Genomic DNA, 57,671 nt, shown 5'->3' on the forward strand with positions numbered 1-57,671 from the left:
TCGTCACGGGCAGGCGGCTTCCGGTCTGCCGCTGATGCAGCTCGGTATGGCACTCAAACTGATGGGGGATGCCCCGCGCAGCCAGCAGGCGCTGGATCTGGCCCTCAAAACGCCGCGCAACGACAGCAGAAACTGGATGGCGGATTACGGTAGCGCGCTTCGTGATAACGCGCTGATGCTCTCCCTTCTGGAGGAGTATAAGCTGCTGCCTGATGCGCAAAATAGGCTGCTGAATGCCCTGTCTGAACAGGCCTTCAGCCAGCGCTGGCTGTCAACACAGGAGAGTAACGCGCTGTTCCTGGCCGGACGTTCGCTACAAACTCTGTCCGGAGCATGGCAGGCGGAAACCTCACTCTCGGGTAGCGCATTGAGCGGTGACAAGGCGCTGGTGCAGAATATGAATGGCGATCAGCTTGGTGCGCTGCAGGTGACCAACACCGGCACGGCACCGCTTTGGGTGCGTCTGGATAGCACCGGTTACCCGGACTCAGCTCCTCAGCCATCCTCGAATGTTCTGCAGATTGAACGCCATATTCTGGCAACCGACGGCAGTTCGAAATCGCTCTCTTCGCTGAAGAGCGGTGAGCTGGTGCTGGTATGGCTGGAAGTGAAGGCCAGCCAGAACGTGCCGGATGCGCTGGTGGTGGATCTCCTCCCGGCGGGTCTGGAGCTGGAGAACCAGAACCTGGCAAGCAGCAGCGCCAGCCTGCAGGACAGCGGCAGCGAAGTGCAGAACCTGCTTAGCCAGATGCAGCAGGCGGATATTCAGCATATGGAGTTCCGCGACGACCGCTTTGTGGCCGCAGTGCCGGTAAACGAAGGGCAGCCGGTTACGCTGGTTTATCTGGCGCGCGCCGTGACGCCGGGAACGTACCAGGTACCGGTGCCGCTGGTGGAGTCCATGTATGTTCCGCAGTGGCGGGCAACGGGTGCGGCCAGTGGCCCGCTGATTGTTGTACCGTAATATGTCAGTTGCACGTCTGATACGCTCCCGCTGGCTGTGGCTGGCGGGGGCGCTTCTCATTTTATGGGGGCTGATCGTTGCCGCCGACCGCCTCTGGCCGTTGCCGCTGAAAGAGGTTAACCCCGCCCGGGTGGTGGTGGATGAGAAGGGCACGCCGCTCTGGCGTTTTGCCGACAGCGAAGGGATCTGGCGTTATCCGGTCACGATTGAAGAGGTCTCTCCTCGCTATCTTGAGGCCCTGATCCAGTATGAAGATCGCTGGTTCTGGGAGCATCCAGGCGTGAATCCTTTCTCTGTGCTGCGCGCCGCCTGGCAGGATCTGACGTCCGGTAAGGTTGTCTCCGGGGGCAGCACGCTGACCATGCAGGTTGCGCGTCTGCTGGATCCGCATCCGCGTACCTTTGGCGGTAAAATTCGTCAACTCTGGCGGGCGATACAGCTTGAATGGCACCTCTCCAAGCGCGAGATCCTCACCCTCTACCTTAACCGCGCCCCGTTTGGCGGGACGCTCCAGGGAATAGGTGCTGCAAGCTGGACCTATCTGGGTAAACCGCCATCACAGCTCAGCTATTCCGAAGCGGCCCTGCTGGCGGTGCTACCTCAGGCCCCCAGCCGTTTACGCCCGGACCGCTGGCCGGCGCGGGCGGAAGCGGCGCGCAACAAAGTGCTCGACCGGATGGTAACGCAGGGCGTCTGGTCAGCCCGACAGGTTAACGAATCCCGTGAAGAGCCGGTATGGCTGGCTCCCCGGCAGATGCCCCAGCTGGCGCCGCTCTTCGCACGTATGATGCTGGGAAAAAGCCGTGATACCAAAATTGTCACCACTCTGGATGCCGCCTTACAACGGCAGCTGGAAGAGCTGGCAATGAACTGGAAATCCCGCCTGCCGGCGCGCAGTTCGCTGGCGATGATCGTCGTGGATCATACCAATATGAAAGTGCGCGGCTGGGTCGGTTCGGTGGATATTAACGATGACACCCGCTTCAGCCATGTGGATATGGTGAATGCGATCCGATCCCCGGGATCGGTACTGAAACCTTTTATCTACGGTATGGCGCTCGACGATGGATTGATCCATCCCGCTTCGCTGCTTCAGGATGTCCCCAGGAAAACCGGTGATTATCGTCCCGGTAACTTTGACAGCGGATTCCATGGGCCGGTGAGCATGAGCGAAGCGCTGGTGCGCTCCCTTAATCTGCCTGCCGTGCAGGTGCTGGAGGCGTACGGGCCTAAGCGTTTTGCCGGCATGCTCAGCAACGCAGGGTTGCCGCTTATTTTGCCTGCGGGGGCGCAGCCAAATCTGTCGTTGATCCTGGGCGGGGCGGGAGCGCGGCTGGCAGATATTACTGCTGCCTACAGCGCTTTTGCCCGCCACGGTAAAGCGGGAAGGCTGCGCTTACAGCCAGGTGATACGCTGGTTGAACGTCCGCTGTTGTCACCCGGCTCGGCCTGGATTATTCGCCGTATTCTGGCGAATGAAGCCCAACCGTTACCGGATAACGCACTGCCGCAGGTTGCGCCGCTGGCATGGAAAACGGGCACCAGCTACGGCTATCGCGATGCCTGGGCCATTGGCCTGAATGCGCGTTACGTGATTGGCATCTGGACCGGAAGGCCGGACGGCACGCCCGTGGCGGGACAGTTTGGTTTTGCCAGTGCCGTGCCGCTGTTAAATCAGGTGAATAACCTGCTTCAGTCGCGCTCAACGATAGACGAAGCGCGCCTGCCACGCGATCCGCGCCCGGAAAGCGTCGGGCGAGGCGTGATCTGCTGGCCTGGCGGGCAATCTTTGCCGGAGGGCAGTGAAAACTGCCGTCGACGCCTGTCGACCTGGCTGCTGGAAGGGAGTGAGCCGCCGACGCTGTTGCTGCCGGAGCAGGAGGGCATCCGCGGGATCCGTTTCCCGATCTGGCTGGATAAAACTGGCAAACGCGTGGCGGCAGATTGCCCGGATGCCACAGAGAAAGTGCTGGACGTCTGGCCGCTACCCCTGGAGCCGTGGCTGCCTGCAGCAGAAAAAAGAGCGGCACGTCTTCCCGCACCCTCAACGGTTTGTCCACCGCTGGATGATAACAATGCGGCACCGCTAATGATTTCGGGTGTCAGAGAGGGGGCGGTCATTAAACGTCTTCCGGGTGAGGACAATGTGACAATTTCCGTCACGACCAGCGGGGGAGAAGGGCAGCGATGGTGGTTTTTAAATGGCGAGCCTCTCGAACATAAAAATCGGAATTTTTCAATGCAGTTATCTTTGCCCGGTAAATATCAATTAGTTGCAATGGATGAGGCCGGGAAATTGGCTACGCTTAATTTTGAATTAAGCCGCTAACCCCTACTCCCTATTAATTAGCTTGATAATAATCAATGTTCGTTCCTGCGAAAAAACGAGAATGCGTTTTTATTTGAAGGAATGAGCAATGACAAAAATAAAAAGCCAGGGAGACGGCCTTTTACCCGCTGTATCCCGACGTCAGTTTATCCAGGCCGGGTCGGCGCTTGCTGCCCTGCCGTTTGTCGCCCGCGTAGGCAAAGCAGAAGCGAGTGAAGGCACCGCCGCACAAGACGAGCCTGCGGAAAACATTATTCAGACCTGCAGCACATTTGACTGCGGGGGGAAGTGTGATATTCGGGCCCACGTCAACGATGGCGTGGTGACCCGAATTTCCACGCGCCCGGATAATGAGCTGGATCCGCAAATGCCGGTGATGCGCGCCTGCGTTCGTGGCCGGGCTTACCGGAAATTTGTTTACCATCCTGACCGTTTAAAATATCCGATGAAACGCGTGGGTAAGCGCGGTGAAGGAAAATTTGAACGTATTTCGTGGGATGAAGCTACCACGCTTATTGCCGAACGGTTAAAAACGATCACGCAACAATATGGCGCAGCCTCGCGCTATGTTCATGTGGGTACGGCGGTTTCCGGGGGCACCTTTTCCGGGGATAAGATGGTCCGTCGTTTGCTCAACTTAACCGGCGGATACCTTGAAAGCTATCATTCGGTCAGTATGGGCAATACAGCTGCCGCGACGCCTTACACCTACGGCACCGCCGCCAGCGGCAGTTCGCTGGATACACTGCAGGATACCCGGCTGGTGATCCTCTGGGGTCATAACCCAACGGAGACCATTTTTGGTCACAGCAACCACTATTTCCAGAGGATGAAGCAAAACGGCACGCGTTTTATCGTGGTCGATCCACGCTATTCAGATACCGTTTCATCCCTTGCCGATCAATGGATCCCCTTATTACCGACGACCGATAACGCGCTGATGGACGCGATGATGTACGTTATCGTCACGGAAAACCTGCACGATCGCGAATTTATTCAGCGCTATACGCTGGGCTTCGATGAAGCCTCAATGCCTGAAGGTGTGCCCGCCAACGAGTCTCTTGTCGCCTATCTGACCGGTGCGAAAGATGGAGTGGTGAAAACTCCCGAATGGGCAGAGCAAATTACCCATGTGCCAGCGCAGACCATCCGGCAGCTGGCACGCGACTATGCCACAACAAAACCTGCCGCGTTAATTCAGGGCTGGGGTCCACAGCGCCACAACTGCGGCGAACGCACCGCGCGTGGCTCTACGCTGCTGGCAACGCTGACGGGCAATGTTGGCGTAAAAGGTGGGTGGGCTGCAGGATATGGTGGTTGTGCCAACCGGAAATTTGCGGTCGGTCCTGACATGCCGGATAACCCGGTCAAAGCAAAAATATCGGTGATGAACTGGGTTCAGGCCGCTGACGATGCCTCACAGGTCACACCGGATGTCGGCCTGAAGGATGCTGAAAAGCTCGACAGTAATATCCGCATTCTGTTTTCTCTGGCGGGTAACTATCTTGCTAACCAGAACCCCGATCTGCACCAGGCGACACGGGTACTGGAAGACGAGTCGAAAATTCAGTTCATCGTGGCAAGCGATCTCTTCATGACGCCGAGTGCCCACTATGCCGATCTTCTGCTGCCGGAAACCAGCTTTATGGAACGCTGGAATATCGGTGAAACCTGGGGGACCGCAAGCTATCTGATCCTCTCGGAAAAGCTGATCAAACCCGAATTTGAACGCCGTTCAGACTATGACTGGCTGCGCGAAGTAGCCGCTAAGCTGGGTATCGAACCGGCCTTCAGCCAGGGGCGGGATGAAAAGGCGTGGATTGAACACATATGGGAGCAGACACGCCTGGCGATGCCAGAGGAAAACTTGCCTGACTTCGCGACGCTGCAAAAGACGCGGCAACATCTCTTCAAAAGCGCACCGTATGTCGCTTTTGAGGACAATATTCGGGACCCGCAAAATCATCCTTTCCCGACGCCATCCGGAAAAATTGAGATCTTCTCGAAGCGTCTTTACGACATGCATCACCCGGAAATCCCTGCGCTGTCGCATTACGTGCCAGCCCATGAAGGACCGGAGGATGAACTGGCGAAGACGTTCCCGTTACAGCTCATTACCTGGAAGGGGAAAAACCGCGCCAACTCCACTCAGTATGCCAACCCATGGCTGCTTGAGGTTCAACAGCAAAAGTTATGGATTAACCCACAGGACGCGCAAAAACGCGGTATTGCGCAGGGAGATACCGTGCGTATTCACAATGCACGGGGGATATGTGAAATCCCGGCCGAAGTCACGCCGCGCATCATTCCTGGCGTTGTTGCCATGCAAGCTGGCGCCTGGTGGCAGCCGGACGAGCGGGGCATTGATAAAGGTGGCTGCGCGAACGTGCTCAGCTCCGCCCGCATTACCGCACTTGCGAAAGGGAATTCTCATCAAACCATGCTGGTGGAGGTAGCAAAAGCATGAGTCAGTTTAAACACTACGCGCCGGTGAGCGACAAACAGCTGGGCTTCTATATCGACTCATCCCGCTGCTCGGGCTGCAAGGCCTGCCAGGTGGCATGCAAAGATAAAAACAACCTTGAACCCGGGCGTCGTTTCCGTCGCGTGTACGAAATCAACGGCGGGAATTTCATCCCAACCGGCCAGGGCGGCGTCAGCAATAACGTTTTTGCCTACACACTCTCTGTCTCCTGCAACCACTGTGCGGATCCTGTCTGCGCCAAAAACTGCCCGACCACCGCGATGCATAAGCGTCCGGGTGACGGCATCGTGCGCGTCGATACGGATAAGTGCGTCGGCTGTGGATACTGTGCGTGGTCATGCCCCTATGGCGCGCCGCAGCTCAACGAGCAGACCGGGCAGATGTCCAAATGCGATTTTTGCGTGGATCTGCAGGCGAAAGGCGAACAGCCTGTCTGCGTGGCAACCTGTCCCCTTGAAGCGATCAAATTCGGGCCGATTGATGAACTTCGGGCGAAATACGGTGTGGTCTGTGACGTGAAGGGATTGCCTGATTCCTCCATCACCAAACCTAACCTGGTGATCAAAGCACATCAGGGCGCAGAGAAAGAGGGGACACGTCATGCATGAGTTACCGTTGCTGATTTTTACCCTGTTCCTTCAGGGATCGGTAGGCGTTACGCTCTGGCTGGCGCTTGGAGACGCGCAGGCTTCGCCGCGTAACGCGCTGCTGCCTGCTGCCGGGGCATTCGTGCTGGCCTGCCTGGGGCTGCTCGCCTCGGCGCTGCATATGGGCTACCCGCTCAATGCTCTCAACGCGCTGCGCCACGTATCCAGCTCCTGGCTGAGCCGTGAGATTGTATTTGCCAGCCTTTACCTTGCGGCGCTTGGTCTTGCGACGCTGCTGATGTTCGCGAAAAAACCAGGCTGGAAGCCGCTTCTGGCGGTGGCGGGTCTTGTCGGGCTGGTGGACGTGTTCTGCATGGCGCAGATTTATATCCATACGTCGGTTGTCACCTGGCAGCACATCAACACGATGGTGCTGTTCATCGGCTCGGTGGGAATCATTGGCTCAGCCTGCGTGGCCGTTGGGGCGCCTTCCCGGATTAACCTGCGCGCGGCGGTTGTGATTATTACGCTGCTGGTGCTTGTGCGTCTGGTGATGCAGCCCGTCTGGCTGGCCGACATTACAGCCATGGACAACACCGTGGTGACATTCCCTCACGCTCCGTTACGGATGCTGGAGCAACTGCGCACGGTGCATCTGTTGAGCTGGTGCGTTTCCGTTGCGGGCATGCTGTGTTTTGCCGCGGGCGGTCTGAAGGCCGCGCGAGGCCCGGTGCTGCTGGGCAGCGCATTACTGATTGTGGGTGAGCTAATGCTGCGCTTCGTTTTCTTCAGTATTGGCTGATGGCCGGATTAACGCTTATCCCGGCGATGGACGTGACGCATGCGTGCGTTCGTCGCCGTTTCCGCCATACCTCCTGCCACGCCTGTGCGGACGCTTGCCCTGTGCAGGCGTTCTCTTTTACGGACTCGGGCGTTCTGATTGATGACAGCCGATGTATTGAATGCGGTGACTGCCTGTTTGTCTGCCCAGCCGGAGCCATTACCGGCATCGTACCGCGAAAACGCTTTTTGCGTGGAGATACGCTTGTCGGGCCGTTTGCGGAGCGCGCACCTGGAGTGAATGAGCTGCTACTGTGGCACGCGCAATACCGCGTTCGTTTTATCAGTATTGAGGTGGAGCACCATCCTGACTGGCTGCTGGCGCTTGCCCGGCTTAATCTTACGCTTCGCCGACGCGGTGAAGCGGCGTGGGCATTTAAGCTCATCCCGCACAACGAGGTGAATCTCGCCCGCCGTGCGCTAATGCACGTTCCCCGCGAGGATGTTCGTGCCTGTCGCGTCATGCCTGGCCTGCGTGAGTTGCGAAGGGCTTTTCCCGCGTTTAGCGAGGCAGAGATCGCTCTCGACGCCGGAAAGTGCGTGCTGTGCGGGGCGTGCTGGCGAAGCTGTCAGGAAAAGGCGATTCGTTTTGAGAACGCCAGTCTGAGGGTGGAAACCGAATATTGCACCGGTTGCGGTGGTTGTGAAGCGGTTTGCCAGCATGCGGCGATAAAAGTGACACAAACAGAGGGAACAGCGAAAACGGTAACCATGCCCGCATATGAGGCCATTTGCCAGACGTGCCGCCGTCAGTTCTGGTCATTTACGCCTGAAGAAAAGCAGTGCCCGCTCTGTTTCCACCATCACTATGGGATGCGAAATCTGTCCTGTTGCTAATCTTCGTCTCATTTTAAAAAAATGTTATGTATAACCATAGGCAATGGCGCTATTGCTCTTTATAATCCGCGCCACACCATACTCAGGTATGCAAAAACAACAGAACATTTTACAGAGGTTATCAATGGCTATTGAACGTACTTTTTCCATCATCAAACCAAACGCGGTGGCAAAAAACGTTATTGGCAGCATCTTCGCTCGCTTTGAATCAGCAGGGTTTAAGATCGTTGGCACCAAAATGCTGCATCTGACCGTTGAGCAGGCTCGCGGTTTCTACGCTGAGCATGAAGGTCGCCCATTCTTTGACGGTCTGGTTGAGTTCATGACCTCTGGCCCGATCGTGGTATCCGTGCTGGAAGGCGAAAATGCGGTACAGCGTCACCGTGACCTGCTGGGTGCAACCAACCCGGATAACGCGCTGGCAGGTACGCTGCGCGCTGACTACGCTGACAGCTTCACCGAGAACGGCACCCACGGTTCTGACTCTGTTGAATCTGCAGCGCGCGAAATCGCTTTCTTCTTCGCAGAAGGCGAAGTGTGTCCACGTACCCGTTAATTTAACGGTTTCGTTTACACATTATTTTCGTAAATGCCACGTGCAAACGTGGCATCCCTGCGCCAGACTTTGTACAATGCAACGCCCCGGACGAGCAGAACGCTTTCCGGGGCGTTTCTTTTCAACCCTCCATGGGCCATAACGTGTAACAACGAGGCCGGAAAATATTATGTCTGAATTAGTGAATACCTCCGAAGTCGCCACGCCTGCGGTTCCAAATAAAAATGGAAAAATTAACCTGCTGGATCTGAACCGTCAGCAGATGCGCGAGTTCTTTAAAGAGTTGGGCGAGAAGCCGTTTCGTGCCGATCAGGTCATGAAATGGATGTACCACTATTGCAGCGACAACTTTGATGACATGACTGACATCAACAAAGTGCTGCGCAACAAGCTCAAAGAAGTGGCTGAAATCCGCGCACCGGAAGTGGTGGAAGAACAACGCTCTTCAGATGGCACCATCAAATGGGCGATTGCCGTTGGCGATCAGCGTGTTGAAACCGTGTATATCCCGGAAGACGATCGCGCCACGCTGTGCGTCTCTTCTCAGGTTGGCTGTGCGCTGGAGTGCAAATTCTGCTCAACCGCGCAGCAAGGTTTTAACCGTAACCTGCGTGTATCGGAAATCATTGGCCAGGTCTGGCGTGCCGCGAAAATCGTTGGCGCGGCGAAAGTGACCGGAACCCGCCCCATTACCAACGTGGTGATGATGGGGATGGGTGAACCGCTGCTGAACCTGACTAACGTGGTTCCGGCAATGGAAATCATGCTGGACGATTTCGGTTTTGGCCTCTCCAAACGTCGCGTGACGCTCTCTACATCAGGCGTGGTTCCGGCTCTGGATAAGCTGGGCGACATGATTGATGTGGCGCTGGCCATCTCTCTGCATGCGCCAAACGATGAAATCCGCGACGAAATTGTGCCGATCAACAAAAAGTACAATATCGAAACCTTCCTGGCGGCGGTGCGTCGCTACCTGGAAAAATCCAACGCCAACCAGGGCCGCGTAACCATCGAGTACGTGATGCTCGACCACGTGAACGACGGTACCGAGCATGCGCATGAACTGGCTGCACTGCTGAAAGATACGCCGTGCAAAATTAACCTGATCCCATGGAACCCGTTCCCGGGAGCGCCGTATGGCCGCAGCTCGAACAGCCGTATCGACCGTTTCTCGAAGGTGTTGATGGAGTACGGTTTCACCACCATCGTGCGTAAAACCCGTGGTGATGATATCGATGCCGCATGCGGTCAGCTGGCGGGTGATGTGATTGACCGAACCAAACGTACCCTGCGTAAACGCATGCAGGGCGAGACGATTGCGGTCAAAGCTGTTTGATTATTATGCAATCACGGCGCATTATTGCGCCGTGAAGCATAATCTGACTGAATAATCAGTCAGATTCGTGATGACTGAGTAATAATTACGGTGCGTTTCATACGACTTTCGGGCAGTATGTAACGACGTAACAACAGTTTAGCTTCACGGGCAGGGCGCACTGTCATCTCCGGGCTGACAGTCTTATACTGACTGTTCAAGGTTAACTGACCAGAAGTTTCGCGGTGCGGGTGGCATTGTGACTCACCGGCACCTGAACCCTTATTTTTCACGTACCAGTAGTTGTAGCGAATGAATACTGAAGCCACTCACGACCAACATGAAGCACTCTCCACTGGCGTTCGTCTTCGCAACGCCCGTGAACAACTCGGACTCAGCCAGCAAGCCGTTGCAGAACGCTTGTGCCTGAAGGTTTCCACGGTTCGCGATATTGAAGAAGATAAGGCACCTGCCGATCTGGCTTCAACATTCTTGCGCGGGTATATCCGCTCTTACGCAAAACTGGTGCACATCCCCGAAGACGAATTACTGCCAATGATGGAGAAGCAGGCACCGGTTCGTGCAGCCAAAGTTGCACCGATGCAGAGCTTCTCTTTGGGCAAACGTCGTAAAAAACGTGATGGCTGGCTGATGAGCTTCACCTGGCTGGTGCTGTTTGTGGTGGTCGGCCTGACCGGCGCATGGTGGTGGCAAAACCACAAGGCGCAGCAGGAAGAGATCACCACGATGGCCGATCAATCCTCTGCCGAACTTAACCAGGCCGGAAACGGTAACGCGCAGAGCGTTCCACTGAGCAATGAAAGCGCGGCAACGTCCAGCGAGCCACAAACCGCGACGACCGATACGCCAGCTACCGACGCTGCGCAGACCCCAGTGGCAACGGCTAACACGTCAGCGCCTCAGACGCAGGCTCCAGCGCAGGATCAAAACGCGGTGGTTGCACCTTCTCAGGCTCCTGTGGATACCGCAACGAACGCACCGGCGGCGAACACCGCTGCACCTCTGCCGACCGATCAGGCCGGTGTCGCAACGCCCGCGGTTGACCCTAACGCGCTGGTGATGAATTTCACTGCTGACTGCTGGTTAGAAGTCACTGACGCAACAGGTAAAAAACTGTTCAGCGGCCTGCAGCGTAAAGATGGCACGTTAAACCTAACCGGTCAGGCACCGTATAAACTTAAAATCGGCGCTCCGGCAGCGGTACAGATCCAGTATCAAGGAAAACCTGTCGATCTGAGCCGCTTTATCAGAACTAACCAGGTTGCACGTCTTACCGTTAATGCCGAACAATCAGCAGCACAGTAACAGACGGGCTACGCGGGAGATTTTTCATGCATAACCAGGCTCCGATTCAACGTAGAAAATCAAAACGGATTTACGTTGGGAATGTGCCAATCGGCGATGGGGCGCCTATCGCCGTCCAGTCGATGACCAATACGCGCACCACGGATGTGGAAGCGACGGTCAACCAAATCAAAGCCTTAGAACGCGTAGGCGCGGACATTGTTCGCGTCTCCGTGCCGACCATGGACGCCGCAGAGGCGTTCAAACTGATCAAACAGCAGGTCAGTGTGCCGCTGGTTGCAGACATCCACTTCGACTACCGCATTGCGCTTAAAGTTGCCGAATACGGCGTCGACTGCCTGCGTATTAACCCAGGCAACATCGGTAACGAAGAGCGTATCCGCATGGTGGTGGACTGCGCACGCGATAAGAACATCCCCATCCGTATCGGCGTGAACGCCGGTTCTCTGGAAAAAGATCTGCAGGAAAAGTACGGCGAACCCACGCCGCAGGCGCTGCTTGAATCCGCGATGCGTCACGTTGATCATCTGGATCGTCTTAACTTCGATCAGTTCAAGGTCAGCGTAAAAGCCTCCGATGTCTTCCTGGCGGTAGAGTCCTATCGTCTGCTGGCAAAGGAGATCGATCAGCCCCTGCACCTTGGGATCACCGAAGCGGGTGGCCTGCGCAGTGGCTCTGTCAAATCAGCCATCGGCCTGGGTCTGCTGCTCTCGGAAGGGATCGGCGACACCCTGCGCGTTTCGCTGGCGGCCGATCCGGTCGAAGAGATCAAAGTTGGCTTCGACATCCTGAAATCACTGCGTATCCGCGCACGTGGGATCAACTTCATTGCCTGTCCAACCTGTTCACGTCAGGAGTTTGACGTCATCGGAACCGTGAATGCCCTGGAGCAACGTCTTGAAGACATCATCACCCCAATGGACGTCTCCATCATCGGTTGTGTGGTGAATGGCCCGGGTGAAGCGCTGGTGTCAACGCTGGGCGTCACCGGCGGTAACAAGAAAAGTGGTCTCTATGAAGATGGCGTTCGTAAAGATCGTCTGGATAATAGTGATATGATCGACCAGCTTGAAGCGCGCATTCGTGCCAAAGCGTCGATGATGGACGAAGCGCAGCGCATCAGCGTTCAGCAGGTTGAAAAATAACGTGATGGGAAGCGAAGTGCTTCCCATGTATGATTGAACCCATTCTTTGGGTTCTTTTTTGTATATAGAAAGAGAATAAACGTGGCAAAAAACATTCAAGCCATCCGCGGCATGAACGATTATCTGCCTGGCGAAACCGCCATCTGGCAGCGCATTGAAGGCACACTGAAACAGGTGCTCGGCAGCTACGGTTACAGCGAAATCCGTTTGCCGATTGTAGAGCAGACCCCGTTATTCAAACGCGCGATCGGCGAAGTGACCGACGTGGTTGAAAAAGAGATGTACACCTTTGAGGACCGCAACGGCGACAGCCTGACGCTGCGTCCTGAAGGTACGGCGGGCTGCGTACGCGCCGGCATCGAACATGGTCTCCTGTACAATCAGGAGCAGCGCCTGTGGTATATCGGCCCGATGTTCCGCCACGAACGTCCGCAGAAAGGTCGTTATCGCCAGTTCAACCAGCTGGGTGTGGAAGTGTTTGGCCTGCAAGGCCCCGACATTGACGCTGAGCTGATCATGCTGACCGCCCGCTGGTGGCGTGCGCTGGGCATCTCTGAGCACGTCTCTCTGGAGCTGAACTCTATCGGCTCTCTGGAAGCGCGTGCCAACTACCGCGATGCGCTGGTGGCATTCCTTGAAGAGCACAAAGAGAAGCTGGACGAAGACTGCAAACGTCGTATGTACAGCAACCCGCTGCGCGTGCTTGATTCCAAAAATCCGGACGTGCAGGCGCTGCTGAACGATGCGCCTGCATTAGGCGATTATCTGGACGACGAGTCTCGCGAACACTTTGCTGGTCTTTGCAAACTGCTCGAAGCAGCAGGCATTGCCTATACCGTTAATCAGCGCCTGGTGCGCGGTCTGGACTACTATAACCGTACCGTGTTTGAGTGGGTTACCACCAGCCTCGGTTCGCAGGGCACCGTGTGTGCTGGCGGCCGTTATGACGGTCTGGTTGAGCAGCTTGGCGGCCGTGCCGCGCCTGCGGTTGGCTTCGCAATGGGCCTTGAGCGACTTGTTTTGCTGGTTCAGGCAGTTAATCCGGAATTTAAAGCAGATTCCGTTGTCGATATATACCTGGTGGCCTCAGGCGCGGAAACGCAGTCTGCGGCGATGCAGCTTGCTGAACGCGTGCGCGATGCACTGCCGGAGGTTAAGCTGATGACCAACCATGGCGGCGGCAACTTCAAAAAACAGTTTGCTCGTGCCGATAAGTGGGGCGCAAGTATTGCACTGGTGCTGGGTGAGTCCGAAGTGGCCAACGGCGAAGTGGTAGTGAAAGACCTGCGCTCTGGTGAGCAGACAACGGTAACGCAGGACGGCGTTGCGGCGCACTTGCGCACTCTATTGGGCTAAGGAGAAGGACTGCGTGGAAATTTACGAGAACGAACACGACCAGGTCGACGCGATCAAACGCTTCTTTGCTGAAAACGGCAAAGCGCTGGTTGTTGGGGTGATTTTAGGTGTAGGTGCATTGATTGGCTGGCGCTACTGGAACAATCATCAGGCGGATTCCGCGCGCGGCGCGTCTCTGTCCTATGAAAATATCGTGAGCGCCATTCGTGCCGATCAGCCGCAAACGCTGACGGCAGCAGAGAAATTTGCCGCTGACAACAAAAACACCTACGGTGCGCTGGCCGCGCTGGAAGTGGCTCAGCAGTACATTGATAAGAACGAACTGGATAAAGCGGCTGCCCAGCTGTCGCAGGGGCTTGCAGCCGCCAGCGATGACAACCTGAAAGCGGTTATCAATCTGCGCCTGGCCCGTATCCAGGTTCAGCAGAAAAAAGCTGATGAAGCGCTGAAAACGCTCGATACCATCAAAGGCGAAGGTTTTGCTGCCATCGTTGCCGATCTGCGCGGTGAAGCACTACTGAGCAAAGGTGATAAAGCGGGCGCGCGTAAAGCGTGGCAAGCTGGTGTAGATAGCAATGCATCCCCTGCGCTGAGCGAAATGATGCAGATGAAAATAAATAATTTGTCCGTCTGAGAGGGACCCGATGCAATTGCGTAAATTACTTCTGCCAGGACTGCTTTCTGTTACGTTATTGAGTGGCTGTTCACTGTTCAGTGGCGAAGAAGACGTTGTGAAAATGTCCCCGCTGCCGACGGTTGAAAACCAGTTTACCCCGTCAACCGCGTGGAGTACTTCCGTGGGGGATGGAATTGGTGATTTCTATTCCAACCTGCACCCGGCTTTTGCTGACAGCGTTATCTATGCGGCTGACCGTAAAGGTACCGTAAAAGCGCTTAACGCCGATGACGGAAAAGAAGTGTGGTCCGTTAACCTGGCGGAAAAAGACGGCTGGTTCTCCCGTAAACCTGCACTGCTGTCTGGCGGCCTGACCGTTGCCGGTGGTCACGTATACGTGGGAAGCGAAAAAGCACAGGTCTATGCCCTGAACACCAGCGACGGTTCTGTTGCCTGGCAAACCACGGTTGCCGGTGAGTCTCTGTCTCGTCCGGTGGTGAGCGACGGCCTGGTGCTGATCCACACCAGCAACGGCCAGCTGCAGGCGCTGAATGAAGCCGATGGTCTGGTGAAGTGGACCGTCAACCTGGATATGCCATCACTCTCCCTGCGCGGCGAATCTGCTCCGGCGACAGCCTTTGGTGCTGCCATTGTGGGTGGCGATAACGGTCGCGTGAGCGCGGTGCTGATGCAGCAAGGTCAGATGATCTGGCAGCAGCGTATCTCTCAGGCGACGGGGTCAACTGAAATCGACCGTCTGAACGACGTCGACACGACGCCTGTTATCGTCAACGGTGTGGTTTATGCGCTGGCGTACAACGGCAACCTGACCGCGCTCGATCTGCGCAGTGGCCAGATCATGTGGAAACGTGAACTGGGCTCAGTGAATGATTTCATTGTTGATGGTAACCGTATCTATATGGTTGACCAGAACGACCGTCTGCTGGCGCTGAGCACCGATGGCGGCGTGACGCTGTGGACGCAAAGCGATCTGCTGCACCGTCTGCTGACCGCACCGGCGCTGTACAACGGTAGCCTGGTGGTGGGTGATAGCGAAGGCTACATGCACTGGATCGATCCGGAGACGGGCCGCTTTACTGCGCAGCAAAAAGTCGACAGCTCTGGCTTCCTCACCGACCCGGTTGTGGCTGACGGCAAACTGCTGATTCAGGCAAAAGACGGCACGCTGTACGCGATCACGCGTTAATTGCCCGGCGGTTGTAGTATACTAAACGGCTCCTGTTCACTCAGGAGCCGTTTTGACATTTTTAAAAACGCTGCGAAAGCGACGTTATTTTGAATTTTATGAGGCTTCAAACATGGTACCTGTGGTCGCGCTTGTCGGGCGCCCTAACGTTGGAAAATCCACTCTTTTTAACCGTTTAACACGCACCCGTGATGCGCTGGTTGCGGATTTCCCGGGGCTGACGCGTGACCGTAAGTACGGTCGTGCAGAGGTGGAAGGACGCGAGTTCATCTGTATTGATACCGGTGGTATCGACGGGACAGAAGACGGCGTTGAAACCCGCATGGCGGAGCAGTCTCTGCTGGCCATCGAAGAGGCAGACGTGGTGCTGTTTATGGTGGATGCCCGTGCTGGCCTGATGCCTGCGGATTCCGCCATTGCTAAACATCTGCGTTCGCGTGAAAAACCGACCTTCCTGGTGGCGAACAAAACTGATGGTATCGATGCCGATCAGGCGATCGCCGATTTCTGGTCTTTAGGTCTGGGTGATATCTACCCGATCGCCGCATCGCATGGCCGCGGCGTGACCAGCCTGCTGGAAACCGTTCTGCTGCCGTGGGTTGACGAAGTGAACCCGCCGGAAGAGGTGGACGAAGACGCGGCATACTGGGCGCAGTTCGAAGACGGTGAAGAAGGCGAAGAAGAAGAGCCTGAAGAGACATTCAACCCACAGGATCTGCCGATTAAACTGGCCATTGTGGGGCGTCCAAACGTTGGTAAGTCTACGCTTACTAACCGTATTCTGGGTGAAGAGCGTGTGGTGGTATACGACATGCCTGGCACCACCCGTGACAGCATCTACATCCCGATGGAGCGTGATGAGCGTGAGTATGTGCTCATCGACACTGCGGGCGTGCGTAAGCGCGGAAAAATCACCGATGTGGTGGAGAAATTCTCCGTCATCAAAACCCTGCAGGCGATTGAAGATGCCAACGTTGTGCTGCTGGTTATCGACGCGCGTGAAGGTATCTCCGATCAGGACTTGTCGCTGCTCGGCTTTATCCTCAATAGTGGGCGCTCACTGGTTATCGTGGTGAACAAATGGGATGGCCTGAGCAATGAAGTTCGTGAGCAGGTGAAAGAGACGCTGGACTTCCGTCTGGGCTTCATCGACTTTGCTCGCGTGCACTTTATCTCTGCGCTGCACGGCAGCGGTGTGGGTAACCTGTTCGACTCCGTGCGTGAAGCGTATGACAGCTCCACCCGTCGTCAGAGCACCGCTATGCTGACCCGCATCATGAACATGGCAGCAGAAGACCATCAGCCGCCGCTGGTACGTGGCCGTCGCGTGAAGCTGAAATACGCCCACGCCGGTGGTTATAACCCGCCAATCGTGGTGATTCACGGCAACCAGGTGAAAGACCTGCCGGATTCCTACAAGCGTTATCTGATGAACTACTTCCGTAAATCGCTGGACGTGATGGGCACCCCTATCCGTATCCAGTTCAAGGAAGGGGATAACCCGTTTGCCAACAAGCGCAACACCCTGACGCCAAACCAGATGCGTAAGCGTAAGCGTTTGATTAAGCACATCAAGAAAAGCAAATAAGCTTTCATCGTAAATTGCTAGCTATCATAAGCATCCTAAAGCCCGAATATTTCGGGCTTTTTTGTTTTTAGGGGCTATCATAAGAGTACAGGAAAGTGCATCCTTTAGGTGTACAAAGAGGTGTACCCAGCATGCTGTTATGTCGTTTTGGGTACACCTTTACGCTTTTGGGTACACTTTTAGATGTACCAGTAGATTGCTAGGTATACGTGCATGCCAAAACTTACCGATATGCAGATCCGAGCGTGGATCAAGAGTGGCGAACGATTCGAGGGTAGGTCCGATGGCGAAGGACTTTATCTCCGCTTTCGCAAAGAAGACAAAACTCCATTCTGGCGTTTTCGATACAAACTTGCCGGCAAGCCCCGGACCTTAATGATTGGTTCTTATTCTGTTATCTCGCTTGCTAAAGCAAGGGAGATTGCTAAGGAACTTGCAGCCCGTGTTGCTCTTGGGCATGACGTGGCTGCAGAGAAGCAACAACGCAAGGCTGAAGCGATAGCGAAAATTGAAGCTGAAAAGAACGCTATCCACGTTTCTGAACTTGCAGCGGAGTATTACTCTCGTCAGATCGAGCCTACGTACAAGCATCCAGAGCTTTTCCTCGCTAGCCTGCAAAAGAATATTGTGGCCTGAATTGGAAAAATGAAGGTCGAGGAAGTTCGCCCCGCCACGTTGATAGTGTTCTTCAAGACGTTCTTAAGCGTGGGTCGCCCACAGTCGCTAATGACGTTCTCCGTATGCTCAAACGCCTGTTTGACTTCGCGGTCGTTCGAGGCATGATTGATGTTAATCCTGCTATATCATTCGGCTCAAAAGATGCTGGGGGAAAGGAGAAGGGAAGAAAGCGGGCATTGAGTCGTGATGAGCTAGTAATGTTCTTTAAAGCGCTGCGTAGTGGGCAAGGAATCAGCAGGGAAAATGAGCTAGTTTTTAAACTTATTTTGGCGCTGGGTGTGCGCAAAATGGAGTTATGTGCTGCTGAATGGACTGAGTTCGATCTTGAGAAGGGCGTCTGGCATCTTCCCGGCTCAAGAGCAAAGAATGGCGATGACATTGATATACCATTGGCGCAGTCGGTGATCGAGTGGATAAAAGAAATAAGACTTTTTGCTGGAAACAGCCGTTGGTTTATACCCGGCAGGAGAGCCAGTAGCAGAATTCACATTAGCCGAGCAACTCTCAATATGGTCATGCCGTCTGTGTTGAGGGAAATGCATGGAATCGAGCCGTTCAGTATTCATGACTTGCGCCGTACTATGCGCACTCAAATGGCGGCGTTAGGCATTGCTCCTTTGATAGCCGAGCGTTGCTTAAACCATAAAATCCCCGGCGTTGAAGGTATCTATAACCGGCACCAGTACTTCGAAGAGAGAAAAGCTGCATTATCGTGTTGGGCCGAATTAATGGTGACGTTGGAAAGAGGGGATAACTGAGGAGTTATGACATCTAAAGTGAAAGGGAGTAAAGCATGAAAGACATCTTGAGGAAATCACCAATTGAGAGGTTATGTGCTTCTGTATCCATCACGCCACAGGAAATGGCATTGGCACTCGCCGGTTTGAATCCACTAATGCGTCTCAGTGATGTACCCCCTGAGCACTCTGACTATGTTGATCTTACTCGCAAATCAATTGCGAGGGCGCTAAAAGTTCACAGGGATAAAAAAATAACTACAGATGAAGCTTGTAACGCCTTAGACATTTTTTTAGCTGCTTTCCCGTTCGTTGAAGAAAGTACACCCGAAGTAATCGCTCAAAAAGTTAAAGAAGCTATTGATGATTTGCGCGGCACTAAAGGATGGGAGGAGAAGGCTCGTAATTTAGGTGGGCTGCAGCTTATTAATTACATAAAAGAAACAAACAGAAGTGGACGTGGCCAGCACCGTAAACAAGATGAACAGGAAGGAACGATGAAGATGATGGGGGTTCTCATTCATCTCTTAGTTAAAAAGTCCGGGGCATCCTCATATCTTAACTCGGGAAAGCCAAATATAAGCGCTATTTATAGTGACGTATTGGAATTGTTAGAATCTGAAGGTTTATCAACGAAAGGCATAAGCCGAGCAGCATTTGCAGCAAAGGCAAAACAGGCGCTATTAGCGATGTATGCTGCAGAATAGAGTTTAGTTTGAGTGCCCGTTGCGTATTTGCACGAAGACGAAATGGGCATCTTATCGGTTTTTATTACTCAATATTTATCCGCTTTACTTAGCTGTTCCGCATCAAAAAAATCTAATTCATTTCCTGATCTCCTCCTTGATATCCACTTACCCTTTTATGTCATGGTTAGCCCCCTGTATTACTTAGAGCACTTTTACGCAGTTTTATGATGTTGTGGGCTATTGAATATTGTTGGATGACGTTGAATGATGTTGAGTGATACGACGTTATGCATTGGTACGTTAAGTCTTCTCATATAACCTCACTGCAAGTCATAACTGGGCATTAACGGCCAATAACAGTCATTAACAGCCAATGTAACCCATTGAGTTACATGTGATGAGCATACATACCAAATGATACCTAGAGATACCTAGACCTACAAAAAGATGTAAAGCGTTGATAACTCATCATGTTCGTTTGACGTGTAATGTCCTGTTTTATAAGAGTGATATTTCCGGAGGTCACCTTTTTTTTCAAAAGATATTGATTTTTTCAAAAGAAACATAATTTCTTTCAAAAGAATCTATTTATGCTGGAAATGCTGCGTAAGGAATCATTAAACTTCATCTAACCTAACCAGCTATCACAGGAGCATAAAAATGTTGGAAAAACAGGAAGTTTACTCAGCTATTCCTACTGAAGGTTACATCCGTCGTTTCCGTATGCCTGCGTTGCTTGGGGTATCCATGCCCACAATTGATCGTTGGGTCAAAAATGGAATCTTGCCACGTCCCCTCAAGTTGAGTGACAACGTGACTGCTTTTGATGCGCTGGAGATTAATCGCTGGCTAGAAGAGCGGCGCAAAGCTAACTGAGTCAGATCTTCACTTCTGTAAATTAGATTCGAGGAAAAGTATGAAATCAAATAATGGCCTTAATGGTCAGGGCTTCCCTCACCCTGAAAACTGTAGTGATGATATTTCCGTTATCAATTTTGAGGGGCTAAAAGTTCGCATTGTTAAGCTCAATGGTGAACCGTGGTTCGTTGCAAAGGATGTTTGCGCGGCGCTGGAATTATCCAATTCGCGTATGGCGTTGCAGGCTCTGGATGATGACGAGAGAAATACCGTAACTTTAACTTACGGTATTCGTGGAAACCCAAATCATAGTGCTGTCTCTGAATCTGGTTTCTACAAACTGATCGCCTGTAGCCGCAAAGCTACTACGGCAGGCACATTCGCCCATCGTTTCAGTAATTGGGTATTTCGCGAGGTGATTCCCTCAATCCGCAAAACTGGCTCTTATGGCGTGCCGTTCGTGTTCCTGAACGATTTTAGCCGGCGTATGGCAGCCTATCAGCAGGAGGCCAGTAAACGCGGTTATAAGTTGCAGCAATGTAAGGGTGCTAAAGAGGCTCTTGAGCGCGAGGAGATTCAACTATGGCGTAAGTATCAGCCTGAGCTGTTAGGTGAAGATGTTCACGAGCCGTTCACTGAGGTTCGCCCAGCTACGGATGGAAACAACAATCGGGTTCATGAATAACTTGCGTGCTCTTGCGATGTAGAGCACTCAAAATAAGTTTGTCGCGACAGCTCACTAAACAATTCAAAAAGGTTAATGCCATGAAGAACAATTATGCCCGTCTGGGGCAGGGCTTCGCTCGCAGCGAAAGCAGCCAATTAATTATTCCCCGTAGCAAGGGCGAGGATCTCTCCGTCGCCCCCTGCGATAATCAATTTTTGTTTAGTAATTTTTCGCAACTTTGCTTCAGCACGTCTTTTTCGTTACTTCCGCAAGCGCTCTCACTGCTGAGGCATGATTTGAGTGCGAATACTGCTATTAATAAGACGAGAAGACCAAGCAGGATTTTTTTCATTATTTACTCTTTAGGGGCAATTCCACGCTGTTGGAGTTCTTTGCGAACGATCCTCTTCAGCCACGCGGCTAGCGACTCATCACCATCCTGCTGTTGCGCCCGTTCCATCATTTCTCGCAGTTCTGGATCCAGCCGAAATTGGAATGGAGGATTACCACGTCTCTCGTTTTTGTGTGTTGACACGTTAATTACACCCGATGTAATGTGTTTATGTGTGATGACACATTACACACAGAAGTTAAAAAAAACAACGCCCCGAAGTGCGGGAACACTTTCAGGGCGTCTGACCACAACGTTAGAGGGACTAACATTATGGCTTACACTAAGTCTACCCAAACACGCCCTGAATTTACATGGCGTTTTCTCACCGTGGGTGAATTCACAAATCAGATCGTTAACGTTACTGCTTCCACTGAACGCGAAGCACGCGAAAAAACGCCTGCAGGATGTGTCTGTATTCTGGCGTGTCGTTTTCGTCTTGAGGAGGTACAGCATGTTTAACCTCCAGACCCTGACAGCAAAAGCACGCGAGCTGCGCGGCAACGTGGTAAAAGCAACTACCACGAAAGGCACCCGCACCATGACCCCCGTTTACGAACGGGAAGAGCAGCGCAAACTGCGTGAACGCATCCAGCAGACTCAGCCGGACTGGGTTTTACTCTGGTGGGATATTGCGACCGTTACCGGCTGGCGTACCAGCGACGTGTGCAACTTCCGTTACTCCTGCATCAACTGGGAAACCGGCATTGCAACAATCATCGTAGCGAAGCAGACCAAAGCAGCGGAAGCCAGAGCTACCCTGAAGGGGATCGAGATTGTTCGCCAGCAGCGCAAGGACGCTGCCGGCTTGCTGGCGATCACATTGGGTACATGCACTGGGATAGCGTGAGCTGCGACGAACTGGCCGCCGGCATGACGGAAGAAGAACAGGCGATCGTGTTTGAGCTGGTGGCAAAGGCTGAAGTGAAGCACGACACCAAACAGCTGCCGCCGGGCATCATCAAACGACTGCGCGAACGTATGGAGCGCAATCTTATCGGTGTCGACCTGGTATTTTCCCGCAGCCAGATTGAAAATAACCGTTGCTTCATAGTGTCTATTTTTGTTTGAAAAATTGATATGATGGGCACCTATTTTCGTTTCAGCAGACTTCACCATTAATCTTTAGAGCGCATGCAGGAAATCACTATGAAGTCATTAGACCCATTTTCTATCGTAATTGCTTTGAATCATCTATCAGATGTTGTTGCTACAGCTAGTAATGTGAATATTTTCAAAGACTATTTCATGCCTATTTTTGTTGTCTTTCTTTCTGCCGCGACAGCCTATCTCATTGCTATAAAGGGTTATCATTATCAAGAGTTGTTCAGAAATGAAAGAAATAAAGCTGCAACCTTCAATGCGATAATACTTCAGATGCAAGGCATGCATGCCAATCTAATTACTCTTAAGCAGAATTATTTTAGAAGAATTAAAACCCATCCAGTGCAGCGTGCAGTAAGTTTTCCTTTTATACCTTTGCGTATGGAAAATGTATCTTTGAATTTGAGTGAGTTAGCGCAGCTTTTACTTGATGCAGAGTCTGAGGCAGATGATAAACCATGGTTGCAAATAAGATCTTTTCTAGCGACTTATGCTAATTACAATATGATCATCGATTTGCTAGCAATCAGAAATAAACTAGATGAAGCTGTTAAGCCTCAATTGCATACATTAGTAAATAATTCTGATGATACAGGGCAAATAATAATAAAAGATGTGATTGAAACTTTAGATAATGTTTTGCTAATGAAATATATAGACATTACAGAGTGTTTAATTAGGCAAGTTGATGATTTAATAATCACTATAGATGACTTTAATAATAATTTTCCTTCATATGCTGTATACTTGCTGAGGAAAAAATATCTAAAAGGTTATGTTCATATTAAATGCTATCAGAACGACACGGAGTTTTACAAACAGTCTATAACAAGATGCAATGAAGTTAATCTTGATACACTAGGTAAAATGATGAAGTTCGATGAACAAAAGGTTAAAGCCAAGTACATCGATTCTTCAGTGGTGATCGTAACGCCGAAATCTTAAAAAATTGCTTACTAACAAATATTAAAAAAACCGTAACTCGTAGTGAGTTCTACTTGATGTTAAAGATGTGGAACAGTTTTAAACAATCTGACATTCGGTATGAACAGAACCATTTCAGTGGGGTTTTGGTTCATGCGTAGCATGGTTGTTGCCGTTCCTTCATAAAGGATAGAGTGTTTAGTCTATCTTATTTCCTGAAAACTCTAAGTATTTTCGTTGATTAAATTCATTTAAATACATCTTGATCAGCTCTTTATTTTTGCCAAATATCGTTTTGCATGAGGCATTTGCTATCTTACAATTAAGCATATGAACGTTATCATTGTTTAGTTGATGGCTAGAAAAATATTTTTCGTTACTAGTTAGTATTAAAAGGGCTTTGCGACTAGAAAGTGGATAGTAATAGTCAATTGATTTACCTTCACTTCCATCTGGATGTAAATTTATTACTGGCTGGTCAGATGTGATGAAGTCAATAGTTGAAATGTTTTCCAGTAGAATTGTTTTTCGGTTAGTATTCAATGACATATCATAAGAAAGGTTTGTGCCCATAAATGAACACATAAACCACCAATTTCTATTATAAAAATCTTTCAAACGCTCTAGTACCTGTGGTTTGCCGGGAGTTTTATCTAAGGCAAGTATGAATAATTTCTTCATTTTCAATGTTCTAGAAAACTGATACCCTAAGAAATAGCAGAAGTCATAATATGTTTCTTTGTCTTCCAAATAAGAAAGGTTATCTTTCTTTAACTCACTTAGGATCTCTACGGCTCTTGATTCCAATTGAGATAAGTAATTTTCAAAGAGGTTGCATTGCATAATTTCCTCTAAGTTTAGACCAAGCTTGTCTTTAACTCTCGGTGCTAAGAGTGATATGATCTTTTGTCCTTCAAATATCATATTTACAAAGTCCAAGTGAATTTTCCTTAAAACATCATTTGATTTGCTTACCATCAGGTTGATTAATTCTTTGTCACTTTCTTGAAGCTCACCCATTTTGTAGAAGTTTTTCTCGAAGCCGAGACCTCTCACACTATCGCAGGCGATATTAGATTTCTTTGTTATGTACCAAATGTTAGTACCATCAATGGTCCAGTCTCGAAGGTAATGAGCCCATACATAGTGGTGTTTGGTTTTTTTCTCAAAAATTTTCATTGGATTCCCTTCATTAGCAAAGAAAGTGAGCATTTTTAATGCAATCTTACACTTAGTGTCATCAGTCAACTAGACCCCTAATAGTTAACAATGGTCATTTCCGTTGTACCCAAGGGTGTACACACACCAGACGTTAAATGTAAATGCTATTTAAATAACAGATGGTTAATAAGGTAATGGGCTTTCACATTAAGAAAAGCAAATAAGCTTTGCGATCTTACAAAAACCCGCGCCTGTCGCGGGTTTTTTTTCGCCCATACAAAACGCCTGCCTTCCTTGTGTGAAGTCAATCACTATTCGCTTTTAACCATGTTTAAATCTAAGAAAGTAGACAATCGTCGAATTTTCATCTTAAAGTCCAGGGTCTGGTACTAGACAAAACTAGCGCCTGGTTATCAAATGGTTAACTCATTTTTCGCCGCATGTAAAAAATCGGTCAGATACGTAACTGGCCGGCGTACGCGCGGTGCTTTCAGCACAACGACATACCTTTTGGGAGAATTATGCAATCCTCTGTTAATCAAAAAGAAAGCCGAACGTTCTTCGGCCATCCTTATCCGCTCGGTTCGCTGTTCTTTACCGAGATGTGGGAGCGTTTCTCGTTTTACGGCATTCGTCCGTTACTGATCCTCTTTATGGCCGCCACTGTCTATGACGGCGGCATGGGGCTGGCGCGTGAAAACGCCTCGGCGATTGTCGGTATCTTCGCCGGTACCATGTACCTGGCCGCGCTGCCGGGTGGATGGCTGGCCGATAACTGGCTCGGCCAGCAGCGAGCCGTGTGGTACGGTTCGATTCTGATTGCGCTCGGCCACCTGTCGATTGCGCTCTCGGCGGTGATGGGGAACAACCTGTTCTTTATCGGCCTGATGTTTATTGTGCTGGGATCGGGCCTGTTCAAGACCTGTATCTCTGTGATGGTCGGCACCCTGTATAAAAAAGGCGATGCGCGTCGTGACGGCGGATTCTCGCTGTTCTATATGGGCATCAACATGGGCTCGTTCATTGCGCCGCTGATTTCCGGCTGGTTGATTAAAACCCACGGCTGGCACTGGGGCTTTGGTATTGGTGGCATCGGGATGCTGGTGGCGCTGATTATCTTCCGCGTGTTTGCTGTCCCGTCCATGAAGCGCTACGACAGCGAAGTGGGCCTCGATTCCACCTGGAACAGCCCGGTGGTCAAACGCAACGGCGTGGGCGCGTGGCTGCTGGCGCTGGCGGTAGGGGTGGCGATTCTCGTCACGCTGATCGCCCAGGGGGTCATTGTGATTAACCCGGTCGCGGTGGCCAGTATGCTGGTCTATGTGATTGCGGCATCCGTTGCGCTCTACTTTATTTATCTGTTCATCTTCGCGGGTCTGACCCGTAAAGAGCGCGCCAGACTGCTGGTCTGCTTTATCCTGCTGGTTTCCGCTGCGTTCTTCTGGTCCGCGTTTGAACAGAAACCGACTTCCTTTAACCTGTTTGCCAACGACTACACCAATCGCATGATCGGAGATTTCGAAATTCCGGCCGTATGGTTCCAGTCGATCAACGCCCTGTTCATCATTCTGCTGGCGCCGGTATTCAGCTGGGCGTGGCCGAAGCTTGCCACCATGAACATTCGCCCGAGCAGTATCACCAAGTTTGTTATTGGTATTCTCTGTGCGGCGGCGGGCTTTGGCCTGATGATGCTGGCGGCGCAGAATGTGCTGAGCAACGGCGGGGCAGGCGTTTCGCCGTTCTGGCTGGTAGGCAGTATTTTGATGCTGACGCTGGGTGAGCTGTGTCTGAGCCCGATTGGTCTGGCTACCATGACCCTGCTGGCACCAGAAAGAATGCGCGGTCAGATGATGGGGCTGTGGTTCTGCGCAAGTGCGTTGGGTAACCTGGCTGCCGGTCTGATTGGCGGCCACGTGAAGGCAGACCAGCTGGATATGTTGCCGGATCTCTTCGCGCGTTGCTCCATCGCGCTGCTGATTTGTGCTGCGGTACTGATCGTTCTCATTGTGCCGGTTCGTCGCATGCTGGAAAATGCCCGGACGAAACCTGCCACAGAGGCGGTATAATCGATCTGCCGGGGCGAACGCTTCGCCCCGGCAACCTGCTTAAGGAGTTACTATGTCGATCGCCTGTCCAACCTGCCATGCCGAGCTGGAGCCGCAAAACGGCGTGGCTTACTGCGAACACTGTCACAAAGATATTGCGCTCGAAGCTCGCTGCCCGGAGTGCCATCAGCCACTCCAGGTATTAAAGGCCTGTGGTGCGGTGGACTATTTCTGCCAGAACGGCCACGGCCTGATCTCTAAAAAACGCGTGGAGTTCGTCCCTGCCGGGGCTTAATCACACACGCAGCCTTCGCCTTTCTGCCAGAGTTCAACCAGCGATTCGGGCGCTTCCTGCTCCGGTACCAGCACAATAATATCGGTATACTGCGCTTCATTGTGCCGGGTCCAGAAGATCTGGATACGAAAATAACGCTGGTCACCGCTGCCTGGTGACGACGTCTGACCAGGCGGTTGCCCACGCGGAATGGCCTGCTCCAGAATACTCACCACGCGCTGACGCTGCGCCTCATTGAGAGATGAGAGCGTGATGGTGCGCTGGCCACTCAGCTTGGGAATAAAAGCGACGCCGCCTTCCCGGGCCAGCTCAACCACGGCGTCATCCGTCAGTTCCGGAACCTGCATTTACAGCACTCCCACCTGTTCCCAGGCTTGTCTTATCGCCGCCCCAACGTCGCTGCCCGAGCGCTTTTCGCCGTGGGCTATCGTCAGTTTTGCGAAGGCATCAAAATCTGCATCTTGTGGCAGATTGCGATCGCAAACTGTGTCGTACCAGGCATAACCCGCTTTTTCCCAGGCATAGCCGCCGATTGCCGTTGCGGCCAGATAAAACGCCCGGTTGGGAATGCCGGAGTTCAGGTGGACGCCGCCGTTATCTTCACGCGTTTTGATGAAATCCTTCATGTGCGCCGGTTGCGGATCTTTACCGAGCAGAGGATCGTCATAGGCGGTGCCCGGCTCCGACATGGAGCGCAGCCCTTTGCCGTTAATCCCTTTCGCCAGCAGTCCTTCGCCAATCAGCCAGTCGGCCTGGTCGGCGGTTTGCTTCAGGTGATACTGTTTAACCAGCGAGCCAAACACGTCCGACAGGGACTCATTCAGCGCACCCGATTGTTCAAAATAGATCAGCCCGGCTTCGGTCTCGGTAACGCCATGGCTGAGTTCGTGCGCCACAACGTCGATGGCAATGGTAAAACGGTTAAATATTTCCCCGTCGCCATCGCCAAAGACCATCTGCTGACCGTTCCAGAAGGCGTTCTGGTATTCCCGGCCATAATGTACGGTGCCGGTGAGGATCAGCCCTTTATTATCGAGCGAGTCACGCTGGTATTCTTTCCAGAAGAAATCGTGAGTGATGCCTAAATAGTCATAGGCTTCATCGACGGCTACATCCCCATTGGACGGCTGGCCTTCATAGCGCACCTGCGTGCCTGGCAGCTCCTGGGTCTGTTTCGCATCGTAGATATCACGCTCCAGCTGTCCGGCTTTGCTCACGTGCGGCGCGGCAGGTTTACCGGGCATGTGGGCCATCAGCGTCTGGACATGGGTTAAAGTCTGGCGGGCGCAGCGCTGCTGCGGCTCTGAACCGCTTTCGATAATACGACGAAGAATATAGGGGGGGATCACGCTGTGAATTCGGGTCATGCAACTCTCCTGTTTTCTGGCAATGCCGAAAAAAGAATCTTCTTAAGTGTAAAACATTAAACCGGTGCTGGTTGTAAGTCGGACAATTCGTCTCCTTAAAAACTGGCGCAACGCTTCACCACCGTTTAGGTTTTTTAAACGGCATTAACTAAGAGGAGCGTAATGAACAGGCAGACTTCGCTGAGCATAACCGGGTTTTCAATCATCGCGGTGACCTATGGTATGGCAAGGTTTTCGTGGGGCCTGATGCTGCCTGATATCCGCCAGGCTATCCCTTTCACCCCGCAGGTGGCGGGGTTTATAGCCTCCTGTAGTTATGCGGCGTATTGCATGTCGATATTTATGGCCTCATACCTTATTGCGCGCGTTGGGCCTCGTTTGCCCGCCTTGCTGGCGGCCATCGCCGCTGCCGCGGGGTTGTTCATTCTCGCGACTTCGGCACATTCAACGATGCTGGCGACAGGTTTATTTATTGCCGGGCTGAGCTCGGGCCTGGCCTCACCGGCCCTTGCCGGGGCGGTTAATGACAGGATCGCCTCCGACCGTCAGCTCCATGTGAATACCACCATCAATGCCGGAACGAGCGGTGGGATCATTCTCTCGGTGCCCGTTCTGTTTTTCATGCCCGGGGGCTGGCGGGCAGCCTGTGTTGTGTTCGCCATTATGGCGCTGCTGTGCCTGCCGGCTTTGTGGCGGTATCTGCCGTCATCTGCGGCGAAATCCCGTGAGTCAACGCCAAATGTGCTATCTATCGTACGCAAACCCGGCATGTTTCGGCTGCTGGGGATTGCCTTTATCAGTGGTATGGCCAGCGCCGCATGGTGGAGCTTTGGCCCGGAGATACTTATGCGTCACACGGAGCTGGATAGCGCAGCGACCAATATTCTCTGGCTGATAAGCGGCGGGGCGGGGATTATTGCCATATTTACCGGAAGTATGGCAAGGCGTATCGGCATGCGGGGGGTCTATCGTTTATCCCAGATCTTCATGGCCTTTTCTCTGGCGGTTCTGACAATAAGCCACGGTTTCTCCTGGTGGCTTATTCCGGCAGTGGCCATGAGCGGCGCGGGGTATGTGATTTTGTCCGGGGTATTGCTGGTGAAGGGGGCAGAGATCGCACATCCTTCACCTGCGGCTGGAGTCAGCCTGGCCTTTCTTATGCTGGCAGGTGGGCAGGTTGTGGGGGCTATCCTTTTTGGCCTGCTTCTGGGGTTAACGAGCGCAGTGGCTGCGCTGGCGATTTTTTCAGGCATGTCCTGGCTGATGCTAGCCGTCACGCCAGAGAGTCATCGCTGATTACGCCTTTTTACGGGCGCGAGGTTTTTTTACCGGCATCACGCCTTTCACTTCGCTTTCCACCCAGCCGTCCGACAGACGGGTGGTCAGCACGTCTCCGGCTTTCACCTGTTTGGTTTGCTTCAGCACTTTGCCGTCAGTGGCGGTGGTAACGCTATAGCCGCGTGCCAGGGTAGAAAGTGGGCTAACCGCTTCAAGATGGGTCACCGCATTGCCAAAGCGTTCGCGGGTGGTGCTAAGTCGTGCCCGGACAGTTTCTGCCAGACGATACTCCAGCTGCTGAATGCGCGTTTGTGCGCGGTAAATTTTCGGCTGCGGGTTTTGCTGATTCAGGCGCTGCGTCACGCGCTGCTGACGCGACATCGCGCGCTTGAGCTGATTATCCAGCGCGAAGTTCATCCGCTGGCGCAGACGCTCCAGCACGGTTTGCTGACGCGCAAGGCGAAGCTGTGGATGCTGCTGCTGCAGGCGGTGATGAAGCTGGGTAAAGCGGCGGGTACGGTTAGCGAGGAAGTAGTCCATCGCCATCTCCAGGCGCTGCTGGCCGTTCTGGATCTGACGCAGCAGCTCCAGCTGATTGCGGCTCACCACTTCTGCCGCAGCAGACGGCGTAGGCGCGCGTAAATCCGCAACGAAATCGGCTATCGTCACATCCGTTTCATGCCCGACCGCACTCACGATGGGAATAGCGCTCGCAAAAATCGCCCGTGCCACGCGCTCGTCGTTGAAGCTCCACAAATCTTCCAGCGAGCCGCCGCCACGCCCAACGATTAATACGTCGCACTCCTGACGCGCGTTCGCCAGCTCAATGGCACGCACAATCTGGTCTGGTGCATCGTCACCCTGAACAGCGGTCGGGTAGATGATAACGGGCAGGGAAGGATCGCGACGCTTGAGGACGTGCAAAATATCGTGCAGCGCGGCACCGGTTTTCGAGGTGATTACCCCAACGCAGTGGGCTGGTGAGGGCAGGAGCTTTTTATACTGCTGGTCGAATAACCCCTCTTGCGAAAGCGCAGCCTTAAGCTGTTCATACTTCTGCTGGAGTAAGCCTTCGCCCGCAGGTTGCATGCTCTCGACGATAATCTGGTAGTCGCCGCGCGGTTCATACAATGTGATATTGGCGCGCACCAACACCTGCTGGCCATGCTGAGGACGAAACGTCACGCGGCGGTTGCTGTTGCGGAACATGGCGCAACGCACCTGGGCGGTGTCGTCTTTTAAAGTAAAGTACCAGTGGCCGGAAGCGGGCTGCGTGAAGTTAGAGATCTCACCGCTGATCCAGACCTGCCCCATTTCCTGCTCAAGCAGCAAACGCACCGTCTGATTCAGGCGGCTGACAGTATAAATTGAGGGGGATTGAGAGGATAACATGTGAGCGGGATCAAATTCTAAATCAGCAAGTTATTCAGTCGATAGTAACCTGCTGAGAGGGGAGTGCAAGGTTTTTTTATAAAAAAGTGTGGATGCAATCGGTTACGCTCTGTATAATGCCACGGCAATATTTAACCACCCAGGTCAGAGATATTGCCCATGCTACGTATCGCTAAAGAAGCACTGACGTTTGACGACGTCCTCCTCGTTCCCGCTCATTCCACCGTTCTGCCGAATACTGCCGATCTCAGCACGCAGTTGACGAAAACCATTCGCCTGAACATTCCTATGCTCTCTGCGGCAATGGACACCGTGACTGAAGCGCGCCTGGCTATTGCCCTGGCACAGGAAGGTGGCATTGGCTTTATTCACAAAAACATGTCTATCGAGCGTCAGGCGGAAGAAGTTCGCCGCGTGAAGAAGCATGAATCCGGCATCGTATCCGATCCACAGACCGTTCTGCCAACCACCACCCTGCACGAAGTGAAAGCCCTGACCGAACGTAACGGCTTTGCCGGTTACCCGGTGGTGACCGAAGAGAACGAGCTGGTGGGTATCATCACCGGCCGTGACGTGCGTTTCGTGACCGACCTGAACCAGCCGGTTAGCGTATATATGACGCCAAAAGAGCGTCTGGTGACCGTGCGTGAAGGTGAAGCGCGTGATGTCGTCTTCGCAAAAATGCACGAAAAACGCGTTGAGAAAGCGCTGGTTGTGGATGCGAACTTCCACCTGCGCGGTATGATCACCGTTAAAGACTTCCAGAAAGCAGAACGTAAACCTAACGCCTGTAAAGACGAGCATGGCCGTCTGCGCGTAGGCGCTGCGGTTGGCGCAGGTGCCGGTAACGAAGAGCGTGTTGATGCGCTGGTTGCCGCAGGCGTTGACGTGCTGCTGATTGACTCCTCCCACGGCCACTCCGAAGGCGTTCTGCAACGTATTCGCGACACCCGTGCGAAATATCCTGATCTGCAGATCATCGGCGGTAACGTGGCGACGGGCGCAGGTGCTCGCGCGCTGGCTGATGCAGGTTGCAGCGCGGTGAAAGTGGGTATCGGCCCAGGCTCCATCTGTACAACCCGTATCGTGACCGGTGTAGGTGTTCCACAGATCACTGCGGTTTCTGACGCGGTTGAAGCGCTGGAAGGCACCGGTATTCCGGTCATCGCAGACGGCGGTATCCGCTTCTCTGGCGACATCGCTAAAGCGATCGCCGCAGGTGCTTCCGCGGTGATGGTTGGCTCCATGCTGGCAGGGACTGAAGAATCCCCGGGTGAAATCGAACTTTACCAGGGCCGTTCTTACAAATCTTACCGCGGTATGGGCTCTCTGGGCGCGATGTCTAAAGGTTCTTCTGACCGTTACTTCCAGACCGATAACGCTGCTGACAAACTGGTGCCGGAAGGTATCGAAGGCCGCGTTGCCTATAAAGGCCGTCTGAAAGAGATCATTCACCAGCAGATGGGCGGCCTGCGCTCCTGTATGGGTCTGACCGGCTGTGGTACCATTGACCTGCTGCGTACTAAAGCGGAATTCGTACGCATCAGCGGTGCGGGTATCCAGGAGAGCCACGTTCACGACGTGACGATCACCAAAGAGTCCCCGAACTACCGTCTGGGCTCCTGATAAGTTTCCGCGCCCGGCTCATGCCGGGCGCTCTGTTTTTGTTTCACTTGCCTCGGAATTAGCGTCAATGACGGAAAACATTCATAAACATCGCATTCTCATCCTGGACTTTGGTTCTCAGTACACTCAGCTGGTGGCGCGTCGCGTGCGTGAACTGGGCGTTTACTGTGAACTGTGGGCGTGGGATGTCACGGAAGCACAGATTCGCGAATTCAATCCAAGCGGCATTATTCTGTCCGGCGGCCCGGAAAGCACCACCGAAGAGAACAGCCCGCGTGCGCCGCAGTACGTGTTCGAAGCGGGCGTGCCGGTATTCGGCGTCTGCTACGGTATGCAGACCATGGCAATGCAGCTGGGCGGCCATGTAGAAGGCTCTAACGAGCGTGAGTTTGGCTACGCACAGGTTGAAGTGGTGAACGACAGCGCGCTGGTGCGCGGTATCGAAGACTCCCTGACCGCAGACGGCAAACCGCTGCTGGACGTGTGGATGAGCCACGGCGATAAAGTGACCGCTATCCCGTCCGACTTCGTGACCGTTGCCAGCACCGAAAGCTGCCCGTTCGCGATTATGGCGAACGAAGAGAAACGCTTCTACGGCGTGCAGTTCCACCCGGAAGTGACCCACACCCGTCAGGGTATGCGCATGCTGGAGCGCTTTGTGCGCGATATCTGCCAGTGTGAAGCGCTGTGGACCCCGGCTAAAATCATCGACGACGCCGTTGAGCGTATCCGTCAGCAGGTTGGCGATGACAAAGTCATTCTCGGCCTGTCCGGTGGCGTTGACTCCTCCGTAACCGCGATGCTGCTGCACCGCGCTATCGGTAAAAACCTGACCTGCGTATTCGTGGATAACGGTCTGCTGCGTCTGAATGAAGCCCAGCAGGTCATGGACATGTTTGGTGACCACTTCGGTCTGAACATCGTTCACGTGGAAGGCGAACAGCGCTTCCTGGACGCGCTGGCTGGTGTCAACGATCCGGAAGTCAAACGTAAGATCATCGGCCGCGTCTTCGTGGAAGTGTTCGACGAAGAAGCGCTGAAGCTGGAAGACGTGAAGTGGCTGGCACAGGGCACAATCTACCCTGACGTGATCGAGTCTGCGGCATCCGCAACCGGTAAAGCACACGTCATCAAATCTCACCACAACGTGGGCGGCCTGCCGAAAGAGATGAAGATGGGTCTGGTTGAACCGCTGCGTGAGCTGTTCAAAGACGAAGTGCGTAAGATCGGTCTGGAATTGGGTCTGCCGTACGACATGCTCTACCGTCACCCGTTCCCGGGTCCGGGTCTGGGCGTGCGTGTGCTGGGCGAAGTGAAGAAAGAGTACTGCGACCTGCTGCGTCGCGCGGATGCTATCTTCATCGAAGAGCTGCACAAAGCTGACCTGTATAACAAAGTGAGCCAGGCGTTCACCGTGTTCCTGCCAGTTCGCTCCGTCGGCGTTATGGGCGATGGCCGTAAGTACGACTGGGTTGTTTCCCTGCGTGCGGTGGAAACCATCGACTTCATGACCGCGCACTGGGCGCACCTGCCGTATGACTTCTTAGGCCGTGTGTCTAACAGAATAATCAATGAAGTCAATGGCATATCGCGTGTCGTATATGACATCAGCGGTAAGCCACCGGCTACGATTGAGTGGGAATGATGTATAGCTAGTTCATAGCACATCATATCTTTTCAAAATCATCTCAAACCCTCTGCAAATGCAGAGGGTTTTTGTTTATATTGAATTATTTTATTTATTCTACACAACCAGGATATCACGCCAAAGTGAGGGTATATGGACATAGAAAAAATTGTAGAACTTGAGAAGAGCTATTATGAGCATAAACGTAATGCAACTATTGGCATTTACATAATTCTTGTTGGGGTAATTATAATCATTGTCAATGTTTTGGGTTGGTCGCATGAAACTCAAATTATGCAAGGCATGATTTTAGGTGGTGGCCTTGTATACTGGGGTATAAGCTTCGATAAATACACAAAATTACATAATCAATTAAATATTATATGTATTCAAAGATATGGCAAAGATTATAAAAACTCTCTATCTGAAATAGTTTCCGAAAGGTTTGACAATTAAGACAGGTGAATATATGCAAGCAATCGGATTTATTGTTTATATAGTTGTTGGTCTTTTCCAGCTGGCAGCAATAATGGCTGGCCTTGAGTCGTGGTGGGGATTGCACTGGATAGTGGCGGTGCCTATTGCTTTCATTATTAGTTATATCCCGCTAGTTGGATCAATTGTTGGTATGGTTGGCGCAGTGGATGTCTGGCGCTGGGAATGGTGGCATGCGGGATTACTTTTCTTCGGTGGTTTAATGTTCGCCATAGCTTGTGGGGGGATGTCTTCATTTTTTGAATGGATATCCAGCAGAAAGAGAAAGTGATTGCTGACAAAGTGCGCTTTTGAAGTTTTGCCCGGCGGCGCTACGCTTGCACGGGCCTACGTTGAATATTGCAATCTAATGATATAATTGATGATAGTAGGCCGGGTAAGCGTAGCGCCACCCGGCAAAAGGATGGTTAAGTTGTTGATGGCCTGGATTGACATTAATCTCAAAGGCCGCCCGAAGCGGCCTTTTCGTCTGTGCAGGGCATGCACTGTCGCTCGGGTATTAACTCCTTGTCCAGCCTGATGGAGGATAAGGACTCATGAAGGGCAAGGGCGTCGTCGTGAGACTGTGTTTGAGGAATACGTGGAATAAAATCACAACCTGACGAATAGAAATCAGTTATGAGGCCTAATGGCATAATAACCTTTCCTTACTTCCCTTCACCCAACCTATACGCCAGCGCCACCACCAGCGACTGCACCAGGCACAGCGTTGCCGACTGAGATCGAAACGCATCCACCTGCGCCTCTTTCACCACAAAGCAGAGATCGCTAAATGTCGCCAGTGGGCTAATCTGGCTGTCCGTAATCACAATCTGCCGCGCGCCGACGCTGGCGGCGGTTTCGCTGACCATCACCGTCTCTTCCGCGTACGGCGAGAAGCTGATCGACACCACAATGTCGCGCGCCTTAATGCGGCTGATCTGCTCGCGCAGCATGCCGCCCATGCCGTCGAGCAGAATCGGGCGGCACTCCAGGTGGCTTAAAGCATAGGTGAGATAAGCAGCGACGCTAAAGGAGCGGCGCAGTCCGGCGATGTAGATGGTGTCCGCGTCGGCCAGAAGCTGTACGGCGCGCTCCAGCATCTCCGGTTCGGCGCGGGCGGCCAGCTGCTGCAGCGCCTGCGCGTTCGAGCGGGCAAACTCCTGCAGGATATCGAGCGGCGTTTCCGGCACGGCTTCGCTCTCCATTTCGCGGAACAGCCGCGCACGATCGCTGTAGCTGGCGGTCTCCTCCACCAGGTTCATACGAAACAGCTGTTTCATCTCGTTGAAGCCGGTGAAGTCAAAGGCATTGGCAAAACGGATCAGCGTCGAGGGCGGCACATCGGCACGCTCGGCAATGACCGCAACCGTATCAAACGCCACACTGTTCGTATTATCCAGTACATAGCGGGAGACCTGCTGCAGCCTCTTGCTCAGGCTATCGTAGCGATCGCGGATTTGCTGCTGCAGTTCGTTCAGGCTGGTTGCTGTCGTCATGTTATCCCCCAAATACAGTCTTATGATTCTAAACGCAAAACCGCGTCTTTTAAATGTTGGCCATCCATCTGGCAGCAAAAATGAAACAGAAACTTCACTCATTTCATCGCCTGAAAATCCTTAATAGCGCACGCTGCGTCAGTGTTGTTGGCTGTTAACATAAAAATCCATCCTTGATCACAATAATCATCATTTATTTTATTTCAACTTAAAATGGAATATTTGTTTCATATATAGTGTTCAGTACACAGTGTTCAGGTAACAGTCACGTATCAACAGCGAGAGGTTAAGGATGGAGACGGTAGCGAATTTTATTCACGACGAATGTGTCACCGGTTCAGGCCAGCGCGTTCAGGCGATCTTCAACCCGGCCACCGGCGAGCAGATCCGTCAGGTGGTGATGAGTACGGCACAGGAAACGGAGCAGGCGATTGCCGCCGCGCAGCAGGCGTTTCCGGCGTGGGCGCGTCATTCTCCGCTTAAGCGCGCGCGTGTGATGTTCCGCTTCAAAGCGCTGCTGGAAGAGAATATGGAACGTCTGGCCCGTCTTATCAGCGAAGAGCACGGCAAGGTCTTCTCCGACGCGGTAGGCGAGCTGACCCGTGGCCTGGAAGTGGTTGAGTTCGCCTGTGGCATCCCGCATCTGCAAAAGGGTGAACACTCTGCCAACGTGGGCACCGGTGTGGACAGCCACTCGCTGATGCAGCCACTCGGCGTCTGCGCCGGGATCACGCCGTTTAATTTCCCGGCGATGGTGCCGATGTGGATGTTCCCGATTGCGCTGGCGACCGGCAATACCTTCGTGCTGAAACCATCAGAAAAAGATCCCTCTCTGGCGCTCGCGCTGGCAAAACTGCTGAAAGAGGCCGGCCTGCCGGACGGCGTGTTTAACGTGGTGCAGGGGGATAAAGAATCCGTTGATGTGCTATTGACCGACCCGCGCGTGCAGGCCGTGAGCTTTGTTGGCTCTACGCCGATTGCGGAATATATCTACCAGACCGCGTCCGCCCACGGCAAACGCTGTCAGGCGCTGGGTGGGGCGAAAAACCACTGCATTTTAATGCCGGATGCCGACATGGAGATGGCAACCAACGCCATTATGGGCGCGGCCTACGGCGCGGCGGGGGAACGCTGTATGGCGCTTTCAGTGGTACTGGCGGTGGGCGATAACACCGCCGATGACCTCTGCGCCCGTCTGGAAAAACAGATTGCCGCGCTGCGCGTTGGGCCAGGGCTGGACCAGACGCCAGAAAACGAAATGGGGCCGCTTATCTCCTCCGCGCACCGCAGCAAGGTGCTGGGCTACATCGACAGCGGGGAAGCGCAGGGGGCGAATCTGCGCGTGGACGGCCGCAGCTTTAGCGTGCAGGGTCACGAGAAGGGCTATTTTGTCGGGCCGACGCTGTTCGATAACGTCACCCCGGAGATGACGATCTATAAGGAAGAAATTTTCGGCCCGGTGCTTTCTGTGGTACGCGTAGCAGATTACGCCAGCGCGGTGGATCTGATTAACCGCCATGAATATGGTAATGGTTCAGCCATTTTCACCCGCGACGGCGGCTGCGCGCGCCGCTTCTGCGAAGAGGTGCAGGCGGGCATGGTAGGGGTTAACGTGCCGATCCCGGTGCCGATGGCGTTCCACAGTTTCGGCGGCTGGAAGCGCTCGATTTTTGGTGCACTCAACGTGCACGGTAACGACGGCGTGCGTTTCTACACCCGAATGAAAACCGTCACCGCACGCTGGCCGGAAATGCAGCAGGAGACAGGCGCTGCGTTTTCCATGCCGACGCTGGGCTGACAGGAGGTTTTATGCAAACCGAACGTATGACCATGGCCCAGGCGCTGGTCCGGTTCCTTAATCAACAGTACGTCAGCATGGATGGCATTGAAACGCCCTTCGTGGAGGGCGTGGCGACCATTTTTGGTCATGGCAACGTGCTGGGCATCGGCCAGGCGCTGGAACAGGATCCGGGCCATCTGCAGGTAATGCAGGGCTGTAATGAGCAGGGCATCGCCCACATGGCGACGGGATTCGCCAAACAGCATCGCCGTCAGCGCATTTTCGCCGTGACCTCCTCCGTCGGGCCGGGAGCCGCCAATATGATCACCGCGGCGGCGACCGCCACGGCGAACCGTATTCCGCTGCTGCTGCTGCCGGGGGATATCTACGCCAGCCGCCAGCCGGACCCGGTGTTGCAGCAGATAGAGCAGTATCACGATCTGAGCATCAGCACCAACGACTGCTTCCGCCCGGTCTCCCGCTACTGGGACCGCATCAATCGCCCGGAGCAGTTAATGAGCGCCATGTTAAATGCGATGCGAACGCTCACTGACCCCGCAGATACCGGTGCGGTAACCCTTTGCCTGCCGCAGGACGTGCAGGGCGAAGCCTGGGATTACCCGCTGAGCTTCTTCGCGCGTCGCGTGCATCACATCGAGCGTCGACCGCCAGATCCGCAGCGTCTGGCGCAGGCAAAGGCGTTGATTGCGCGTAAACGCCGTCCGCTGGTGGTGTGCGGCGGTGGCGTACGCTACTCCGGCGCGCATGAGGCGTTGCGCGAATTTGTCGAGACGCTGCATCTGCCGTTTGCCGAAACCCAGGCCGGAAAAGGGGCGCTGGTAAGTGACCACCCACTTAATATGGGCGGGGTGGGCGTGACGGGCGGAATGGCCGCCAACCAGCTTGCGGCGCAGGCCGATTTAGTGATTGGCGTGGGGACACGTCTTACCGATTTTACTACCGGCTCCAAGGCGCTCTTCTCCCACCCGGACGTCGAGTTTCTGCTGCTCAATGTGGCCGAGTTTGACGCCCTGAAGCTTGACGCCACCGCGCTGATTGCCGATGCCCGGACCGGACTGCAGGCCTTAACCCACTCGCTCAGGGAGTATCGCAGCGGCTGGGGAGAGGAGATTGCGCAGGCGAAAGCCGCCTGGCATGACGAGTGCCGCCGTCTCTGGGATCGCCAGTGGCGCCCGGACGAGGCACCGGAAGTGGCGGGCCATCTTGATGCCCAGCTGACGGAATATGGCGAGACGCTCAACACCCGCCTGACCCAGACGCGGGTACTGGGGCTGATTAATCAGCATGTTGAAGATAACGCCATCGTGGTGGGCGCAGCCGGTTCGCTGCCGGGAGATTTACAGCGCCTCTGGCAGGTCAAAACGCCTGATACCTATCATCTGGAGTACGGTTACTCCTGCATGGGTTACGAGATTGCGGCGGCGCTTGGCGCGAAGCTTGCCCGACCCGGGCAACCGGTTTACGCCATGGTGGGGGATGGCTCTTACATGATGCTGCACTCCGAGCTGCAAACCGCGGTGCAGGAGGGCATTAAGATCACCGTTCTGCTGTTTGATAACGCCAGCTTTGGCTGCATTAATAACCTGCAGATGGGTCATGGAATGGGAAGCTTCGGCACGGAAAACCGCTACCGTAACCCGCAGACCGGGCAGCTTGACGGGCCGCTGGTGAAGGTCGATTTCGCGCAAAACGCGGAAAGCTACGGCTGTCGCGCGTGGCGGGTACATGATGAGCAAAGCCTGCTGGCGGCGCTGGAGGCGTCCCGAGCCCATCCAGGCCCGACGCTGCTGGACATCAAAGTGCTGCCGAAGACCATGACCCACGATTACGCCTCCTGGTGGCGAACCGGCGATGCGCAGGTAGCAGCGTCTCCTGCCGTGCGCGAAGCCGCGGCGCAGACGCAGGCGCAGGTGAAAAAAGCACGTCAGTATTAAGATTTCCCGCCGTAACGAAATTTTCATTTCATTTTTCTTTTTCCCCTCACCCTAACCCTCTCCCACTGGGAGAGGGGATAGTTCGGTGCGGTTTTCCCTCCCTCTCCCTGAGGGAGAGGGCCGGGGTGAGGGGAAGATGTCCTCCCTCCCATGTTGTGAGATTGATAACAAAATTTATCTCATTCATCTCAAAAGTGTTAACCCACACTCAAAAACATAATTTTCACTATTTATAAAAATGAAATAAATGTTTTATTTAAAGGGTCGTTAGTTCACAGCATTCACCAACACCGGGAGCCGTTATGTTTAACATTGCTTTACTGGGCGCTGGCCGAATTGGCCAGGTACATGCAGCTAACATCGCCAGCCACAGCGCGACCACACTCTGGTCCGTGGTTGACCCGAATCAGGAATTTGCCACCCGTCTCGCCACGCAGTATCAGGCCCGCCAGCAGAGCCTGGTTGAGGCAATGACCGACCCTGACGTTCATGCCGTGCTGATCGCCTCGGCGACCGATACCCATGCGGACCTGATTGAAATGGCCGCCCGTCATGGCAAAGCCATCTTCTGTGAAAAACCGGTACACCTCGACCTCGCCCGCGTGCGCGACTGCCTGAAAGTGGTTAAAGAGTACGACGTGCCGCTGTTCATCGGCTTTAACCGCCGCTTTGACCCGCAGTTCCGCCGTGTGAAAACCGACGCGCAGGCCGGGCGTATCGGCAAACCGGAATCGCTGCTGATCATCTCCCGCGATCCGTCTCCACCACCGGCGGAGTATGTCCGCGTCTCTGGCGGCATGTTCCGCGATATGACCATTCACGACTTTGATATGGCGCGCTTCATCATGGGTGAAGAGCCGGTGTCAGTGTATGCCCAGGGCAGTAACCTGGTGGATCCGGCGATTGGCGAGGCGGGGGACATCGACACCGCATTTATCGTTCTGAAATATGCCTCCGGCGCAATAGCGACCATCGTCAACAGCCGCCGCTCCTCTTACGGCTACGACCAGCGCCTGGAGCTGCACGGCTCTGAAGGGCTGCTCTGCGCGGGCAATATTCTTGAAAATCAGGTGCAGCACTACGGCAAACAGGGCTGCACCAGCGCGCTGCCGGAACACTTCTTCCTGCAGCGCTACAAATCCGCTTACGCCGCGGAATGGGAACACTTTGTTGCGGTATTGCGCGGCGAAGCGGTGCCTGACTGCAGCGGCGATGATGGTGAACGTGCGCTGTACCTCGCGGATAAAGCGCTGGAGTCGCTGCGTAGCCAGCGCGAGATCGTCCTCTAAACACAACCACCCTACACAGAGAGACATAATAATGAAAAAGCTGATCTTAGCCGCCCTCATCGCCATGACGTCCGGGGCCGCCCTCGCCGAAAACGAGCAAATTGTTTTCAGTACGCCAAACCTGGCGATGCCGTTTGAAGTTCACATGCAGCGCACGGCGGTGAAAGCCGCAAAAGAGATGGGCGTCAAGTTGCAGGTGCTGGACGGGCAGGGCAGTTCACCAAAACAGGTGGCTGACCTGGAAAACGCCATCACCCGCGGAGCGCAGGGGTTCATCGTCTCCCCGAACGACGTGAACGCGGTCTCCAGCGCGGTGGATGAAATTCAGGATGCGAAGCTGCCGGTGGTCACCCTTGACCGCTCCGTCGACAGTCAGAAGAAAGTGCCGCACTTTGGCGCCAACAACTATAAAGGCGGCCAGGCGATTGGCGACTTCGTGAAAAGCAAATTCCCCGACGGGGCAGAGATCATTCTGCTCACCGGTCAGCCGGGCTCCTCTTCCAACATCGAACGCACTAAAGGGATCCGCGACAGCCTGAAAGCGGGTGGCGATAAATACAAGATCGTCGCCGATCAGACCGGCAACTGGATGCGTTCTGAAGGGATGCGCATTGTAGAAAGCGTTCTGCCGTCACTGCCGAAACGCCCGCAGGTGATCCTTTCCGCCAACGATGATATGGCGCTGGGGGCGATTGAAGCCCTGCAGAGCCAGGGCGTGAAGCCCGGTGAAATCCTGGTAACCGGCTTTGATGCGGTTCCTGAAGCGCTGGCTCGCGTGCGTGACGGCTGGCTGGCGGTGACTGCGGATCAGCGCCCGGGCTTTGCGGTGCAAACGGCAATGAGCCAGCTGGTGGCCAACGTGCGTGAGAAGAAAGCCATCACCGGCGCGGACTACCCGCCAACGCTTATCACCAAAGAGAACCTGCAGCAGGCTGAGCGTATCGGTGAGGCCGGTAACTAATATGTCCCGAGCCGCCTTTGGCGGCTCATCATGAGGAGGAGCAGACTGATGTCGCAACCCTTACTGAAAGTGACCGAGCTGGCGAAAAGCTTTTCCGGCGTCTGGGCGCTGAGCAATGCCCAGTTGACCGTCGGGCCGGGAGAAATCCACGCCCTGCTGGGGGAAAACGGGGCGGGAAAATCCACGCTGCTGAAGGCGCTTGCGGGCGCGCAGCCGCAAACGCGCGGGGAGATCTGGTTCAACGGCGAAACGCTGCCGGTGGATGACTCCCCGGTGGAACGACAGAACAAGGGCATTATCACCATCTATCAGGAATTTAACCTGCTGCCCAACATGACCGTCGCGGAAAACATGTTCCTGGGGCGCGAGCCGCGCAAGCGGAACCTGATCGTCGATGAAAAAGCGGTAAACCAGGAGGCGCAGGTCATTCTCGATTACCTGCAGCTGAACGTTGCGCCGACCACACCCGTTGCCCGTCTGAGCGTGGCCCAGCAGCAGATGGTGGAGATCGCCCGGGCGCTGACTCTCAACGCCCGCTTAATCATTATGGACGAACCTTCCGCCGCGCTGAGCGACAGCGAGGTGGAAAGCCTGCACCGTGTGGTGCGGGAGCTTAAAAACCGCGGGGTGAGCATTATCTATGTGACGCACCGCCTGCATGAAGTTTTCCAGCTCTGTGACCGTTTCACCGTTTTCCAGGATGGCCGTTTCACCGGCACCGGCGCGGTGGCAGAAACGAACGTAGAGCAGCTGATCCGCCTGATGGTCGGGCGCGACGTGGCGTTTAACCGCCGTCCCGCCAGTGAAACCCACCATGAGGATAAACCCATCCGTCTGGCCGTGAAGGGGCTGAGCCGCGAAAAGCCGCCGCTGGATCCGCACGGTATTGCCCTGCATGACATCAGCTTCCATGTCCACGCGGGTGAGGTGCTGGGCATCGCCGGACTGGTGGGTGCAGGACGCACCGAAGTGGCCCGCTGCCTGTTTGGCGCAGACGCGTTTACCTCTGGCAGCTTTGAGCTTGACGGCGTGCCGTACCAGCCGCGCGACCCGCTGTATGCCCTCGATCAGGGCGTGGCGCTGGTGCCGGAAGATCGCAAAAAAGAGGGGGCGGTGCTGGGGCTGTCGATTCGCGACAACCTGTCGCTCTCCTGCCTTTCGTCACTGCTGCACTGGCGCTGGTTCGTCAATACCCGCAAAGAGGACGATCTGATTGAGTCCTACCGCCAGGCGCTGCAGATCAAGATGGTCAACAGCGCGCAGGAGGTGCGCAAGCTCTCCGGCGGTAACCAGCAAAAAGTGATCCTCGCGCGCTGCATGGCGCTCAACCCGCGGGTGCTGATCGTCGATGAGCCAACGCGTGGCATCGACGTGGGGACCAAATCAGAAGTGCACCAGGTGCTGTTTGACATGGCGAAAAAGGGCGTGGCGGTGATTGTGATCTCCTCCGATCTGCCTGAAGTGATGGCGGTATCTGACCGGATCATCACCCTGAGCGAAGGCCGGGTTACCGGCGAGATCCACGGCGATGATGCCAACGAAGAGCGGCTGATGACGATGATGGCCATCAACCACAACGCCCTGAACGCGGCATAACGGAGTTTCTCATGACGCAGATGATTTCTAAAACGCAGGCCCCGGTCAAACGCGCCGGACGCATCGATCCCATCGCCTTCTTCGAGCGCTTTGGGGTGCTGATTTTCATGATCCTGCTGCTGATCTTCTTCCAGTCGCAGAACAGCAATTTTTTCTCTGAACGCAACATTTTCAACATCCTGACCGAAGTCTCCATCTACGGGATCATGGCCGTGGGGATGACCTTCGTCATCCTGACCGCCGGGATCGACCTCTCCGTCGGATCCATTCTGGCGGTGTGCGCCATGACCGCGGCGTACGTGATTAAGGGCGACAACTTTACCACCGTCGACCCGAACGCCTGGGGCGGCATGAGCTGGCTGATAGGGCTGGGGATTTGTCTGGCGATGGGCACGGCGATTGGTTTTCTGCACGGCCTGGGCGTTACCCGCCTGCGCCTGCCGCCGTTCATCGTCACCCTCGGGGGGATGACCATCTGGCGCGGCCTGACCCTGGTGATTAACGACGGCGCGCCAATCGCAGGTTTCGATCAGGGCTACCGCTGGTGGGGACGGGGCGAGCTGCTCGGTATCTCCATTCCGATCTGGATCTTCGCCATCGTCGCCGTTGGCGGTTATCTGGCGCTGCACAAAACCCGCTGGGGGCGCTTCGTTTACGCCATCGGTGGCAACCCGGAGGCGGCGCGTCTGGCGGGTGTGAACGTGAAGCGCGTACTGGTCAGCGTCTATGTGCTGATTGGCTGTCTGGCGGGGCTGGCGGGCTTTATTCTCAGCGCACGACTGGGGAGCGCCGAGGCGGTGGCCGGGATCTCCTTTGAGCTGCGCGTCATTGCCTCGGTGGTGATTGGCGGCACCTCGCTGATGGGCGGCTACGGACGCATCGGCGGCACCATTATCGGCTCCATCATTATGGGCATTCTGATTAACGGCCTGGTGCTGATGAACGTCTCGGCTTACTACCAGCAGATTATTACCGGGTTAATTATCGTTCTGGCGGTGGCGTTCGACACCTACGCCAAGAGCCGTCGCGGCGCACTGTGAGGATCACGATGAAAGAGGTTCGTATTGGATTAATTGGCACCGGGTATATCGGCAAGGCGCATGCCATCGCCTATGCCCAGGCCCCGACGGTGTTCAACCTGCGCGGCAAGCTGGTGCGTGAGATGGTGGCCGAGGTAAACCCGACGCTGGCGGCAGAGCGTGCGCAGGCGTTTGGCTTTAACCGTTCAACGGGAGACTGGCGGGCGCTGGTGGCAGACCCGGCCATTGATGTAGTGGATATTTGCTCGCCCAACCATCTGCATAAAGAGATGGCGCTGGAGGCGATCCGCCACGGCAAGCACGTTTACTCGGAAAAACCGCTGGCGCTGAACGCCCACGACGCGCGTGAGATGGTCGAGGCCGCTAAGCGGGCTGGGGTGAAAACCCTGGTGGGCTTCAACTACATGAAAAACCCGACGGCGCAGCTGGCGAAAGAGATTATCGCCCGCGGCGAAATAGGCGAGGTGATCCACTTCTACGGCACCCACAACGAAGACTATATGGCCGACCCGCTTTCGCCCATTCACTGGCACTGCTTCAAAGAGACTGCCGGGCTGGGGGCGCTGGGCGATCTGGCGGCGCATATCGTCAATATGGCGCAGTACCTGGTGGGGGAGATTGAGCAGGTTTGCGGCGACCTGAAGATTGTGGTCCCGGAACGTCCGGCGAAGGCCGGGTCGTCGGACATGATTGCCGTCGAAAACGAGGATCAGGCCCACGCGATGGTACGTTTCGCGGGCGGGGCGCAGGGTGTGATTGAAACCTCCCGCGTCGCCTGCGGCCGCAAGATGGGGTTGTCATATGTGATCACCGGAACGAAAGGCGCCATCAGCTTCACTCAGGAGCGCATGGCCGAGCTGAAGCTCTACCTGCATGACGATCCGGTCAACCGTCAGGGATTCCGCACGCTGCTGGTCGGCCCGGCACACCCGGACTACGGCGCGTTCTGTATGGGCGCAGGCCACGGTATTGGCTTTAACGATCAAAAAACGGTGGAAGTGCGTGACCTGGTGGATGGCATTGCCGCCGACGCACCGATGTGGCCGGACTTTGAAGAGGGGTGGAAGGTCTCGCGCGTGCTGGACGCCATCGCACTCTCACACCAGCAAGGCCGCTGGCTGAACGTGAATGACATTGTCTGAAGAGGTATCAACGTGGAAAAGCAGTTTGATGTGATATGCATGGGCCGCGTGGCGGTAGACCTCTACAGTCAGCAGATTGGTGCGCGGCTGGAGGATGTGTCGAGCTTTGCCAAATATCTCGGTGGCTCGTCCGGCAACGTGGCGTACGGCACGGCGCGGCAGGGGTTGCGTTCGTCGATGCTGGCGCGCGTGGGCGACGAGCATATGGGCCGGTTCCTGCGCGAAGAGCTAAATCAGGTGGGCTGTGATACCAGCCATCTGATCACCGATAAAACACGCCTCACGGCGCTGGTGCTACTCGGCATTAAAGACCGGGACACCTTTCCTCTGATTTTTTATCGCGATAACTGCGCGGATATGGCCATTACGGCCAGCGATGTGGACGAAAACTACATCGCTTCCGCACGGTGTCTTGCCATCACCGGGACTCACCTTTCTCATCCGCAGACCCGCGAGGCGGTGCTGACGGCGCTGGGCTACGCCCGTCGTCACGGCGTGCGCACGGTGCTGGACATTGATTATCGCCCGGTGCTGTGGGGGCTGACCTCCTTAGGCGACGGCGAAACGCGCTTTATCGCGGCCGATCAGGTCACCCGTGAACTTCAGGAAGTGCTCCACCTCTTCGACGTTATTGTCGGCACCGAGGAGGAGTTCCACATTGCGGGCGGCAGCACGGACACCCTGCAGGCGCTGGCGCAAGTGCGTGCCGTGAGCCAGGCCACGCTGGTCTGCAAACGCGGCGCGCTTGGCTGTTCGGTCTATACCGGTGCCATTCCGGCCCGTCTGGATGACGGCCTGACGGTGACCGGCGTGCGCGTGGAGGTGCTGAACGTCCTCGGCGCGGGCGATGCCTTTATGTCTGGCCTGCTGCGCGGCTACCTGAACGACGAGGGCTGGGAGCAGGCGTGCCGCTATGCCAACGCCTGCGGCGCGCTGGTGGTCTCGCGCCACGGCTGCGCCCCGGCGATGCCGAGCAAAATTGAGCTGGATGACTATCTCTCGCGCGCCGCGCTCGTTCCACGCCCGGATCTCGACCCGCGTCTGAACCATCTGCACCGGGTCACTACCCGTCGCCGCGAATGGCCGGAATTGTGCGTAATGGCGTTCGATCACCGCAGTCAGCTTGAAGATATGGCGCTGCAGTGCGGGGCGTCACTCAAACGTATTCCGGCGCTCAAGCAGCTGATCCTGCAGGCCAGCCGCGAGGCGGCGAGCCGTGCCGGACTGGCAGGCAAAGCGGGCCTGCTGTGTGACGGTACGTTTGGTCAGGACGCGCTCAACGCCATTACCGGTGAAGGGTGGTGGATCGGGCGGCCCATTGAGCTGCCGGGCTCCCGTCCGCTGGAGATGGAGCACGGCAACATCGGCACCCAGCTTATCAGCTGGCCGCAGGAGCATGTGGTGAAGTGCCTGGTCTTTTTCCACCCGGAAGATGCTCACGGCCTGCGCCTGGAGCAGGAGCAGAAAATTGCCGAGGTCTACCACGCCTGCTGCCAGTCGGGGCATGAGCTGCTGCTGGAGGTGATATTGCCCGCCAGCATGCCGCGCAGCGATGAACTTTATCTGCGTGCCATCTCCCGCTTCTACAACCTGGGTATTTACCCGGACTGGTGGAAATTGCCGCCGCTGACGTCCGATGGCTGGACGGCACTGAGCGAGATTATCCAGCGCCGGGATCCGCACTGTCGTGGGGTGGTGATCCTCGGGCTGGATGCGCCTGCCGAGCAGCTGCGTGCCGGGTTTAACGCCGCGGCAGGGCACGAACTGGTGAAAGGATTTGCCGTGGGGCGCACGCTGTTTGGCGAAGCTTCCCGTGCATGGCTGAAACACGATATTGACGATGCGCAGCTGGTGGCGCGCATCCGGGACAATTACCTGCAGCTTATCGCCTGGTGGCGCGAGCGCGGACACGCATAATGGAGACGACAATGAGTGTGCAATTAGGCATTAACCCCCTGACGTGGACTAACGACGATCTGCCTTCCCTTGGTGCCGAAACGCCGCTGGAGACCTGTCTGAGCGAGGGGAAAGAGGCCGGTTTTGCCGGTTTCGAACTGGGCAACAAATTCCCGCGTGAAGCGCGCCTGCTTGGCCCTATTTTGCAGCGCCACGATCTGCAGCTGGTCTCTGGCTGGTACTCCGGCCGACTGCTGGAGCGCAGCGTGGAAGAGGAGATTGCCGCCGTGCAGTCCCACCTGACGCTGCTGCGTGAGCTGGGGGCAAAGGTGCTGGTATTTGCGGAGGTGAGCGGCTGCATTCACGGCGAGCAGCAGACGCCGGTGCATCTGCGCCCGCGCTTCCCGCAGGCACGCTGGAAGGAGTATGGCGAGAAGCTCACGGAATTTGCCCGCTACACTCAGCAGCAGGGGGTGCAGATTGCCTATCACCACCATATGGGGACGGTGATTGAGTCCGCCGACGACGTGGACAACCTGATGACCCATACCGGCGAAGAGGTCGGGTTGCTGCTGGACACCGGTCACCTGACCTTTGCCGGGGCCGATCCGCTGACGGTGGCGCAGCGCTGGGCGTCGCGCATCAATCACGTTCACTGCAAAGACGTGCGTGCCGACGTGCTGGCGGATGTCAAAAACCGCAAAACCAGCTTCCTCGATGCGGTGCTGAGCGGTGTATTTACCGTGCCGGGCGACGGCTGCGTGGATTATCCGCCGATCATGCAACTGCTGAAAGCGCAGGATTATCACGGCTGGCTGGTGGTGGAGGCGGAGCAGGATCCGGCGATTGCCCATCCGCTGACCTATGCCCGTCTGGGGTATAACAACCTGAGCCGTCTGGCGCGCGACGCCGGGCTTATCTGAGGAGGTGACATGTCACGTCTGCTATCACGCTGGCAACAGCCGAACGATGAAGGGCGGACCCAGTCCGTCACGCCGGAACGCGCCGGGTGGGGATATGTTGGCTTTGAGGCCTATGAGCTGCAGGAGGGGCAGCAGTTGACGCTGCCCGCCGTCAGCGAAGAGCGCTGTCTGGTGCTGGTGGCCGGGCGCGCCTCCATCAGCACGCCTTCCGCGCAGTTTAACGATATTGGCGAGCGGATGAGCCCGTTCGAGCGTATCAAGCCGTGGGCGGTGTACGTTACCCCGCAGGAGACGGTGCAGGTGAAGGCGCTCACGAAGCTGGAACTGGCGGTTTGTGCCGCTCCGGGTAAAGGTAGCTGGCCGACGCGGCTGATTGCACCGCAGGATATCGACGCTGAAGCGCGCGGCAAAGGCCATAACCAGCGCTATGTGCACAACATTCTGCCGGAAGACAAACCGGCTGACAGCCTGCTGGTGGTGGAGGTCTGGACCAACGAAGGCTGCACCAGCTCGTACCCGAGCCATAAGCACGACACGGATAATCCGCCCCAGGAGACGTATCTGGAGGAGACCTATTACCATCGCCTCAACCCGGAGCAGGGGTTCTGCATGCAGCGGGTCTACACTGACGACAGAACGCTGGATGAATGCATGGCGGTCTACAACCGTGACGTGGTGATGGTGCCGAAGGGCTACCACCCGGTGGCAACCATGGCGGGGTATGACAGCTACTACCTCAACGTGATGGCCGGGCCGGTGCGCAAATGGATGTTCACGTGGGAAGAGGACCACGCGTGGATTAACCGGGATTATCCCGCAGAAAATGGGGGCTGAAGCGGCCTTTCTTGTCGGGTGGCGCTGCGCTGATCCGAACTACGAAACCGTAGGCTCGCGCAAGCACAGCGCCGCTGGCCGAATTGTCTTCAGTGCATCTGCCTCGCCTGCTCAATCGTGCGGGCAATGGCTTCCGGCTGGCTCACCATCGATACGTGGCTCGCCGCGACCTCGGTGGTGTTCGCGTGGATGGCCTTCGCCATCGCGCGTTCAAGCTCAGGATTGATCATCCGGTCGTTCTTGCTTACCACATACCAGCTCGGCTTAGCGTGCCACGCCGCGCGAGTGACCTTTTCGCCAAACGCATCGCCCTTTATTGGCCCCTGTGTGGCGGCGATGATCTGTTGTTCACCCGGTTTCACATCCGGTGCGAAGTCCTTACTGACCGACGCAGGCGGCAGGTATAAAAAGCCGTCCGCGGTTTTCGCGATACCCGCGCTCCCCGGGGGCGCCGGGTAGCTATTCGCCAGCTCTGCCGTTGACTGACCGGCGTCCGGCGCGAACGCCGCCACATACACCAGTGATTTCACCCGCGCATCGTTGCCGGCCTCGCTAATCACGGTGCCGCCCCAGGAGTGACCTACCAGTACCACGTCCCCGTGTGCACGAGCGATGGCGCGCCGGGTGGCTGCTACGTCATCTTTTAGTGAGGTCAGCGGCAGCTGGACGGCTATTACCTCGGTGTGGCGTTTCTGCAAAAGGGAAATCACCTTGTTCCAGCTGCTGCCGTCGGCAAAGGCGCCATGCACCAGCACCACGCTGGTTTCACTCTGCGCAAAGGCGCTGGCCGACATCGCCAGCAGACCCGCCGTCAGTATCGATAATGTTTTCATCTTCAGGCTCCTCAGAAATGGTGGACCGGCGCATGCGGCGGCACGGTGAATTCAAGGGTTTTATGATCGAGAGGCTTATGCGTCGGGTCGGCCAGGATAATGGTCACCTTGTGTTTTCCGGCGGGCAGTCCCACCAGAATCACCGGCTCACCGCTGGTGTCCGCCCAGTGCCAGGGCGCGTCATCCACCACAACGTGAATATGGCCGATGCGCGGAGTGACTTTCAGCGCGTCGGGCCCAAAGACAGGTTCAATGCGCAGGTTTTCAACACGGTACTGAATAAAGACAGCACCCTTACTCAGCGGGCCTGCCAGCGGCGGATCGACAATCAGCCTGGCGGGCGGCTGGGGCTGCTCAAGCGGGGCAACGGCAGCCGGACCGTTGACGTCGGCGGCGCTGAGGCCGCTCAGGGGCGCGGCGCAGACGGAAGACGTCAGCGCGAGTAAAGGAAGCAACAGATGCTGGCGAATCATTTTGGTCTCTCCTCGTGGGGTCATGTCACGAGAGACAGCAGACCATTTTTATGTATCGCGTCTGTTTGCTGATGCGGGATTTTTGTATCGATGCGTAAGCCAGATGAGGGAGATACAGTGCGATACATTTCCCCCGGGCATGACGAGAAGTTTGCTGGCATGGTGTCTTCAGGCGCATCCATCGGATGCGGAGATTTCCCGGAGAAAACATCATGAATAGTGAAAAAGTTGCGTTGATTTTCGGCGGCGCACGTGGAATTGGTGCGGCTATAGCGGCACGGCTGGCGAAGGAAGGATATCGCGTTGCTGTGACATGGGTATCACGTCCGGACCGGGCTAATGCGCTGGTCTCATCCATTACTGATGCGGGCGGGGTGGCGCTGGCGATTAACGCTGATAGCGCAGATGCAACTGCAATTCAGGCTGCGGTTGATGCCACGATCAACCATTACGGCAGGCTGGATGTTGCCGTAGTGAACGCAGGCGTACTGCGGCTGGGTATGCTTGAGGATTATTCAGTGGACGATCTGGATGCCACGCTGTCGGTGAACGTGCGCGGCGTTTTCCTCTCTGTGCAGGCGGCAGTTAAACGAATGAGGGAAGGGGGAAGGGTGATCACCATTGGCAGCAATACCGCTGTGCGAACCGGGCATGCGGGTAGTAGCGTTTATGCGATGAGTAAAGCTGCGGTGGCAGCCATGGTGCAAAACCTGGCGCTGGATCTGGCTCCGAAGCGGATCACAATTAACAATATCCAGCCCGGCCCCATCGCCACGGATATGACGGCCGGAATGGCGGAGCAGATCACTGCACATATCCCTTTAAAACGCATTGGGCAGCCTGAGGAGATCGCATCACTTGCCGCATGGCTTGCTGGAGAAGAGTCTGGATATATGACAGGCGCGAGCCTGACGATTGACGGTGGATTCGTGCTTTAATTGCCAGGGGCAGGGAAGCCCGACATTCTGACTAGCGCGCGGGTGCGTCGACCACCAGACCCGTTTGCTGCGACTGGAGTTTGTCCTGATGGTGATACCAGGCACCAATGGAGGAATAAACGAAGCGGCCAAAGAAAAACAGGAAGCTGATTAGCAATATGATGCGGGTCATTCGAGTGTTAAATCGATGTCGTTTTCGCATACGTGTGGCCTGACTCACTGTGTTTTTCCTGGACATACCCTTTTGGGCGACGCGGATATTAAGGCACAGCGGGAAGGGTGGGTCAATTCTGCGATGTGTAAATAACCGTCAACATATACATTAACCGATGTTATTAAAAATAATAATTGCATTTACGATATTGATAACACGAAGAAAATTAACCGGAAAAAAACAGAAGAAAGGAAATTTTGAATTAAATAGTTTGATTTAAGTCAACGGATTCCCCGCAGTGGTATTTAAAATCCCTCCTCCATACTGTTTGCCCCGGGTGTTAGCGGGCAGCACGTACGTCAGGTCGGATGCCTGTCTTCATTTTCCCTCAGGAGAAAGGGGTTTAACCGGGCATCTATGAACACTATTGCTTTCCTGAAACAGAATAAAGACCGCTGGTGGGCGCTGCCGCTTATTTTACCGGTGATGTTGCTGCCTGTGCTGAGCGCGGCCAATACCCTGACGCAACTGGGCGACGGCATTGTGGCACTCTATTATCTGCCGCTCTTTTTCCTGCTCACCTTAATGTTGTTTTTCGGCGTTGGGGCAATTCCCGGAATAGTGCTGTCGCTGTTTATTCGCTATTACCCGCAAGTTGGGCTGTTTGAAACCGTTGCCGGGATCTTCCATTTTATTATTCCCTTAGTGCTGAGTTGGGGCGGTTATCGCGTCTTTGCCCCCAGACGCAATATGACGGCTTACGGCGATATACGGCTGATGGCGCAGCGCATTTTCTGGCAGGTGTTATGTCCGGCAACGCTGTTTCTGGTGCTGTTTCAGTTTGCGGTTTATCTGGGCGTGTATGAGAGTCGCCAGAGCCTGGCGGGGCTGAACCCGCTTAATATTCACACGCTGATCAACTATCAGGCGCTGCTGGTCAGCGGCTTAACGGGCGTACCGCTGAGTTACCTGATAATCCGGCTGATTCGCCATCCGCGTTATTTCAGGGCATTGATTTCTCAGAGCCGCGCGCAGATAGATAAAAAGGTGACGCTCATCGAGTTTCTGGTCTGGTTGATCATACTGGGCGGGCTGCTGCTGTTGCTGCTGATACCAATGAATGAGAACAGCTCTATCTTCACCACTAACTACACGCTGTCGCTCCTGATGCCGGTGATGCTCTGGGGCGCGATGCGCTTTGGTTACAGGCTGACATCCCTCATCTGGACGCCGGTCCTGCTGGTCTCTATTCACTATTTTTACCGTTATATCCCTGTGAATCAGGGCTACGACATTCAACTGGCGATCACCTCTTCCAGCTACCTGGTCTTCTCGTTTGTGGTGGTCTATATGTCGATGCTGTCGACCCGCCAGCGTGCCGTGAATAAGCGCTCCCGCAAGCTGGCGCTCCTCGACCCGGTTGTCCATATGCCTAACCTGCGTGCGTTGTTACGCGATCTGGCCCGGAACCCGTGGTCGGCGCTCTGTTTACTGCGTATTCCTGAACTGGAAGTGCTGGGCCGAAATTATGGCGTATTGCTGCGAATTTTGTACAAACAGCAGCTGGCACAGTGGGTTAATGGCACACTCCAGCCCAATGAGCGGGTGTATCACCTTACCGGGTATGATCTGGCGGTGCGACTCAACGCGGAATCGCACCAGCAGCGAATCGAGACGCTGGATGAGCATATCAAACAGTTCCGTTTTATCTGGGATGGCATGCCGCTACAGCCGCAGGTGGGCATGAGTTACTGCTATGTACGCTCACCCGTGAACCATCTCTATCTGGTGCTGGGGGAGTTAGGGGTTATTGCCGATCTGTCGCTCTCAACCAACCACCCGGAAAACCTTCAGCAGCGTGGTGCTGTCCATCTGCAGCGCAGCCTGAAGGATAAAATCGCGATGATGAGCCGCCTGCAAAAAGCGCTCGACAACAACGAATTCACCCTGCTGGCGCGGCCCGTTCGCGGCCTGCGTGGCGATCGCTATCATGAAGTGCTGCTGCGGATGCCGGATGCGGACGGCGCGTTACTTACTCCCGATCGGTTCCTGCCCGTCGCTCAGGAGTTTGGCCTGTCGTCGCGGGTCGATTTGTGGGTGCTGGAGCGCACGCTGCGCTTCCTGGCCGAACACCGTGACAGGCTGCCCGGCCAGCGCTTTGCCATTAATCTTGCGCCCTCAACCGTTTGTCGGGTGCAGTTCCCGCTGGAGGTGAGCCGTCTGCTGAATAAATACGCCGTGGAGGCGTGGCAGTTGATCTTCGAGGTGACCGAGTGCAGTACCTTCGGCAGCGCGGAGCAGGCGATGCATACCCTCCGGCAGCTACAAAAAATGGGCGTACGCATTGCGATAGATGATTTTGGTACCGGCTATGCAAGCTATGCGCGGCTGAAAAGCGTGGACGCAGACATCCTCAAGATTGACGGCAGCTTTATTCGCAATATCGTCAGCAACAGCCTGGATTACCAGATTGTGGCCTCTATTTGCCATTTAGCGCGAATGAAAAAGATGCTGGTGGTTGCGGAATATGTGGAGACCGAAGAGATACGTAGCGCGGTTCACGCGCTCGGTATCGACTATGTGCAGGGCTATCTGATAGGTCGGCCGGTGGCGCTTGAGTCACTGCTGGAGGCAGAGGCGTCCGTAGCGGACGCCTGAGCCGTTACGCCGCGACGTCGGCGCTCTCTTCTTCGATTTTGAGCATCCAGCCGGTGACCGCTTCCCAGTACTGCTGCTCTTTTTCCAGATCCAGCAGAACCAGCGCATTCTGGCTAAACCAGTCGTGCGGGAAGCTCAGCGTCCAGTGATGGTCATCCGTTTTGAGTTTCAGCGTGGGCGGCGTGGTGGTGGCCTGACGCTGGTTATTCAGCAGCACGCCCAGACGCAGCAACTGAATCATCGGCAGGAACTGCTTTTTCTTGAACAGCGTGAAGCGCGGCAGATCGTCGAGCTTAATGGCTTTGCGATGATAGCGCACCAGCGTCGCCATCATGGTTTGCTGCTCCTGGTTGAAGCCCGGCAAATCGCTGTTTTGCAGAATGTAGGCGGAATGACGGTGCATGCCGCTGTGGTTAATGTTCAGCCCCACTTCGTGCAGCATCGCTGCCCATTTCAGCAGGGCGGCAAGCTGCGGATGGGCAAGCTTTGGATTCTGCTCCTGCCACTGATCGTACATCTGAACGGTCGTTTCCAGCACCCGCTTCGCCTGTTCGCGGTCGATGTTGTACTGGTTTGCCAGGCTTTGCGCGGTACGGCTGCGAATATCCTGATGGCGGAAGCGGCCTTCCATCTCATACAGCACGCCTTCACGCAGCGCGCCGTCAGAGAGACGCAGCTCTTTAATTGCCAGCGCATCGAATACGCCGCACAGGATAGCCAGCCCCGGTACAAACACCGCTTTACGCTCGTCGGAAAGACCCGGCAGGCTTAACGCGTCGAAACTTTTATGTTTCAGCACCTCTTCGGTCAGCAACGTCAGGCGTTCGGGCGTGATAAAACCGTCTTTTTCACCCATCGCCAGCAGCACTTCATGGGCCGCTTTGATGGTGCCCGAGGCCCCCAGCGCGACGTTCCAGCCCTGGATACGGTACTGCCAGGCCAGATTTTCCAGCTTCTGAACGGCGGCCATGCGCGCCCGCTGGAAGTTTTCCCGCGAAATCGCACCGCCCGGGAAATACATCTGCGCAAAGCTGACGCAGCCCATACGGCGGCTTTCCACCAGACGCGGTTCAAAGTCTTCACCAATGACCAGCTCTGTGGAGCCGCCGCCGATATCAATCACCAGCTTGCGGCCTTTTTCCGGCTGCGTGTGCTCAACGCCCATAAAAATCAGACGCGCCTCTTCGTTACCGGAGATGATCTCAATGGGGTAGGGGATCACTTTTTCCGCACGCTTGAGGAATTCAGGGGCATTCAGCGCCTGGCGCAGGGTATGCGTTCCCACAATGCAGACACTGGAGGGTGAGAAGCCCTGCAGGCGTTCGGCAAACAGCGACAGGCAGTTCAGGCCGCGCTCCATCGCCTCTTCGCTGAGCATGCTGCGTTCATCAAGACCATCTGCCAGGTGTACGCGCTGCTTCAGACGACCGATGATCTGCAGCGCGCCATCCACCTCACGGGCGATGACCATGTGGAAACTGTTAGAACCAAGGTCGACCGCGGCGAATTCCTGTGGTCGTGGGGTCTTATCATTTATCGGCATAGGTTAATCGGGTTGCTCGAGTGATTTGATATAGTCGTAAATCGCCAGTTGCGACCGCACTTTGCGGCGGTTGCCGCGCGGTACATAGCGGTTACTGAGTTCTTTGTCGATATAGCGCGCTTTCACCGTGTCGCTAAACAGAATCTCGATAATGTCGAGAATACGCTGTTTCAGGCGCGGATCCAGCAGCGGCGCTGCGACTTCAATTCGATAATCAATATTGCGCGTCATCCAGTCTGCCGAAGAGAGATAGACCTGTTTATCTCCCGCATTATCGAAAATATAGACCCGATCGTGCTCCAGGTAGCGGTCGACAATGCTGATGACGCGAATATTATCGCTGATGCCTTCCAGTTCCGGGATGAGGGAGCACATGCCGCGGATCAGCAGGTTAACCGGAACGCCGGAGCTGGACGCCGCATAGAGTCTGTCCACGAGACCTTTGTCGACCAGATTGTTGAGCTTCAGCGTGATGCCGGACGACAAGCCTTTCTGGGCGTTGGCAATTTCTTTGTCGATCATATCGTACAGCAGGCGGCGCGAGTTCTGCGGTGACACCAGCAGATAATCGAAGCTCACCGGGCGGTACGGGTTCTCAATAAAGTTGAACACCCGGCGCACCTCGTTGGTGATGCGCGCGTCGGCGGTCAGCAACGAGTAGTCGGTATAAATTCGTGCGGTTTTCTCGTTAAAGTTCCCGGTACCGATGTGGGCATAGCGCACCACGTCGTCACCCTCTTTACGGGAAATAAGGAACAGCTTGGCGTGAATTTTCAGCCCCGGGGCGGAGAAGATAACGTGCACACCCGCTTCCGTCAGACGGCGCGCCCAGTGGATATTGGCCTCTTCGTCGAAACGTGCCTGCAGCTCAACCACCACGGTTACTTTTTTGCCGTTGTGCGCGGCGTGGATCATCGCGTCGATGATGCGGGAGTCTTTCGCCACGCGGTAAATATTGATTTTGATTGCCAGCACGCTCGGGTCAAAGGAGGCCTGACGCAGCAGCTCCAGCACGTGTTCAAACGTGTGATACGGATAGTAGAGCAGGACGTCGCGTTCGCGGATGGCGTCGAAACCGTTACGGAACTTATCGAACCAAAGATGACGCAGACGCGGCAGCGGTTTATTCACCAGATTGGCTTTGCCGACGTTCGGGAAGCCAATAAAGTCTTTAAAGTTATGGTAACGACCGCCCGGCACAATGGAGTCATAGCGCGAGATAGTCAGCTTGTCGCGCAGCATTTCCACCATCGCGTCTGGCATATCACGCTGATAGACAAAGCGCACCGGTTCGGCCGTCAGACGCTGCTTGAGGCTGGAGGACATCAGTTCCATCAGGCTGGCTTCCATCTCGTGCACCAGGTCATATTCGGCGTCACGGGTCATCTTCATCGAGTAGGCGTTTAACGCGTCGTAATCGAAGAAGCCTTTGAAGATATCGTCCAGACAGTAGCGCAGGATGTTATCCAGCAGGATCATCGGTTTGCGTCTGCGCGGGGTTTCCGGCGGCAGGTTCACAAAACGTGGCACCTTGTCGGACGGGATCTCCAGCAGCGCGTAACGGATGGATTCACCGCGAATAATTTCCACCGCCAGGTAGGTGTAGTCATCTTTCAGGAACTGCACCAGATCGGTTTCGCGGTTGATCAGAATAGGGGTGATGTGCTGGCGCAGATACTGTTTAAAGTAGTGG

49 protein-coding genes and 2 pseudogenes (2 of these 51 cut by a window edge) are annotated in these 57,671 nt (G+C 55.0%); 40 read left to right on the forward strand and 11 right to left on the reverse strand.

Going from position 1 to position 57,671, the window contains the following annotated elements:
* The 18 genes and pseudogenes from AC2FAK_RS17530 to AC2FAK_RS17615 all read left to right on the forward strand — a co-directional run.
* Positions 1 to 964, forward strand: the 3' portion of a protein-coding gene (locus AC2FAK_RS17530) for an alpha-2-macroglobulin family protein (RefSeq protein WP_095455405.1). Its footprint begins 3,989 nt before the window's first position; only the last 964 of its 4,953 coding nucleotides appear in the window; its start codon lies beyond the left edge, outside the window; the stop codon is at positions 962 to 964.
* A gap of 1 nt (position 965) precedes the next feature.
* The gene (gene pbpC, locus AC2FAK_RS17535; RefSeq protein ID WP_095455406.1) at positions 966 to 3,293 is read left to right on the forward strand and encodes a peptidoglycan glycosyltransferase PbpC; all 2,328 of its coding nucleotides are present in this window, start codon (positions 966 to 968) and stop codon (positions 3,291 to 3,293) included.
* An 88-nt stretch (positions 3,294 to 3,381) separates the two neighbouring features.
* Positions 3,382 to 5,760, forward strand: a complete 2,379-nt coding sequence (locus tag AC2FAK_RS17540) for a DMSO/selenate family reductase complex A subunit (RefSeq protein WP_095455407.1) — start codon at positions 3,382 to 3,384, stop codon at positions 5,758 to 5,760.
* Positions 5,757 to 6,386 carry a DMSO/selenate family reductase complex B subunit gene (locus tag AC2FAK_RS17545; RefSeq protein WP_095455408.1) on the forward strand — a complete coding sequence of 210 codons (630 nt, stop codon included), beginning with the start codon at positions 5,757 to 5,759 and terminating at the stop codon, positions 6,384 to 6,386. Before AC2FAK_RS17540 ends, AC2FAK_RS17545 begins: the two co-directional genes overlap by 4 nt.
* Positions 6,379 to 7,167, forward strand: coding sequence for a dimethyl sulfoxide reductase anchor subunit family protein (locus AC2FAK_RS17550; protein ID WP_095455409.1), 789 nt, complete (start codon positions 6,379 to 6,381; stop codon positions 7,165 to 7,167). Before AC2FAK_RS17545 ends, AC2FAK_RS17550 begins: the two co-directional genes overlap by 8 nt.
* On the forward strand, positions 7,167 to 8,042 hold the full coding sequence (locus AC2FAK_RS17555) for a 4Fe-4S binding protein (RefSeq protein WP_058678266.1): 876 nt from the start codon (positions 7,167 to 7,169) through the stop codon (positions 8,040 to 8,042). The genes AC2FAK_RS17550 and AC2FAK_RS17555 overlap by 1 nt, the downstream gene beginning before the upstream one ends.
* 124 nt (positions 8,043 to 8,166) lie before the next feature.
* A complete protein-coding gene (gene ndk / locus AC2FAK_RS17560) occupies positions 8,167 to 8,598 on the forward strand; it encodes a nucleoside-diphosphate kinase (protein ID WP_003860625.1) in 432 nt (143 codons plus the stop codon).
* A gap of 169 nt (positions 8,599 to 8,767) precedes the next feature.
* Complete coding sequence (rlmN, locus tag AC2FAK_RS17565) at positions 8,768 to 9,934, forward strand: dual-specificity RNA methyltransferase RlmN (protein ID WP_013098279.1); 1,167 nt, start codon at positions 8,768 to 8,770, stop codon at positions 9,932 to 9,934.
* Between the two features lie 291 nt (positions 9,935 to 10,225).
* A complete protein-coding gene (rodZ, locus tag AC2FAK_RS17570) occupies positions 10,226 to 11,239 on the forward strand; it encodes a cytoskeleton protein RodZ (protein WP_095455410.1) in 1,014 nt (337 codons plus the stop codon).
* A gap of 26 nt (positions 11,240 to 11,265) precedes the next feature.
* A complete protein-coding gene (ispG, locus tag AC2FAK_RS17575) occupies positions 11,266 to 12,384 on the forward strand; it encodes a flavodoxin-dependent (E)-4-hydroxy-3-methylbut-2-enyl-diphosphate synthase (protein WP_029882243.1) in 1,119 nt (372 codons plus the stop codon).
* A gap of 81 nt (positions 12,385 to 12,465) precedes the next feature.
* Positions 12,466 to 13,740: a histidine--tRNA ligase gene (hisS, locus tag AC2FAK_RS17580; RefSeq protein WP_013098276.1), complete on the forward strand. Its 1,275-nt coding sequence runs from the start codon at positions 12,466 to 12,468 to the stop codon at positions 13,738 to 13,740.
* A 13-nt stretch (positions 13,741 to 13,753) separates the two neighbouring features.
* Positions 13,754 to 14,374: a YfgM family protein gene (locus AC2FAK_RS17585; RefSeq protein WP_095455411.1), complete on the forward strand. Its 621-nt coding sequence runs from the start codon at positions 13,754 to 13,756 to the stop codon at positions 14,372 to 14,374.
* Between the two features lie 10 nt (positions 14,375 to 14,384).
* On the forward strand, positions 14,385 to 15,563 hold the full coding sequence (bamB, locus tag AC2FAK_RS17590; protein WP_029882244.1) for an outer membrane protein assembly factor BamB: 1,179 nt from the start codon (positions 14,385 to 14,387) through the stop codon (positions 15,561 to 15,563).
* Positions 15,564 to 15,675: 112 nt separating this feature from the next.
* Positions 15,676 to 17,151 carry a ribosome biogenesis GTPase Der gene (gene der / locus AC2FAK_RS17595; RefSeq protein WP_029882245.1) on the forward strand — a complete coding sequence of 492 codons (1,476 nt, stop codon included), beginning with the start codon at positions 15,676 to 15,678 and terminating at the stop codon, positions 17,149 to 17,151.
* 213 nt (positions 17,152 to 17,364) lie between these two features.
* Positions 17,365 to 18,587 (forward strand): annotated as a pseudogene (locus tag AC2FAK_RS17600) (tyrosine-type recombinase/integrase).
* 35 nt (positions 18,588 to 18,622) lie between these two features.
* Entirely contained in the window at positions 18,623 to 19,273 is a 651-nt protein-coding gene (locus AC2FAK_RS17605; RefSeq protein WP_095455412.1) for a hypothetical protein, read from the forward strand.
* 642 nt (positions 19,274 to 19,915) lie between these two features.
* The gene (locus AC2FAK_RS17610; protein WP_095455413.1) at positions 19,916 to 20,131 is read left to right on the forward strand and encodes a helix-turn-helix transcriptional regulator; all 216 of its coding nucleotides are present in this window, start codon (positions 19,916 to 19,918) and stop codon (positions 20,129 to 20,131) included.
* A 40-nt stretch (positions 20,132 to 20,171) separates the two neighbouring features.
* Positions 20,172 to 20,798, forward strand: coding sequence for a BRO-N domain-containing protein (locus AC2FAK_RS17615; RefSeq protein WP_095455414.1), 627 nt, complete (start codon positions 20,172 to 20,174; stop codon positions 20,796 to 20,798).
* 337 nt (positions 20,799 to 21,135) lie between these two features.
* On the opposite strand, the gene AC2FAK_RS17620 is transcribed toward AC2FAK_RS17615, so the two are convergent.
* A complete protein-coding gene (locus tag AC2FAK_RS17620; RefSeq protein ID WP_095455415.1) occupies positions 21,136 to 21,315 on the reverse strand; it encodes a hypothetical protein in 180 nt (59 codons plus the stop codon).
* Between the two features lie 129 nt (positions 21,316 to 21,444).
* Between AC2FAK_RS17620 and AC2FAK_RS17625 the strand changes: the two genes are divergently transcribed.
* From AC2FAK_RS17625 to AC2FAK_RS17635, 3 genes and pseudogenes are all read left to right on the forward strand, one after another.
* Positions 21,445 to 21,633 (forward strand): host cell division inhibitor Icd-like protein, encoded by a 189-nt coding sequence (locus AC2FAK_RS17625; protein ID WP_095455416.1) that lies wholly within the window; start codon positions 21,445 to 21,447, stop codon positions 21,631 to 21,633.
* Positions 21,626 to 22,218 (forward strand): annotated as a pseudogene (locus AC2FAK_RS17630) (tyrosine-type recombinase/integrase); the annotation flags it as partial. The gene AC2FAK_RS17625 and the pseudogene AC2FAK_RS17630, both read left to right, overlap by 8 nt.
* 102 nt (positions 22,219 to 22,320) lie before the next feature.
* Entirely contained in the window at positions 22,321 to 23,220 is a 900-nt protein-coding gene (locus tag AC2FAK_RS17635) for a hypothetical protein (RefSeq protein ID WP_095455417.1), read from the forward strand.
* 177 nt (positions 23,221 to 23,397) lie between these two features.
* On the opposite strand, the gene AC2FAK_RS17640 is transcribed toward AC2FAK_RS17635, so the two are convergent.
* A complete protein-coding gene (locus tag AC2FAK_RS17640) occupies positions 23,398 to 24,378 on the reverse strand; it encodes a DUF4238 domain-containing protein (protein ID WP_170942761.1) in 981 nt (326 codons plus the stop codon).
* A 503-nt stretch (positions 24,379 to 24,881) separates the two neighbouring features.
* On the opposite strand from AC2FAK_RS17640, the gene AC2FAK_RS17645 reads away from it, so the two are divergent.
* Both AC2FAK_RS17645 and AC2FAK_RS17650 read left to right on the forward strand, forming a co-directional pair.
* Positions 24,882 to 26,426, forward strand: a complete 1,545-nt coding sequence (locus tag AC2FAK_RS17645) for a peptide MFS transporter (RefSeq protein WP_058651804.1) — start codon at positions 24,882 to 24,884, stop codon at positions 26,424 to 26,426.
* 52 nt (positions 26,427 to 26,478) lie between these two features.
* A complete protein-coding gene (locus AC2FAK_RS17650) occupies positions 26,479 to 26,700 on the forward strand; it encodes a zinc ribbon domain-containing protein (RefSeq protein ID WP_013098270.1) in 222 nt (73 codons plus the stop codon).
* Here the strand turns inward: AC2FAK_RS17650 and AC2FAK_RS17655 are convergent.
* Both AC2FAK_RS17655 and AC2FAK_RS17660 read right to left on the reverse strand, forming a co-directional pair.
* Complete coding sequence (locus AC2FAK_RS17655; RefSeq protein WP_020690016.1) at positions 26,697 to 27,047, reverse strand: protealysin inhibitor emfourin; 351 nt, start codon at positions 27,045 to 27,047, stop codon at positions 26,697 to 26,699. The two genes, AC2FAK_RS17650 and AC2FAK_RS17655, sit on opposite strands and share 4 nt — an antisense overlap.
* A complete protein-coding gene (locus AC2FAK_RS17660) occupies positions 27,048 to 28,067 on the reverse strand; it encodes a M4 family metallopeptidase (protein ID WP_023620379.1) in 1,020 nt (339 codons plus the stop codon).
* Positions 28,068 to 28,229: 162 nt separating this feature from the next.
* Here AC2FAK_RS17660 and AC2FAK_RS17665 point away from each other — a divergent pair, with 162 nt between their 5' ends.
* A complete protein-coding gene (locus tag AC2FAK_RS17665) occupies positions 28,230 to 29,363 on the forward strand; it encodes an MFS transporter (RefSeq protein WP_095453327.1) in 1,134 nt (377 codons plus the stop codon).
* Here the strand turns inward: AC2FAK_RS17665 and xseA are convergent, their stop codons facing one another.
* Entirely contained in the window at positions 29,364 to 30,737 is a 1,374-nt protein-coding gene (gene xseA / locus AC2FAK_RS17670; RefSeq protein WP_095455419.1) for an exodeoxyribonuclease VII large subunit, read from the reverse strand.
* 159 nt (positions 30,738 to 30,896) lie between these two features.
* On the opposite strand from xseA, the gene guaB reads away from it, so the two are divergent.
* The 4 genes from guaB to AC2FAK_RS17690 all read left to right on the forward strand — a co-directional run bounded on the left by guaB (position 30,897) and on the right by AC2FAK_RS17690 (position 34,756).
* Positions 30,897 to 32,363, forward strand: a complete 1,467-nt coding sequence (gene guaB, locus AC2FAK_RS17675) for an IMP dehydrogenase (RefSeq protein WP_013098265.1) — start codon at positions 30,897 to 30,899, stop codon at positions 32,361 to 32,363.
* A gap of 67 nt (positions 32,364 to 32,430) precedes the next feature.
* The gene (gene guaA, locus AC2FAK_RS17680; protein ID WP_095455420.1) at positions 32,431 to 34,008 is read left to right on the forward strand and encodes a glutamine-hydrolyzing GMP synthase; all 1,578 of its coding nucleotides are present in this window, start codon (positions 32,431 to 32,433) and stop codon (positions 34,006 to 34,008) included.
* A gap of 135 nt (positions 34,009 to 34,143) precedes the next feature.
* The gene (locus tag AC2FAK_RS17685) at positions 34,144 to 34,446 is read left to right on the forward strand and encodes a hypothetical protein (RefSeq protein ID WP_095455421.1); all 303 of its coding nucleotides are present in this window, start codon (positions 34,144 to 34,146) and stop codon (positions 34,444 to 34,446) included.
* Between the two features lie 13 nt (positions 34,447 to 34,459).
* On the forward strand, positions 34,460 to 34,756 hold the full coding sequence (locus AC2FAK_RS17690; RefSeq protein WP_095455422.1) for a hypothetical protein: 297 nt from the start codon (positions 34,460 to 34,462) through the stop codon (positions 34,754 to 34,756).
* A 376-nt stretch (positions 34,757 to 35,132) separates the two neighbouring features.
* Here AC2FAK_RS17690 and AC2FAK_RS17695 read toward each other — a convergent pair whose 3' ends face one another.
* Positions 35,133 to 35,963 (reverse strand): MurR/RpiR family transcriptional regulator, encoded by an 831-nt coding sequence (locus AC2FAK_RS17695; RefSeq protein ID WP_008502123.1) that lies wholly within the window; start codon positions 35,961 to 35,963, stop codon positions 35,133 to 35,135.
* A gap of 292 nt (positions 35,964 to 36,255) precedes the next feature.
* On the opposite strand from AC2FAK_RS17695, the gene AC2FAK_RS17700 reads away from it, so the two are divergent.
* From AC2FAK_RS17700 to iolB, 10 genes are all read left to right on the forward strand, one after another.
* A complete protein-coding gene (locus AC2FAK_RS17700) occupies positions 36,256 to 37,761 on the forward strand; it encodes a CoA-acylating methylmalonate-semialdehyde dehydrogenase (protein ID WP_095455424.1) in 1,506 nt (501 codons plus the stop codon).
* An 11-nt stretch (positions 37,762 to 37,772) separates the two neighbouring features.
* On the forward strand, positions 37,773 to 39,698 hold the full coding sequence (iolD, locus tag AC2FAK_RS17705) for a 3D-(3,5/4)-trihydroxycyclohexane-1,2-dione acylhydrolase (decyclizing) (RefSeq protein ID WP_095455425.1): 1,926 nt from the start codon (positions 37,773 to 37,775) through the stop codon (positions 39,696 to 39,698).
* Positions 39,699 to 40,000: 302 nt separating this feature from the next.
* Complete coding sequence (iolG, locus tag AC2FAK_RS17710; protein ID WP_095455426.1) at positions 40,001 to 40,987, forward strand: inositol 2-dehydrogenase; 987 nt, start codon at positions 40,001 to 40,003, stop codon at positions 40,985 to 40,987.
* A gap of 31 nt (positions 40,988 to 41,018) precedes the next feature.
* Entirely contained in the window at positions 41,019 to 41,948 is a 930-nt protein-coding gene (locus tag AC2FAK_RS17715) for a sugar ABC transporter substrate-binding protein (protein ID WP_013098256.1), read from the forward strand.
* Positions 41,949 to 41,996: 48 nt separating this feature from the next.
* Positions 41,997 to 43,544 (forward strand): sugar ABC transporter ATP-binding protein, encoded by a 1,548-nt coding sequence (locus tag AC2FAK_RS17720; RefSeq protein ID WP_029882255.1) that lies wholly within the window; start codon positions 41,997 to 41,999, stop codon positions 43,542 to 43,544.
* 11 nt (positions 43,545 to 43,555) lie between these two features.
* Positions 43,556 to 44,584 carry an ABC transporter permease gene (locus tag AC2FAK_RS17725; RefSeq protein WP_013098254.1) on the forward strand — a complete coding sequence of 343 codons (1,029 nt, stop codon included), beginning with the start codon at positions 43,556 to 43,558 and terminating at the stop codon, positions 44,582 to 44,584.
* Between the two features lie 8 nt (positions 44,585 to 44,592).
* Positions 44,593 to 45,726, forward strand: a complete 1,134-nt coding sequence (locus tag AC2FAK_RS17730) for a Gfo/Idh/MocA family protein (protein ID WP_045293452.1) — start codon at positions 44,593 to 44,595, stop codon at positions 45,724 to 45,726.
* Between the two features lie 12 nt (positions 45,727 to 45,738).
* Complete coding sequence (locus AC2FAK_RS17735; RefSeq protein ID WP_038420357.1) at positions 45,739 to 47,643, forward strand: bifunctional 5-dehydro-2-deoxygluconokinase/5-dehydro-2-deoxyphosphogluconate aldolase; 1,905 nt, start codon at positions 45,739 to 45,741, stop codon at positions 47,641 to 47,643.
* An 11-nt stretch (positions 47,644 to 47,654) separates the two neighbouring features.
* A complete protein-coding gene (iolE, locus tag AC2FAK_RS17740) occupies positions 47,655 to 48,545 on the forward strand; it encodes a myo-inosose-2 dehydratase (RefSeq protein WP_045293448.1) in 891 nt (296 codons plus the stop codon).
* Between the two features lie 9 nt (positions 48,546 to 48,554).
* Complete coding sequence (iolB, locus tag AC2FAK_RS17745; RefSeq protein WP_047023247.1) at positions 48,555 to 49,379, forward strand: 5-deoxy-glucuronate isomerase; 825 nt, start codon at positions 48,555 to 48,557, stop codon at positions 49,377 to 49,379.
* An 89-nt stretch (positions 49,380 to 49,468) separates the two neighbouring features.
* Here the strand turns inward: iolB and AC2FAK_RS17750 are convergent, their stop codons facing one another.
* Both AC2FAK_RS17750 and AC2FAK_RS17755 read right to left on the reverse strand, forming a co-directional pair.
* Positions 49,469 to 50,212, reverse strand: a complete 744-nt coding sequence (locus AC2FAK_RS17750; protein ID WP_013098249.1) for an alpha/beta fold hydrolase — start codon at positions 50,210 to 50,212, stop codon at positions 49,469 to 49,471.
* Positions 50,213 to 50,223: 11 nt separating this feature from the next.
* Positions 50,224 to 50,685 (reverse strand): DUF6130 family protein, encoded by a 462-nt coding sequence (locus tag AC2FAK_RS17755; protein ID WP_013098248.1) that lies wholly within the window; start codon positions 50,683 to 50,685, stop codon positions 50,224 to 50,226.
* Positions 50,686 to 50,897: 212 nt separating this feature from the next.
* Here AC2FAK_RS17755 and AC2FAK_RS17760 point away from each other — a divergent pair, with 212 nt between their 5' ends.
* A complete protein-coding gene (locus AC2FAK_RS17760) occupies positions 50,898 to 51,623 on the forward strand; it encodes an SDR family oxidoreductase (protein ID WP_080314660.1) in 726 nt (241 codons plus the stop codon).
* 31 nt (positions 51,624 to 51,654) lie between these two features.
* Here the strand turns inward: AC2FAK_RS17760 and AC2FAK_RS17765 are convergent, their stop codons facing one another.
* Positions 51,655 to 51,843, reverse strand: a complete 189-nt coding sequence (locus AC2FAK_RS17765) for a YfgG family protein (RefSeq protein ID WP_095455427.1) — start codon at positions 51,841 to 51,843, stop codon at positions 51,655 to 51,657.
* A 351-nt stretch (positions 51,844 to 52,194) separates the two neighbouring features.
* On the opposite strand from AC2FAK_RS17765, the gene AC2FAK_RS17770 reads away from it, so the two are divergent.
* Positions 52,195 to 54,435, forward strand: a complete 2,241-nt coding sequence (locus AC2FAK_RS17770; protein ID WP_095455428.1) for a bifunctional diguanylate cyclase/phosphodiesterase — start codon at positions 52,195 to 52,197, stop codon at positions 54,433 to 54,435.
* A 4-nt stretch (positions 54,436 to 54,439) separates the two neighbouring features.
* Here the strand turns inward: AC2FAK_RS17770 and ppx are convergent, their stop codons facing one another.
* Together ppx and ppk1 are read right to left on the reverse strand one after the other, a co-directional pair.
* Positions 54,440 to 55,978 (reverse strand): exopolyphosphatase, encoded by a 1,539-nt coding sequence (ppx, locus tag AC2FAK_RS17775; protein ID WP_020689986.1) that lies wholly within the window; start codon positions 55,976 to 55,978, stop codon positions 54,440 to 54,442.
* Positions 55,979 to 55,981: 3 nt separating this feature from the next.
* Positions 55,982 to 57,671, reverse strand: partial view of a polyphosphate kinase 1 gene (gene ppk1, locus AC2FAK_RS17780; RefSeq protein WP_013098243.1) — the 3' portion only. Its footprint extends 371 nt past the window's final position; only the last 1,690 of its 2,061 coding nucleotides appear in the window; its start codon lies beyond the right edge, outside the window; the stop codon is at positions 55,982 to 55,984.

Source organism: Enterobacter cloacae complex sp. 394F7 (assembly GCF_057320385.1).

What these genes read in the sequence shown, in the direction of transcription:
- AC2FAK_RS17760 (WP_080314660.1), top strand. Translation starts at nt 50,898, where the DNA reads ATGAATAGTGAAAAAGTTGCGTTGATTTTCGGCGGCGCACGTGGAATT.
- AC2FAK_RS17660 (WP_023620379.1), bottom strand. Translation starts at nt 28,067, where the DNA reads ATGACCCGAATTCACAGCGTGATCCCCCCCTATATTCTTCGTCGTATT.
- rodZ (WP_095455410.1), top strand. Translation starts at nt 10,226, where the DNA reads ATGAATACTGAAGCCACTCACGACCAACATGAAGCACTCTCCACTGGC.
- AC2FAK_RS17615 (WP_095455414.1), top strand. Translation starts at nt 20,172, where the DNA reads ATGAAATCAAATAATGGCCTTAATGGTCAGGGCTTCCCTCACCCTGAA.
- AC2FAK_RS17650 (WP_013098270.1), top strand. Translation starts at nt 26,479, where the DNA reads ATGTCGATCGCCTGTCCAACCTGCCATGCCGAGCTGGAGCCGCAAAAC.
- AC2FAK_RS17625 (WP_095455416.1), top strand. Translation starts at nt 21,445, where the DNA reads ATGGCTTACACTAAGTCTACCCAAACACGCCCTGAATTTACATGGCGT.
- AC2FAK_RS17540 (WP_095455407.1), top strand. Translation starts at nt 3,382, where the DNA reads ATGACAAAAATAAAAAGCCAGGGAGACGGCCTTTTACCCGCTGTATCC.
- AC2FAK_RS17635 (WP_095455417.1), top strand. Translation starts at nt 22,321, where the DNA reads ATGAAGTCATTAGACCCATTTTCTATCGTAATTGCTTTGAATCATCTA.
- ppx (WP_020689986.1), bottom strand. Translation starts at nt 55,978, where the DNA reads ATGCCGATAAATGATAAGACCCCACGACCACAGGAATTCGCCGCGGTC.
- iolD (WP_095455425.1), top strand. Translation starts at nt 37,773, where the DNA reads ATGCAAACCGAACGTATGACCATGGCCCAGGCGCTGGTCCGGTTCCTT.
- AC2FAK_RS17695 (WP_008502123.1), bottom strand. Translation starts at nt 35,963, where the DNA reads ATGACGACAGCAACCAGCCTGAACGAACTGCAGCAGCAAATCCGCGAT.
- iolB (WP_047023247.1), top strand. Translation starts at nt 48,555, where the DNA reads ATGTCACGTCTGCTATCACGCTGGCAACAGCCGAACGATGAAGGGCGG.
- der (WP_029882245.1), top strand. Translation starts at nt 15,676, where the DNA reads ATGGTACCTGTGGTCGCGCTTGTCGGGCGCCCTAACGTTGGAAAATCC.
- AC2FAK_RS17770 (WP_095455428.1), top strand. Translation starts at nt 52,195, where the DNA reads ATGAACACTATTGCTTTCCTGAAACAGAATAAAGACCGCTGGTGGGCG.
- bamB (WP_029882244.1), top strand. Translation starts at nt 14,385, where the DNA reads ATGCAATTGCGTAAATTACTTCTGCCAGGACTGCTTTCTGTTACGTTA.
- ndk (WP_003860625.1), top strand. Translation starts at nt 8,167, where the DNA reads ATGGCTATTGAACGTACTTTTTCCATCATCAAACCAAACGCGGTGGCA.
- AC2FAK_RS17555 (WP_058678266.1), top strand. Translation starts at nt 7,167, where the DNA reads ATGGCCGGATTAACGCTTATCCCGGCGATGGACGTGACGCATGCGTGC.
- xseA (WP_095455419.1), bottom strand. Translation starts at nt 30,737, where the DNA reads ATGTTATCCTCTCAATCCCCCTCAATTTATACTGTCAGCCGCCTGAAT.
- ispG (WP_029882243.1), top strand. Translation starts at nt 11,266, where the DNA reads ATGCATAACCAGGCTCCGATTCAACGTAGAAAATCAAAACGGATTTAC.
- iolG (WP_095455426.1), top strand. Translation starts at nt 40,001, where the DNA reads ATGTTTAACATTGCTTTACTGGGCGCTGGCCGAATTGGCCAGGTACAT.
- AC2FAK_RS17685 (WP_095455421.1), top strand. Translation starts at nt 34,144, where the DNA reads ATGGACATAGAAAAAATTGTAGAACTTGAGAAGAGCTATTATGAGCAT.
- guaB (WP_013098265.1), top strand. Translation starts at nt 30,897, where the DNA reads ATGCTACGTATCGCTAAAGAAGCACTGACGTTTGACGACGTCCTCCTC.
- AC2FAK_RS17720 (WP_029882255.1), top strand. Translation starts at nt 41,997, where the DNA reads ATGTCGCAACCCTTACTGAAAGTGACCGAGCTGGCGAAAAGCTTTTCC.
- iolE (WP_045293448.1), top strand. Translation starts at nt 47,655, where the DNA reads ATGAGTGTGCAATTAGGCATTAACCCCCTGACGTGGACTAACGACGAT.
- AC2FAK_RS17545 (WP_095455408.1), top strand. Translation starts at nt 5,757, where the DNA reads ATGAGTCAGTTTAAACACTACGCGCCGGTGAGCGACAAACAGCTGGGC.
- AC2FAK_RS17640 (WP_170942761.1), bottom strand. Translation starts at nt 24,378, where the DNA reads ATGAAAATTTTTGAGAAAAAAACCAAACACCACTATGTATGGGCTCAT.
- pbpC (WP_095455406.1), top strand. Translation starts at nt 966, where the DNA reads ATGTCAGTTGCACGTCTGATACGCTCCCGCTGGCTGTGGCTGGCGGGG.
- AC2FAK_RS17655 (WP_020690016.1), bottom strand. Translation starts at nt 27,047, where the DNA reads ATGCAGGTTCCGGAACTGACGGATGACGCCGTGGTTGAGCTGGCCCGG.
- AC2FAK_RS17610 (WP_095455413.1), top strand. Translation starts at nt 19,916, where the DNA reads ATGTTGGAAAAACAGGAAGTTTACTCAGCTATTCCTACTGAAGGTTAC.
- AC2FAK_RS17750 (WP_013098249.1), bottom strand. Translation starts at nt 50,212, where the DNA reads ATGAAAACATTATCGATACTGACGGCGGGTCTGCTGGCGATGTCGGCC.
- AC2FAK_RS17645 (WP_058651804.1), top strand. Translation starts at nt 24,882, where the DNA reads ATGCAATCCTCTGTTAATCAAAAAGAAAGCCGAACGTTCTTCGGCCAT.
- AC2FAK_RS17700 (WP_095455424.1), top strand. Translation starts at nt 36,256, where the DNA reads ATGGAGACGGTAGCGAATTTTATTCACGACGAATGTGTCACCGGTTCA.
- AC2FAK_RS17730 (WP_045293452.1), top strand. Translation starts at nt 44,593, where the DNA reads ATGAAAGAGGTTCGTATTGGATTAATTGGCACCGGGTATATCGGCAAG.
- AC2FAK_RS17725 (WP_013098254.1), top strand. Translation starts at nt 43,556, where the DNA reads ATGACGCAGATGATTTCTAAAACGCAGGCCCCGGTCAAACGCGCCGGA.
- AC2FAK_RS17715 (WP_013098256.1), top strand. Translation starts at nt 41,019, where the DNA reads ATGAAAAAGCTGATCTTAGCCGCCCTCATCGCCATGACGTCCGGGGCC.
- rlmN (WP_013098279.1), top strand. Translation starts at nt 8,768, where the DNA reads ATGTCTGAATTAGTGAATACCTCCGAAGTCGCCACGCCTGCGGTTCCA.
- AC2FAK_RS17690 (WP_095455422.1), top strand. Translation starts at nt 34,460, where the DNA reads ATGCAAGCAATCGGATTTATTGTTTATATAGTTGTTGGTCTTTTCCAG.
- AC2FAK_RS17665 (WP_095453327.1), top strand. Translation starts at nt 28,230, where the DNA reads ATGAACAGGCAGACTTCGCTGAGCATAACCGGGTTTTCAATCATCGCG.
- guaA (WP_095455420.1), top strand. Translation starts at nt 32,431, where the DNA reads ATGACGGAAAACATTCATAAACATCGCATTCTCATCCTGGACTTTGGT.
- AC2FAK_RS17550 (WP_095455409.1), top strand. Translation starts at nt 6,379, where the DNA reads ATGCATGAGTTACCGTTGCTGATTTTTACCCTGTTCCTTCAGGGATCG.
- AC2FAK_RS17605 (WP_095455412.1), top strand. Translation starts at nt 18,623, where the DNA reads ATGAAAGACATCTTGAGGAAATCACCAATTGAGAGGTTATGTGCTTCT.
- AC2FAK_RS17755 (WP_013098248.1), bottom strand. Translation starts at nt 50,685, where the DNA reads ATGATTCGCCAGCATCTGTTGCTTCCTTTACTCGCGCTGACGTCTTCC.